Source organism: Kitasatospora sp. NPDC059673, from assembly GCF_042734215.1.
Taxonomy (GTDB): domain Bacteria; phylum Actinomycetota; class Actinomycetes; order Streptomycetales; family Streptomycetaceae; genus Kitasatospora.
Window position 1 is genome coordinate 38,637 of record NZ_JBHWEN010000001.1, and the last position, 56,999, is coordinate 95,635.

Sequence of the window (56,999 nt, forward strand, 5' to 3'; positions counted from 1 at the left end):
GACGAGACGCTGATGGACTCCTGGTCGTCGATCGGGTTGCCCTCGACGGTGACCATCTTCTGCAGCTTCAGGACGTTCGCCATGGTGTGCTCCTCGGTGTTCGTTTCCTCCGCCCGACCGGTCGGCCGGTGCGGTGAGAAAAGAACACCAGCCCCCGCTCCGAGACCGCTCCGAGAGCGCTCCGAGGAACGAAAACGGCGCCGCCCCGGCTCCCTCCGCCGCGCAGCGAAGGGAGCCGGGGCGGCGCCACAGGAGGTACTACATGTTGATCATGTGACCGGCGAGGCCGTGGATGGCCTCCTTGACGGCCTCGCCCAGGGTCGGGTGGGCGTGGATGTTGCGGCCGACCTCGTGCACGGTGAGGTCCCACTGCTGGGCCAGCGTCAGCTCGGGCAGCAGTTCGGTGACCTCGGGGCCGATCAGGTGCGCGCCGAGCAGCTCGCCGTGGGTGTTGTCGCAGATCACCTTGACGAAGCCGACGGGCTGGCCGAGGCCGTGCGCCTTGCCGTTGGCGGTGAACGGGAACTTCTGCACCTTCACGTCGTGGCCGAGCTCGCGGGCCTGCGCCTCGGTGTATCCGAAGGAGGCGACCTGCGGCTGGCAGTAGGTGGCGCGCGGGACCATCACGAAGTCGATCTCCATGGTCTCGGCCTTGGCGATGGTCTCGGCGGCGACCACGGCCATCGCCTCGGCGGCGTGCGCCAGCATCAGCTTGGCGGTGACGTCGCCGATCGCGAAGATGTGCTCGGCGCTGGTGCGGCCCCGCCCGTCCACGGCGATCGCGCCGCGTTCGGTGAGCTGCACGCCGGTGACCTCCAGGCCGTAGCCCTGGGTGCGCGGCGCGAAGCCGATCGCCTGGAGCACCTTGTCGGCCTCCAGCACCTCCTGCTTGCCGTCGCGGGTGACGGTGACCCGGACGGGCTTGTTCGGGTCGGAGTCGTCGATCGCGTCGACCCGGGTGGAGGTGAGCACCTGGATGCCCAACTTGCGGTACTGCTTGGCGAGTTCGGCGGACACGTCGGCGTCCTCCAGCGGCACCATGCGGTCCAGGAACTCGACGACGGTGACCTTGACGCCGTAGTTGTGCAGCACGTACGCGAACTCGACGCCGATCGCGCCGGCGCCCGCGATGATGATCGACTCCGGCAGCTGCTCGGTGAGGATCTGCTCCTCGTAGGTGACGACCCGCTCGCTGAGCGAGGTGCCGGGCAGCAGGCGGGTGGTGGCGCCCGTGGCGATGATGCAGTGGTCGAAGGTGACCATCTGGAACCCGCCGGCGGACAGCGCGACCTGCAGGGTGTGGTCGTCGACGAAGGTGCCCCAGCCGTCGTATTCGGTGATGCTGTTCTTCTTCATCAGGTAGTGGACGCCCTTGACCCGGCCGTCGGCGACCTGCCGGGAGCGGCTGAACGCCTTGCCGTAGTCGACGGAGATCCTGCCCTCGACCTGGATGCCGTAGAGGTCGGCCTCCTTCAGCACGGTGTGCGCGAGTTCGGCGTTGCGCAGCAGTGCCTTGGAGGGAATGCAGCCGACGTTCAGGCAGACGCCGCCCCAGTACTTGGCCTCGATCACGGCGGTGCGCAGACCGAGCTGGGCGGAGCGGACAGCGGCGGTGTAGCCGCCGGGGCCGGCGCCCAGGACGACCACGTCGTAGTGCGTGCTCATGTTCCTCGTTCCTCCGGTGACTTCGAAGACCACGTTGGCTTCGCGGCCATGGTGTCAGTACATCAGGTCACGAACCGTCACAGCTCCGGGAGGTCGGGCAGCGCGCGCAGGTGCAGCCAGTCGTCCAGCAGCGGGCGCAGTGGCCGGTCGGTGTAGTGGGCGGCGTGCGCGGCGAAGTCCTCGGTGGTGACGACGGCGTGCCGGTGGCCGGTGGCCCAGTCGCGCAGCAGGCGGAAGAACGCGGCGTCGCCGAGGGCGCAGCGCAGTGCGTGGACGGTGAGGCCGCCGCGTTCGTACACCCGGTCGTCGAACATGTGCGCCCTGCCGGGGTTGCCGATGGCCAAATCCTGTGGCAGGCCGCGTAGTTGGCGGTGGGCTTCGGCGGCCTTGTGCTGGGTGGTGGGGCCGCCGGCGCGTTCGGACCATAGCCATTCGGCGTACTTGGCGAGGCCTTCGTTGAGCCAGATGTGCCGCCAGTCGGCGATGGTGACGCTGTTGCCGAACCATTGGTGGGCGAGTTCGTGGGCGACCAGGCGTTCCCAGCCGCGCTGCCCGTCGATGTGGTTGCGGCCGAAGGTGGCCATGCCCTGCGCCTCGACGGGGACGTCCAGTTCCTCGTCCACCACGGCGACGGTGTACTCGCCGAACGGGTACGGGCCGAACAGTTCCTCGAACAGGCGCATCATCTGCGGCTGCCGGACGAAGTCGTGCTCGAACGCGGCCTGCAGCGCCAGCGGCACCCAGGCGATCTGCGGGACGGTACCGGGGACGCGTTCGGTCAGCGGGAACTCGCGCAGCGGGGCGATCGCCAGCCCGACCAGGTAGGACGCGGTGGGCGCGGGCTGCTCGTACACCCAGGTGGTGGCGGAGGACCGGGTGGTGCGGCTGAGCAGTCGGCCGCCGGTGACCACGGTGTACGGCGACGCGGTGGTGACGGTCAGCTGGTAGGCGGCCTTGTCGGCGGGCCGGTCGTTGCAGGGGAACCAGGACGGCGCGCCGATCGGCTGGGAGGCGACCAGCGCACCGTCCTCGATCTCCTCGAAGCCGAGGCCGCCCCAGGGGCTGCGGACCGGGCGCGGGTTGCCGGACCAGTGCACCTCGCAGGTGAAGAGGGCGCCGGCGGCGGGGGCCTTGGCGGGTTTGATCCGCAGTTTGCCTTCGCGGTGCGTGTAGCGCGCGGCCCTGCCGTCGACCAATACCTTGCCGATCCGGAACACCCCCAGGTCGAGGGTGAACTCGCGCAGCGGCTCGGGGCCCGCTATGGCGGCGATCCGGGCGGAGGCGGCGAGCCGGTTGGGGCCGGGGCGGTAGTCGAGGGCCAGTTCGTAGCGGTGGGCGCGGTAGCGCGGGTCCCCATTGCGGGGGAAGTAGGGGTCGGCGCTCACCGGTGCGATTCCTCCTGGTGCCAGGCCTCGATCGGGTTGCCGAGCCAGCGGGTGTCGGCGGGCACCGTCTCGGCGCGCATCACCAGCGAGGCCGGCCCGAGGGTGGTGCGTTCGCCGACGGTGCTGCCGGGCAGCACGATCCCGCCCGGGCCGAGGGTGGCGCCCGCGCGGAGCTCCACGGTGTCCAGCCGCATGATCCGGTCGTGGAAGAGGTGGGTCTGGAGCACGCAGCCCCGGTTGATGCTCACGCCGTCGCCGAGGGTGACCAGGTCGGCCTCGGGCAGCCAGTAGCTCTCGCACCACACGCCGCGCCCGATCCGCGCGCCGATCGCGCGCAGCCACAGCGTCATCACCGGCGTGCCGGCGGCCCGGCCGACCAGCCAGGGCACGGCCAGCACCTCGGTGAAGGTGTCGGCGAGCTCGTTGCGCCAGACGAAGGAGGACCACAGCGGGTGCTCGACCGCCCGGAACCGGCCCACCAGCAGCCACTTCGCGGCGGCGGAGACCACGCAGGCGACGGCGCCCGCCGCCAGCAGCACCAGCCCCGACAGCAGCGGCTGGTCCAGCGCGCAGAGCGCGGCGGCCGTCAGCACGGCCAGTGCGGCGGAGGCCAGCACCGGGACGATCCGGCCCAGCTCGGTCACCCCGCGCGCCCAGCGCAGCCGGGCCGGCGGCTCGTAGGTGAGCGCCAGGTCGGCGGTGTCGGCGGCCCGGGGCAGTCTGACCGGCGGCATGCCCAGGTAGGAGCTGCCGCGCTTGGCCTTCTTCGGCGTCGCCGACAGCACCCCGACCAGCCCCCGGTCCGGCACCGCCCGCCCGGGCGCGGTCATGCCGGAGTTGCCGAGGAAGGCGCGCTCGCCGATCTCGGCCCGCCCGATCCGCACCCAGCCGCCACCCAGCTCGTACGGGGCGATCAGGGTGTCGTCGGCGAGGAACGCCCCGTCGCCGACCGTGGTCAGGCTCGGCAGCGCGAGCACCGTGGACACCTCGGCGCCCTTGCCGACCCGCATCCCCAGCAGCCGCAGCCACACCGGGGTGATCAGCGCGGCGTACAGCGGGAACAGCGTCTCCCGGGCCAGGTCCATCAGCTGGCTGACCGTCCACGCCTGCCAGCCGATCCGGCCGTGCAGCGGGTGGTACCCGGTGCGCAGCCCCCGCGACAGCAGCCGGACCCCGATCAGCACCTTCGCGGCGTACGCCAGCCCGTAGGCGAGCGTGGCGGGGACGAGCGCGAGCAGCGCGCCCCGTACGGCCTGGGCGAGGCCGTCGCCGGGGTGGACGAACCGGCCGGCGATCAGCAGGGCGGGCAGCGCGGAGAGCAGCGGCAGGGCGGACAGCACGAACCCGGTGGCGCCGTAGACGGCCGCCCAGCGGGCGGTGCGCGGCGGGCGCTGCTTGGGCCAGCCTCGGGTGGCCTTGCCGGTCTTCACGGCGGGCGCGCCCGCCCAGCGCTGGCCGGTCGGGACGTGCCCGGTGACGCTGGAGCCGGGCGCGACCTCGGCCCGCTTGCCGATCTTCGCGCCGGGCAGCAGCGTCGAACGGGTGCCGACCACCGCGCCCGCGCCGATCCGCAGCGCGCCGATCTCCAGCCGGTCGCCGTCCAGCCAGTAGCCGGACAGGTCCACCTCGTTCTCGATCGCGCAGCCCTTGCCGAGCCGCAACAGGCCCGTCACCGGTGGCAGCGCGTGCAGGTCCACGTCCGGCGCGACCCGGCAGCCCAGCGCCCGCGCGTACCGCACCAGCCAGGACCCGGACAGCTGCACCGCCCCCGACGCCTCGGCGATCCGCTCCGCCGTCCACAGCCGAAGGTGCACGCCGCCGCCGCGCGGGTACGTGCCGGGGCGGACGCCGCGCAGCAGCAGCCGGGCACTGCCCGCGGCGATCGCCAGGCGGCCGGGCGCCGAGTACAGCAGCGCCGCGCCGGCCAGCAGCAGCCACCACGGCGCGGTGGGGGCCCACGGGTAGTCGCCGAACAGGCTCAGGGCGGTGCCGAGGACGGCCAGCAGCAGCGACCAGCGCAGGCCGGTCAGGGTGGCCGTGGGCAGCATCAGCAGCAGTTGCAGGGCCTGGGCGCGGCGCGGGGTCGGCTCGACTGTGCGGGCCGGGCCCTCGGGCTGTGCGGACTTCTCCAGCAGCCGGGCCAGCTTGCGCAGCGTCGGCTGCTGGTAGATGTCGATCACCGAGACCGCCGGACAGCGGCCGCGCAGCAGCGTGGTGAGCTGTGCGGCGGCGAGCGAGCCGCCGCCGATCGCGAAGAAGTCGTCGTCGGCGCCGCGCACCGGGGTGCCGAGGATCTGCGTCCACTGCTCGGCCAGCCACGCCTCGGTGCCGTACAGCTGCTCGGCGGGGCCGGAGGTCTCCAGGTCCGACAGCGGCCAGGGCAGCGCGTCCCGGTCCACCTTGCCGGACGTCCGGGTCGGCAGGTGTTCGACGGTGGCCAGCAGCGGCACCAGCGCGGCGGGCAGTTCGGCCCGCAGCCTGGCGACCGCCGCATCACGGTCGAAGCCGTCCTGGACCACCAGGTAGCCGACCAGCAGCTGGTTGCCGCCCCGCGCCGTCCGCACCGCGGCTGCCGCACCGGACACGGCGGGCAGCGCCTGCAGCGCCGCGTCCACCTCGCCCAGTTCGATCCGCCGGCCGCCCAGCTTGATCTGCTCGTCGGCCCGCCCGAGGAACACCAGCCCCTCGGGTTCGGCCCGCACCAGGTCGCCGCTGCGGTACGCCCGCTCCCAGCCCAGCGACGGGAGCGGCGCGTACTTCTCGGCGTCCTTCAGCGGGTCCAGGTACCGGGCCAGGCCGACCCCGCCGATCACCAACTGTCCGCTGCCGCCCATCGGCACCGGCGCGCCCGCCTCGTCGACGACCGCCAGCTCCCAGCCGTCCAGCGGCAGTCCGATCCGGATCGGGGCCCGCCCTGTCAGCAGCGCCCCGCAGGCGACAACGGTCGCCTCGGTCGGGCCGTAGGTGTTCCACACCTCGCGGCCCTCGGTCACCAGCCGCTCCGCCAGCTCCGGCGGGCACGCCTCACCGCCGAAGATCAGCAGCCGCACCTCGTTCAGCGCCTCGGCCGGCCACAGCGCGGCCAGCGTCGGCACCGTGGAGATGACGGTGATCTCCTGCTCGGCCAGCCACGGCCCCAGATCCGCACCGCTGCGCACCTGCGCGCGCGGCACCGGCACCAGGCACGCGCCGTGCCGCCACGCCAGCCACATCTCCTCGCAGGACGCGTCGAACGCCACCGACAGCCCCGCCATCACCCGGTCCCCGGGCCCGATCGGCTCCTCCCGCAGGAACATCGCCGCCTCGGCGTCCACGAACGCCGCCGCACTGCGATGCGTGACCGCCACGCCCTTCGGCTTGCCGGTCGAACCGGAGGTGAAGATGATCCACGCGTCGTGCTCCGGCCCCGGCGGGGCGGCCTCGTGGCCCGAGGGCTTCACCTTCTCCGGCCGGCCCTCCACCCCGATCACCGCGTTGACGTCCGCCTCGCCGAACACCAGCTCCGCGCGCTCGTCCGGATCCTCGAAGTCCACCGGCACGTACGCCGCACCCGCCGCGAGCACCCCCAGGATCGCCACGTACAGCTCGTTCCCACCCGAGGGCACCCGGACCCCGACCCGGTCCCCCAGCCCGACCCCGGCCGCCCCCAACTCCCCCCGCACCCGCTCCACTTCGGCCATCAGCCCGGCATAGCTCAAGGTCTGCCGCCCGTCGTCCAGGGCGGGCTCCTGCGGGTACGCGGCCGCTGTCGCCGCGAGCACATCCACCAGCGTCCGCGCCGCGGCCGCCGGCCGGGCGCGGAACAACGCGGTGTCGGAATCGGTGATCATGGCCATACGGTCCTTGTCCTGGGTTCCCCGGCAGCCAACCGAACGTGTCCAAAACGCGACAACCCGGGAAAGTCTAGGTGAACGGGGCCGTGACGCCAGGGGCACGGGGAACCGCGCGAGCCGGAAGGCACCCAACGGCAGGATCGCGACGCACGCCCGACCTGCTCGTGGCCGCGACCCTGCCGTACCGGGCGCCCGGCTACTGCCCCCGCCGCACCGCGCCCGGCGCCTTGCGCGCAGGCCGGTCCGCCCTCTTCGCGGACGTCAACTGCCAGGGCACCGATATGACCATCACCCCGGGCGTGAACAGCAGCCGGCTCTTCAGCCACAGCGCCGACTGGTTGTGCAGCAGGTTCTCCCACCACCGCCCCACCACGTACTCCGGAATGAACACCGCCACCGCGTCCCCCGGCCACTGCTCCTTCAGCTCCCGCACATGCGTCACCACCGGCTTGGTGATCTCCCGGAACGGCGACTCCAGCACCCGCAGCGAAACCTCCAGGCCGCTGGCCTCCCAGGCGGACCGCAGGTCGGCCGTCGCCTCCGGCTCGACGTCCACCGTGACCGCCTCGACGGTGTCCGGCCGGAACGCCTCCGCGTAGCCCAGCGCCCGCAGCGTCGGCTTGTGGAGCTTGGAGACCAGCACCACCGCATGCACCTGGCGCGGGCGCGAGCTCTCCGCGGCCACGTCCTCGACGGAGAGCTCCTCCGCGACGTGGTCGTAGTGCCGCCGGATGCCCCGCATGGTGAGCCAGAGCAGCAGCGCGGCAACCACGGCCAGCCACGCGCCCTGGGTGAACTTGGTGATCAGGACGATGACCAGCACCAGCGCGGTGGTGACGGCGCCCAGCCCGTTGATCAGCCGGCTGCGCTGCGCGGCTGCCCGCACCGCCGGGTCGCGTTCCTCCGCCAGCGCCCGGTTCCAGTGCCGGACCATGCCGATCTGCGACAGCGTGAAGGAGGTGAACACGCCGAGGATGTACAGGTGGATCAGGCTGGTGACGTCCGCCTTGTAGAACCAGAGCAGTCCGCCGGCCACCACGGCGAGCGCGATGATGCCGTTGGAGAAGGCCAGCCGGTCGCCGCGGGTGTGCATCTGCCGGGGCAGGTAGCGGTGCTGGGCGAGGATCGAGGCGAGCAGCGGGAACCCGTTGAACGCGGTGTTCGCGGCCAGGATCAGCACCAGCGCCGTCACGGCCTGGATGAAGTAGAACAGCAGCGTGTCGGAGCCGCCGAAGACGGTCGCGGCGAGCTGCGCGATCACCGTCTGCTGGGTGTAGGTGTGACAGTCGCCGGCCAGGCCGGTCAGCTGGCAGGCGTCCTCGACGTAGTGCACGTGCGAGGTGAGGGCCAGCAGCGTGACGCCGACGAACATCACCACCGCGACGATGCCCATCACGGCCATGGTGGCGGCGGCGTTGCGGGACTTGGGGGCACGGAACGCGGGCACGCCGTTGGAGATCGCCTCGACGCCGGTGAGCGCGGTGCAGCCGGAGGCGAAGGCGCGCAGGCCGAGCATCAGCAGGCCGAAGCCCTGGAGGGTGTCCTTGCCGTCCACGGCGGCGATGCCGAGGGCCGCCGTGGGGGCCTGCGGGTTGTCGCCGAAGGCCAGCCGGATCAGGCCGGTGACGACCATCAGCAGGATGCCGCCGATGAACAGGTAGGTGGGGGCGGCGAAGGCCCGGCCGGATTCGCGCACGCCGCGCAGGTTCATCGCGGTCAGCAGCGCCACGAAGCCGACCGCCAGCGCCACCCGGTAATCGGCGAGCGAGCCGAACGCGGAGATGATGTTGTCGACGCCGGACGCCACCGAGACGGCGACCGTCATCACGTAGTCGACGAGCAGTGAAGCCGCCACCACCAGGCCGGAGTTGGCGCCGAGGTTGCGGGAGACCACCTCGTACGAGCCGCCGCCGCTCGGGTAGGCGTGCACCACCTGCCGGTAGGACATCACCACCACGGCCATCAGGGCGACCACGCCGGCGGCGACCCACGGGGTGAGGTACAGGAAGGCGGTGCCACCGACGGTGAGGACGAGCAGGATCTCGCCGGTCGCGTAGGCCACCGAGGAGAGCGGGTCGGAGGCGAAGATCGGCAGCGCGAGCCGCTTGGGGAGCAGCGTCTCGCCGAGCTCCTCGCTGCGCATGGCGCGGCCGATCACGAGGCGCTTGAGCGCCTGGGGGAGGTTGAACACAGCACGGGAGCGTATGCGCCCCTGCCGTTAAGACAAGCAGCCTGTCCGATCAGTGGATTTGCCGCATTCCCGCAGGCCAGAGGCAATGCAAGTGATCGAATCGAAGGCCCAGGGGCCGTAAAGGCTGCCGTTAAGGATTCGTCAATGTCTCTTGTCGGGCGCCGCAAAACGGGACAAAACAGTCACCGGGAGGCCGGCAGCCGGGCCTCGATGGCGGCCAGAACCGCCCTGATCGTCGCCACGTCGCCCTTGTCGGCCACCTGGTCGCCCTCCTTCAGCTTCACCAGCAGCGTGCCGCCCGGCTCCAGCACGATCAGTGAGGTCTCCTCCACCCCGTTGCCGCCCTGGTGCCGGATCGCCACGTCCAGGTCCGGCACCCGGATGCCCTGCCGGGCGACCTCCCGCAGGTCGTACCGGCCGTCTTGGCCCAGCACCGTCGGCGTCCCGTCCAGCAGCCGGTTGAACCACTCCCAGCGCGCCGCCTGCCGCACCAGCACCCAGTCCGTGAGCAGCAGCACCAGTGCCCCGTACAGGCCGCCCACCACCGAGTTGTCGTTCCCGATCACCGCGTTCTGCACCACATTCGACAGCAGCAGCATGACCACCAGGTCGAAGGTGTTCAGCTGGGCCAGCCCGCGCTTGCCGACCACCCGCAGCAGCACCAGCAGCGCCAGGTACACCAGTACGGTGCGCAGCGTCTTCTCGCCGTACGAGATCCCCGCCTGGAACATGTCGTGCCACATGCCCGCCACCGTAGGCACCGGCCCGATCCACCGCTCCGGCCCCCACGCCCGCACTCCCCCGGACGGCCTACCGGCGGCGGGTGCCCGGATCGCCACCCCCGGCGGGTGGCCGGCAGCAGACCGGTCGAACAGTCCAGGTAGCGCCTGCCCGGCGGCGGGTGTGCCCTCCGGTGGCGGATCGGGGACCGGGCCACGAGGGTGACTTCCGGGGGAACACCGGAACGCCTCACCGGAAAAGAGCGAGAGATGCCCGAAGTCACCAAACCGTACGAGACCGGCACTCCGTGCTGGGTCGATCTGATGGCGAAGAACCAGCAGGCGGCGCTGGACTTCTACCGCGACCTGCTCGGCTGGCAGGGCAAGCCCGGCCCGGCCGAGTTCGGCGGGTACGCGGTCTGCGAACTGAACGGCAAGGCCGTCGCCGGGATCGGCCCGGCGATGGCGCCCGAGGGCCAGCCGGAGCCGCCGACCGTGTGGACCACCTACCTGGCCACCACCGACGCGCAGGCCACCCAGGACGCGATCGTCGCCGCCGGCGGCACGCTGCTGGCCCCGGTGATGGACGTCGGCAACCTGGGCCGGATGCTGATCGCCCAGGACCCGCAGGGCGCGGTGTTCGGCGTGTGGCAGGCCCTCGACTTCTCCGGCGCGCAGGTGGTCAACGAGGCCGGCGCGGTGGTCTGGAACGAGCTGCACACCAGCGACATCCCGGCGGCCACCGCCTTCTACGGCGAGGCGTTCGGCATCGAGATCGAGCCGATGGAAGGCGCGAAGGACTACTGGGCGCTGCAGGTCGGCGGCCGCGCGGTCGGCGGTGCCACCCTGCTCGCCAACGACCCGCCCGGCACCCCGGCGCACTGGCTGACGTACTACGCGGTGGACGACGTGGACTCCACCGTGGACGCGCTGGCCAAGCACAAGGGCACCGTGCTGGTCCCGCCGTTCGACATGGTGGCCGGGCGGATGACGGTGGTCTCCGACCCGCAGGGCGCACCGTTCGCGATGATCAAGCCGAAGCCGATGTAGGCGCCTGTCGCGCTCCCGAAAGCCGCCCGCCCGGGTCCGTCCGGGGCGGGCGGTGCCGTGTGTTCCGGTGTGCGGTCTGCCGGGCGGACGGTACCGTGCGGCCTGCCGTGTGGTCCGGCGTGCGGTCAGGGCAGGACCGGGCCGCAGGTGAACAGCAGCGGGAGGACGGGGGCGGCGGCCGTGGTGAGCACAGCGGCGGCGCGCAGCGCGGGGTGCGGGGCGGTGGCGGGGGCCAGCAGGCGGCGGACCCGCAGCAGCGCGGCGGGGCCGCCGGCGGCGAACGCGGCCTGCGGGACCTGGCCGCCGGCCACCCGGTACATGGCGGCGGCGAGCACGGCGCGCGGGTGGCGGCGCACGGCCCGGTCGTCGGCGGCCATCTCCAGCAGCAGCGGGGTCTCCCGGGCGGCGAGGCGGGCCAGCGGGAGGAACGGGAACGCGGCGGCGAGCGCGTCCGCGGCGGTGCGGGCCAGGTGGTGACGGCCGGTGACGTGGGCGCGCTCGTGGGCGAGCACGGCGGCGAGTTGACCGTCCGTGAGGACATCGAGCGCGCCGCGGGTGAGCACGATCCGGGAGCGGCGGCCGGGCAGGCAGTACGCGGCGGGGATGTGGTGGTCGAGGACGTGCGCGCCGAGGCGCGGGTCGCGGGCGGCGACCAGGTCGAGCACCGTCCGGTGGCGGCTCCGGTGCCGGGCGGTGCGGGCCAGCACGGTGGCGAACCGGCCGAGCGGCCAGAGCGCGGCCGCGGCGGGCAGCAGCAGCCGCCATCCGCCGCCGAGGGCCGGCCCGACGGGGTGGTCGACACCGCACAGGTGCATCAGGCCGACCAGCCCGAGGTGCAGGTGGCCGCCCGGGACGGCCACGTGATGGACGGCCAGCACCAGGGCGGTGAGGAAGGACAGCGCCAGCCCCTGCCAGAGCGCGACGGCCAACCGGGGCGCGCGGTGTGTCCAGCGCGCCCGGGCCAGCGGCAGCGGGGCGAGCACGCCGACCAGCATCGCGTACCCGAACAGCGCGAGCGCGGCGCTCACCGTGCGCCCCCTGCGCCGCCTGCGCCGCCGCGGCCCGGCTGCTCGCGGTCTACGGAGTCGATGGCGGCGCGCAGCGCGTCGAGTTCGGCCGGGGTGAGCTGCTCGACCAGGTGCGCGAGGGCGCCGGTGGGGTTGGGGCTCTCGCCGAGCACGTCGCGCATCAGGGCGGCGCTGTACGCCTCGCGGGTGCACGCGGGCCGATAGCTCCAGGCCCGGCCGGACTTCTCGCGGCGCAGCATGCCCTTGCGGTGGAGGATGTCGGCGACCGTCATCACGGTGGTGTACGCGAGCGGCCGGGAGCGGTTGAGGTCGTCGACGATCTCTCGGACGGTGGCGGGGCGGCCCCACGTCCACAGGCGGTCCATGATCTCCGCCTCCAGGTCGCCGAGTCTGCGCACTGCCGTTCCGTCCTCTTCGGGTCCCACCGGTGGTCCGGCTCATCGTAGTGGGCGCGGGGTGGCTTGCCGGTCCTTCTACTGAACTACTAAGTTGTCTCGTAGTTAAGGCCCGGAGTTCTGAGGAGAGACGCAGCGATGGGAACGCACCGCCGCCCCCGACCCGCCGGACGCACCAGGACGGCCGTCCTCGGCGCGGCGGCCGGCGCCGCCGTCCTGCTGCCCACCGGCTCGGCCTGGGCCGAACCGGCCACCGGCACCATCGACCAGGTCAAGGCCAAGGTCGACGCCCTGTACGAGGACGCCGAGGCGGCCACCGAGCAGTACAACAAGGTGGACGAGCGGGCCAAGCAACTCCAGGACCAGGCCGGGAAGTTGCAGGACCGGCTGGCCGGACAGCAGGCGAAGATCCTGCAACTCCAGGACACCCTGGGCGCGTTGGCCGCCGAACAGTACCGCGGCGGCGGAGTCGACCCGAGCATGCAACTGATGCTCAGCTCCTCCCCCGACGAATACCTGCGCCGGGCAGGCCTCCAGGACCTGGCCGGCGGGCAACAGGCCGACGCGCTGCGCAGCGCGCTGCGCCTGCAGCAGTCGATCGACCAGGACCGGGCCGAAACCGCGGGCAAGCTGGCCGAGTTGGAGCAGGCCCGCAGCACCCTGGCCGCGAAGAAGACCGAGGTGCAGGACAAGCTGGCCGAGGCCAGCCGCGTCCTGGCCGGTCTCAAGGCCGCCGACCGGGCCCGCGTCCTCGGCGACAACAACCAGGCGGCGTCCCGCAGTTCGACCCGCGGCCAGACCTACACCGGCCCCGCCACCGGCCAGGTCAAGGCGATCCTCGACTTCGCCTACGCCCAGATCGGCAAGCCCTACGCCTGGGGCGCCACCGGCCCCAACTCCTTCGACTGCTCGGGCCTCACCCAGGCCGCCTTCCGGGCCGGCGGTGTCAGCCTCCCCCGCGTCTCCCAGGACCAGTGGAACGCGGGCAAGCGCATAGCGAAGGCCGACATCCAGCCCGGCGACCTGCTCTTCTACTACAACGACCTGCACCACGTCGGCATCTACATCGGCAACGGCAAGCTCCTGCACGCCCCCCGCACCGGCAAGAACATCGAAATCGTGGACATGGACGTCATGCCGTACATGGGCGCGGTCCGCCCCTGAGCGGCGCCGGGCTACGGGTTGATCGAGATGCTGCGGACCCGAGTCGCGCTGGTGTTCGGCGCGTGCTCCGTGCGGTTCCTCAAACGCTCATGAGCCGGAATCGCCCGACTCCGTGACGGGCAGGCACTCGGCCAGGAGGTCGAGCATGTCGCGCCAGGCCCGGGCGGCTTGGCGGGGGTGGTGGCCGACGCCCGGGAGGACGACGGCGTTGACGGTGGGGTGGTGGAAGGCGTGCTGGGCGCCGCCGTAGACGGTCAGGCGCCAGTCGACGCCGGCGTCCTGCATTTCGGCGGTGAAGGCCTCGCGGCGCTCGGCGGACATGATCGGGTCCTCGGAGCCGACGCCCGCCCAGACCGGGCACGGGATGTTCGCGGCCTCGCCGGGGCGGCCGGTGGTGACGGCGTTGAGGGTGCCGATGGCGCGCAACGGGGTTCCGGCGCGGCCGAGTTCGAGGGCGATGGCGCCGCCGGTGCCGTAGCCGATGGCGGCGATCCGGTCGGGGTCGGTGCGCGGTTCGGCGAGCAGGACGTCGAGGCCGGCGCGGCCGATGCCCCGCATCCGCTCGGGGTCGGCGAGCAGCGGGAGGGCGCGGGCCAGCATCTCCTGCGGATCGGTGAACCAGCGGCCGCCGTTGATGTCGAACAGCAGTGCCACGTAGCCGAGTTCGGCGAGGGCGTCGGCCAGGCCGCGCTGGAAGTCGCTCAGGCCGGGGCCTTCGGGGCCGATCAGCACCCCGGGCCGGCGGCCGGTCCCGGCGGGCAGCGCGAGGTGGCCGGCCATGGTCAGGCCGTCGGCGGGGTAGTGGACCGTGCGGGAGGTGACCGTCGTCATGCGATCGGACTGTACGGACCGTCGCACCCGCTCGGTACCGTCCTTAGCTGCGGGCAGAGCGGAAGGGGTGCACGGATGCGGCTGCGCAACGTCGGGCTGGGGGACGTCGGGGCGTACCTCCGGATGCGGTGCGACCCGGCGATGACGGCCGAGTTGGGCGGGCCGCTGCCGGCCGAGGGCATGGCCGAGAAGGTCCGGCTCGATGTGGAGCGGACGGCAGCGGACGACTGGTGGGTCCGGATGATCGTGCCGGACGGCGCCGGGCCCGAGGTGGTCGCGGGGACGGTGACGCTGTGGCCGCACGAGGAGGACGGCGCGTCGATCTCCGAGATCGGGTGGATGGTGCTGCCGGAGTTCCAGCGGCGCGGACTGGCCAAGCGGGCCGTCCGTGAGGTGCTCGAAGCGGCCGGCGCGGACGGGCGTTGGGGCCCGGTGCACGCCTTCCCCGGGGCGGCCAACGGCGCGTCGAACGCGCTGTGCCGCTCGCTCGGGTTCGAACTGCTGGAGGAGCGCGAGGTGGTGTTCGCGGGACGGGTGCTGCGGACCAACCATTGGGTGATCGAGCCGTAGGGCGGAGAGTTGGTGGCCCGGCCCCGGCCGCGGGAGACGTGTCGGCCGGGGCGGGCCGGTCGGTGGGCCGGGCGATCAGCGCTCGCGGCGGGTGCGCGGCGGCCGGGGGCTGCGGGCGGGCGGACGCACGGTGGCGAGCGGGCGGCGCGGGGCGGGGATGGCCGGCGGGCGGGACTTCTGGAACATGCGGGAATCCTCGTTCTCGATCGGCGGCCCGCCCGTGTGACGGGACGGGTCGGGTCCGCTCAGCATGCGGCACCCGCTCGGCCGCATCCGGACGGCGCAACGGGAAGCCACCCGAACGGGCCAGGGCGGCCCGCGTGTCGGGCCCGGGCGGCCCGCGTGCCGGGCTGGGGCGGCCCGCGTGCCGGGCCCGGCGGGCGCTGTGTCAGCATTCGGAGCACAGGCCGCTCCAGGGTCAGGACAAGCGGCCGGATCGGAGGGACTGTGGGAACCGTCGTCGCCCCCAAGCCGCTGCTGCTCCAGGACGGCCGGCCGGCCGCCGCCGGGTGGTCGCTGGACCCGTCGTTGCGGCATCTCAATCACGGTTCGTTCGGGGCGGTTCCGCTGGCCGCACAGCGCGCGCAGCAGGATCTGCGGGAGGAGATGGAGCGCGCCCCGGTGGTGTGGTTCCCGGCGCTCCCCCGCCGGGTCGCCCGGGCACGGGCCGCGATCGCCGAATTCCTGGGCGCCCCGGTCGAGTTCACCGCGCTGGTGCCGAACGCCAGTGCGGGCGCGAGTGCCGTGTACAACAGCCTGCCGCACCGGCCGGGCGGGGAGGTGCTGGTCACCGACCACGGGTACGGGGCGGTCACCATGGGCGCGGCCCGGCTGGCCCGGCGCTGGGGCGGCTCGGTCCGCACCGTGCACGTGCCGCTGGCGGCCGGTCCGGAGGAGGCCGCGGCGGCGGTACTCGAGGGGATCGACGACCGCACGGCGCTGATCGTGCTGGACCAGATCACCTCCGCCACCGCGCGCCGTCTCCCGATCGACCTGATCGGTCCGACCGCCCGCGAGCGCGGCATCCCGCTGCTGGTGGACGCCGCGCACGTCCCCGGCCTGCTGGAGGACCCGCGGGCGGGCCTGGACTGCGACGCCTGGGTCGGCAACCTGCACAAGTTCGGCTGCGCGCCGCGCGGCACCGCCGCGCTCGTCGCGCGGGGCGAACTCCGGCACGCGCTCTACCCGTTGATCGACTCCTGGGGCGCGGAGGAGCCGTTCCCGGAGCGCTTCGACACCCAGGGCACGGTGGACGCGACGAGCTATCTGGCCGCGCCGACCGCGCTCGACTTCGTCGCGGAGCACTGGGGTTGGCCGCAGACCCGCCAGTACATGACTGAACTCGCCGACTACGCACAGGAGTTGATCGGCGAGGCGTTCGCCGATGCCACCGGGGAGTCGGCCGCGGCGGAGGTCGGCATGCCGGTCAACGCGCTGCGGCTGGTCAAGCTGCCCGCCGGGCTGGGGCGGACCCGGCTGGAGGCGGACGGCCTGCGGGACCGGCTGGCAACGGAGTTCGGGGTGGAGGCGGCATTCACCAGCTTCGGCGGGACGGGTTACTTCCGGCTCTCCACGCATGTGTACAACACCGCCGCGGACTACGAGTACTTTGCCGAGACCTGCGTCCCGGTGCTGTGCGCCTGGGCCGCGAAACACCGCCAGGAGGCTTGAGGCGATGGGCAGTTACCGGAAGGTTCCACCGGGTCGGCGGCGGGTGCAGGTGGATCTGCCGGTGGAGCTGGCGGAGTGGCTGCAGAACTTCGCGGAACTCTCGCACCGGACGGCGACGGACGTGGTGCGCGGGCTGGTCGAGCTGGAACGGCAGCGGGTGGAGGCGAACTGGTCCCGCCCGGAGTGACCGGCCCTCCCACCGGCCACCGCTACGACGGGAGTTCGGCGTAACGGCGGCAGGTGGGAACGAACCGGCCCCGCGTGCAGTGCGCAGCGCGGGGTCACCGGCCTTCGCTACGCCGGGAGTTCGTAGTCGAGGTGGATGCGGTGGGTGCCGTCCTCGTCGATCACGATGCCGCCGGTGCCGGTGATGCCGGCCAGGCCCGCGGTGCCGCTGCCGGGGACGATCACGAAGTACTCGCCCTCACGGCCGGCGCCCAGCGTGGTGGCGGAGTGCGCGAAGTTGAACGTGCCTTCGGTGTCGTGCAGTTGGCCGGCGAAGGACTCCATGGCGAGGTACGTCCCGACGCCCGCCGCATGGTCGAAGGCCGAGGTGAAGAGCGTGGTGGAGCGCCCCTCGATTTCGCCCCGGAACTCCTTGCGCATGGTGGCCACACCGACGCCGACGGCGGTCTTGATGTCGCCCTCCGGGACGGGCGCGGGGGTGAACTCGGGGACGGTGAAGGTGCCTGATGCTCGCATGGGCGCGATGGTAGAGGCTGCCACCGACAACCGGCGGCCCGTCAGGGCGCGGTGGCCACTGGTGCGGGCGGTGCGGGGCGGCGACCGGGGGCGACGAACCGACAACCGGCGGCCCGTCAGGGCGCGGTGGTCACCCACTCCGGGTAGGCGGTCGGCGTGGGGCGGCGCCGGCGGCGGGCGAGCATGCCGAGGATCGCGGCGATCAGCAGGAACAGCGCGCCGAGCACCGCCACGACCAGTGCCGCCTTGCCGAGTCGGCCCCACTGCCGCATGTGCGTACCCGTTCCCCGCGCCGAACGCCCGGGCAGGTGCGCCCGGGCGTTCGGGAGTGTAGCGGGCGGGGTGTGGCGACGCCCCGTCAGTCCACCGTCCGCTCCCGGGCCAGGCCGAGGCGCTCCCGCAGCGCGGTCAGTGGGCGGGGCGCCCACCAGGCCCACCGGCCGAGCAGGCGCAGCGCGGCGGGGACGAGGACGGCGCGGACCAGGGTGGCGTCCACGGCGACGGCGACCACCAGGCCGACGCCGATCATCTGCAGGAACGCGAGGGAGGAGGCCACGAAGCCGCAGACCACCGTGATCAGCAGCAGTGCGGCGCTGGTGATGATCCCGCCGGCGCGCTGGAGGCCGAGGGCGATCGCCTCCTCGGGGTCGGCCCCGCGGTCGTGGTGCTCCTTGATCCGGGAGAGCAGGAACACCTGGTAGTCCATGGCCAGGCCGAAGGCGATGGCGACGATCAGTACCGGGAAGTCGGCGTCGATCGCGCCGATCGGGTCGAAGCCCAGCAGGCCGTGCAGGTGGCCGTCCTGGAAGATCCAGGTGATCACGCCGAACGCGGCGAACAGCGAAAGCAGGCTCAGCAGCACGGACTTGACGGGGATCGTCACCGATCCGAAGGCCAGGAACAGCACCAGGGCGGAGACGGCGGCGACGAACAGCGCCATCCACGGCGCCCGGGAGCCGATCATGTGGACGATGTCCGCCCGGGAGGCCGGCATGCCGGTGAGCAGGGCGCTCGCCCCGTCGGGGGGTGTCTGGGCGCGGAGGTCCCGCACCATGGCGGCGGCGTCCGGCGACATCGGGTCCATGGTGTAGTGCAGGGTGATCCGCGCGGTGTCGCCGTCGGTGGCCGTCACGGCGGCGTCGGTGACGCCGGGTCCGGCCGCCAACCGTCCGGTGTAGGCGGCCAGTTCGGGGCCGGCGGCGTCGGCGGGGCGGGGCAGGTGGACGACGGCGGTGAGCACCTTGGTGGGGTCGTGGTCGAAGTCGGTGGTCAGGCGTTCGGCGACCACCCGGGCGTCGGCATCGGCGGGCAGCACCCAGTCGCCGGGCCGGGCCCAGTTGACGCCGAGGAAGGGCGCTCCGGCGGTGAGCAGCAGGGCGACGGCCGCGGCGGCGGTCAGCAGCGGGCGGCGCATCACCAGCCGGGCGGTGCGGTACCAGCGGCCCTTCACCGGAGCCGTCGGGCGGCGCCAAGGCGTGGGTATCCGCCAGGAGTTGACGCGATGCCCGGTGACGCGCAGCAGCGCGGGCAGCACGGTGAGGGAGGCGAGGACGGCGAAGGCGACCACCGAGACGGCGGCGTAGCCCATCGAGCTGAGGAAGCGGGACGGGAACAGTGCCAGGCCGGCGAAGGAGATGGCGACGGCCAGGCCGGAGAAGGCGACGGTTCGTCCGGCGGTGGCGGTGGTGCGTTGGACGGCGAGGTCGAGCGGGGTGCCGTCGGCGAGCTCCTCGCGGAACCGGCCGACCATGAACAGGGCGTAGTCGATGGCCAGTCCGAGCCCGAGGATGGTGATCACGTTGATCACGCTGCTGGAGATCGGCACCGCGTAGGCGACGATCCGCAGCACGGTGAACGAGCCGAGCGCCACCACGGCGCCGGTGGCCAGCGGCAGCAGTGCGGCGATCGCGCTGCGGAAGATCAGCACCAGCAGCAGGAGCAGCAGCGGCACCGAGAGCAGTTCGGCGCGCCCGATGTCCTTGCCCGTCCTGGCGTTGACCTGTTCGGTCATCGCGGTGACACCGCCGAACGCTACGTCGGTGCCCGGGACTTGGAACCGGCCCTCGATGCGCTGCAGGGCCTGCACCCGCTGCTGGTCGTCGGACGCCTTGAACTGGACGGTGACGTAGGCGGCGTGGCCGTCGTGGCTGAGGAAGTCGGCGTCGCCGGTGGACCAGTAGGACTCCAGCCGGGCCACGTCCTCGCGCGGGACGGCATCCAGCACGGTGCGCAGTTGCGCGGCGAGGCCGGGGTCGTCGATGCGGCCCTCGTTGCTGCGGTAGAGCACCACGACGTCGGGTTGCAGGCGGCCGAGCGGGCCGGCCAGCACGCGGTCGGCGCGGACGGAGGCGCTGTCGGGGTCGTCGAAGCCGGCGCCGCCGGTGATGGCGCCGAACACCTGGGTGCCCCAGACGCCGGCCACCAGGGTGAACAGCAGCGTGGCCAGCAGGACCAGGCGTCGGCGGCGGGCGGCGAATCTTCCGAGCAGGGCGAACACGGGCGGCTCCTTGCCGAGGGCTTGTGGGCCCCGCACTCGCGGCTCGTGCGGTCCGGGGTGCGGGTTGCGGACCCCACACTCGCCGCCCGGCCGGGCCCGCCGCCTCGGGCGATCGGTCCGGGCCGGCCGACCGGAAGGAGGAGACGTCTCCTCCGCACGGGGGACGAAACCCCGGCCTGCGGGCCCGTAGGGTCGGATCCCGTGCTGCGCATGCGGATCGAACGAATCCTCGGCCGCAGGTTCGGCCCGATGCGGCTGGCCCTGCTGGCCTTCGGCCTCGGCTACCTGCTGCTGCTCCGCCGCCCCGGTCAACTCGGGCCTGCGGACTGGGCGGTGGGCCTGGGCGTGCTGGCGCTGTCCGCGCTCGGCGGGCTCCGCCCGGCGGTGACGGCGCTCGGCCAGTGCGCGATGCTGGCGCTGGCCGAACTGGTCGCCCCGCTGGTGACGGTGGAGGCGAAGGTCGGGGCGGCGGCCGCCCTGTTCGAACTGGCGGTGCGCCGGTGGGGCCAGCCCGCCGCGGCCGCCTCGGTCGGCCTGGCGCTGGCCCAACTGGTGCACACCGGCTGGCCGTTGACGAGCGACCTGTTCCCCGCGCTGTACCGGGCGGCGGTGATCGTCAGCGTGCCCGTGCTGCTCGCCGGGTACATCCGCTCCGCGGAGCGCGCCGCGACCATCGCCCAGGAGCGGGCCCGGGAGGCCGAACGCAGCCGGGACCTCGCCGAGTGGGGCGCCAGAATGGGCGAACGGGCGTCGATCGCCCGGGAGTTGCACGACATGGTGGCCCACCACCTGGCGTCCACGGTGCTGCGGGTGGGCGTGGCGCGGCACGTGCTGCCGCAGACCGACCGGCGCCTCACCGAGGTGCTCGACGACGTGCACTCCAGCGCCAACACCGCGCTCACCGACCTGCGCCGCCTGCTCACCGCGCTGCGCGAACCCGCCGCCGACCAACTCGCCCCGCTGCTCGCCGAAACCACCGACCTGCCGGCCGCCGTCCAGGGCGTGGTGGAGCGCAGCCGACAGGCCGGGCTGGACGTCCGGGCCGAGGTCGATCCGGCGATCTCGCGGCTGGACGCGATGCGGTCGCTGACGGTGCTCCGGCTGGTCCAGGAGGGGCTGGCCAACGTCACCAAGCACGCCGGGCCCACCGCCCGAGTGCTGCTGCGGACCGCGATGGCGGACGGCGAGCTACGGCTCGACCTGGCCAACACCCGCCCGTCCTGGGCAAGTTCACCGACCGCGGTCGGCCCGTCCGGTGGGCACGGCCTGCTGGGCATGCGCGAGCGCGTCGCCCTGGTCGGCGGGACGATCGAGGTCGGACCGACCCCCGACGGCTGGCGGATCAGGGCCGTCCTGCCCGCCGACGCGAGCGGGGTGGGCGCGTGATCACCGTCCTGATCGTCGACGACCAGCACCTGGTCCGCGCCGGGGTGCGGATGCTCTGCGAGTCCACCGAGGACATCACCGTGCTCGGCGAGGCCACCGGCGGCGCCCAAGCCGTCCGGATGGCTGAGGAGTTGGGGCCGGACGTGGTGCTGATGGACCTGCACATGCCCGGCATGGACGGCATCACCGCGACGGCCGAGATCCTGCGGCTGCGCCCGGCCACCCGCGTCGTGGTGCTGACCACCTTCGACGATGACGACCGGCTGTACCCCGCGCTGCACGCCGGGGCCTGCGGCTTCCTCGGCAAGGACGTCGAACCGCCCGCCGTGCTGGACGCCGTGCGCCGCGCCGCCGCCGGGGACAGCCCCTACAGCCCGACCGTGCTGCACCGGGTGGTGACCCGCGCCGCCCGCGCCTGGGGCGGCCCGCCCGGCCGGGCGGGCGGCGGCTCGCCGTTCACCCAGCGGGAGACCGAGGTGCTGCGGCTGATCGCGGCCGGGCTCTCGAACAGCGAGATCGCCGAGCGGATGCACATCGGCCTGACCACGGTGAAGACCCACGTCTCCAGCCTGATGACCAAGACCGACACCACCAACCGGGTCCGCCTCGCCGTCCTGGCCATCCAGGCGGGCATCACTGTCGATCACCCGCGCTCTGACAGGTGATCAGGTGACCGGTTCCGGGGCGGGATCACCTGGGGCCGAGGTGGGCACGGATCGGATCAGGTCGGGGTCGGCGTTGGTGGGTGGGCGGTACGGCCGTTGCAGGCGGTGCGGCCGTGGGGATGCTGTCCGCCGGGAGGGCGGCGAGGGGACTTCGGGGCGGTTCACGCCGACGCGCCGAGGTCAGTAGGGTGCGCCCATGTCACCACACTTCCCGGATCCTGGACCGTTGACCCCATCGCAGGCCGACGGGCGCACGCCGGTCACGGCGGCGGATGTTGAGCAGGCCGTGCGGCTGGCGGTCGCGGCGCTGACGGACGCGCCGTCCGCAGGCTGGCGCGCCCCGGCCTGCGGACTGGAGTGGGACTGCTGGGAGACCCTGGAACACCTGGCGGATGCTTTGTTCAGCTACGCGACCCAACTCGCGCCCGCCCGGCCCCCGTTGGACGGGTACGTGCCGCTGCGCTGGCAGCGGGAGCGTCCCGCGGGGCCAGCGAGCGTGATCTTCGTCGATCGCGCCGTCGGACCCGCCGGCCCGCTTCAAGCCCTGGACGCCGGAGGCGGGTTGCTGGCGGCCATGGTCCGGACGGCTGCTCCGCAGGTCCGCGCGTTCCACTCCTACGGGGTGTCGGATCCGGCGGGTTTCGCCGCGATGGGCGTAGTGGAGACCCTGGTGCACACCCACGACGTGGCCGCGGGCCTCGGCCTGCCCTGGGACCCGCCTGCCGAGCTGTGCGACCGCGCCCTGGCCCGGCTGTTCCCCGAGGCGCCTTCGGACACCGACCGGTGGACCACTCTGCTCTGGTCCACCGGCCGCGCCGAACTGCCCGGGCACGGCCGCCGCGTCTTCGAGCGCTGGCACAGCGAACCGCTGCCGTGAGGACCGTCAGCCACTGCCCCAAGGGTTGACGACGGTGCGCGGTTCGGCCACCCACCCGGCTGCCAGCACCAGCCGGGAACCGCGGTGCACCGCGAGGAAGGCGAACGGGCGGTCGAACCGGACCTCGATCCGCCGGACCAGGTACGGAGGTTTGCGGCTCGACACGCCTGCGGCCGTCGCTCCGAAGGCCGTGGCGAACTGGGCGGCCGCGCCGATCGCGAGCGGCGCGGAGCTGATCCCCGGGAAGTGCCCCCGGACGGTGTCGGTGGCGGAGCGCAGGCCGAACAGGCCGGGGCCGGACAGCAGGTCGCGCTCCCCCGCAAGGTCGAACTCCGTGGTGCTGACGTCGAGTTGGTGATCCCGGCGGCGGCTTCGCCGCCAGAGCGCCCGCAGCCCCGGCCCGGGCTCGCCGTTGCCGAGCGCACTGCCGGGCCTCAGGGGGGCGGAGCTTTTCGACGGTGCGGACGGCGGCGGTCCGGGTTTCGGCGTCCTCGGCGTCCAGGCACAGGTGGATGTCGCGGCCGACCGGCGCAGCTCGACGGGCAACCCCGCCCGGGTCCACATATCGAGCCCGGCGACCAACTCGCGCCCCGCCTCGGCAGCCCGGTGCGGCCGCACGCCCAGCGCGAGCGCAAGTTCGCAGACGGCCGGGCCAGCGGCCCCCACGGCCAGGAAGGCCGACGGCGCCCAGGCCAACGGGGCGCTGAACACCGCGTTCCGGCCGGGCGTCGCGTCCGTTCGGGCCCAACGGGCCGTCGGCTGGTTCACGGCGCGGACGGTGTAGGACGAGATCGGCCCGGCACGGCTCCTCGGAATACAACTGCGCCCGGAGCTTGGGCGAGCGGCGGAGCGCCCCGCGACCGCGTTATCCGGCCGCGGCGGTCTCCGCGTCCAGCCAGGCCAGGTAGCCGGGCGACCCCGAGGTGATCGGCACGGCGATCACCTCAGGGGTGTCGTACGGGTGCAACTCGCTGATCCGGTCGATGAGTTGCCCGAGGAGTGCGGCCCTGGTCTTGAGGTCGATCCGCCACTCGGCGGCGTCCTGGACCTCGCCGTCCCACCAGTACACGGAGCGGACGGCGTGAACCTGGGCGCAGGCGGCGAGGCGTTCACGGACCAGGGCGGTGGCGAGAGCGCGGGCGGCACCCTCGTCCTCGTGGGTGGTGGTGACCACCAGATGCTGGGGCTCGGTCATGGCCCGAGCCTACGGGGGCGGGCGGGAGGCACCGGGTGGGCTCGGGTGGCTTCGGATGGCTTCGGGTGGCGGCACGGGCCGGGGTCGCTGGCCGCTGGCTCCGGCCACCGGCTCCGGCCGTGGCGCGCCATGGCGGCTCGGGCACCCCGCGCTCGGGCCGCCATGGCGCTTGACGGTTGACGGCCGCACTCCCGGTTCTCCTCTCCCGGAGGTGCGGGCCGCGCCGCCGCTTCGGATGGCTGTCTGCCACCACGGGTGGCCGGCGCCACTTCGGGCGGCTGTCGCCGCTGACCGCCCCGCGTGGGGGTGGGAGCGATCAGCGGCGGGACCAGAGGGCGGGGACGTTCGGGGGTTCCCAGCCGGCGAAGGCGGTGTGCGCCTGGATGCAGACGTACGTGACGCCGTTGTAGGTGGCCTGGTCGCCGACCTTGTAGCTGGTGCCGACCTGCCAGGTGGTGGTCCCGCCCGGGGAGGAACTCGGGCTCGGACTCGGCGAGTTGCCGGTCGGGCTGCTGCTCGGCCTGGGCGTCCCGTTGACGTTGAGCACGAAGTCGAAGCTGGCCTGGCGCCCGTTGCCGACCTGCTGGACGGTCATCACCAGCGCCGGGTCGAAGATGCTGTCGGTGGCGTTGCGCGGCTCGTTCGGGAAGTACAGCTGCGTGGTGAGGATCGGCTGCCCGGGGGCCTGCACCTTGACGTGGATGTGCCGGGTGCGGCCCGGGTAGAGGCCCGGGACGATCGTGGTCAGTGTGTACGCGCCGTTGGCGTCGCTGAACTGGTGGCCGCGGAAGGTGTACCCGGCGTTGTCGTAGCTGCCGTTGGTGTCGGCCTGCCAGAAGTCCAGGAGCGCGCCGGAGATGGGGGCGCAGTTGCGGCCGAACACGTAGCCGCTAACCGTCAGCGGGGTGCCAGGGGTGCCTGCGGTGACCAGGTTGGTGCGCAGCGGGGAGCCCGGCTTGAAGTACGGGCCCTCGATCTGCTCGCCGGTGGGCGCGTCGCCGTCGTGGCACGTGGGCGTGAGCGGGGCCGTTCCGCCGGAGGCGGCGGTGTCGCGGGCCAGGGCGGTGCCGCCGCCGATCAGCACCGGCACGGCGCCGACCAGGGCGGCGGCCTTGAGCAGGCTCTTGCGGCTGATCTGGCGGTCGCCCAGGGGATTGTGGGGGGTGGACATGGCTCTCCGTTCGGATGCTTCGTCGGACGCCGCCCGCCCGGATCCCGTGAGAGGACCATGACACCTGGAGAGGTCGGGTGTCCCCGTTCGGCGACGCTGTGGGGTGCCTCAGACGCTAGGCCCTGCCGCGCGGGCCGTCGATGGACGGGGGCCGCCGGACGTGGTGCATTCCTCAGCCGGGCTTTACCCACCGTTGACTGTGCCGGTTCTTGCCGGATTCGCTTCTCCCGCCCGGCCCCGTCAGCCGCTGTGTTCCCGGAACTCCTTTGGCGTACAGCCGACTTCGCGCCGGAAGAAGCGGCAGAAGTACGCCGGATCCGAGAACCCTCCCGCGAAAGCGACCTGACGGATCGTCATGTCGGTCGTGGCGAGCAGTCGTTTGGCCTCCAGGGTCTGCTGTTCACGGATCAGCCGGGCCGGTGTGCGGCCGGTGGCGTCCTTCACCACCTCATGCAAGTAGCCTGCGGAGACGCCGAGTTCGCGGGCCAGCGCGAGCACCGAGCGGTCCGCGCGATCAGCCTCGGCGATCAGCCGGGCGAACCGGTCCACCAGCGGATGCACCGGCGCTCTCGGCACCAGCGTCCCGTCCGCGCCCTCGCCCTGCCTGGCCACCCGCAGCGCGCGCACCAGCAGGACATGCAGCAGCGCCTGCAGCACCCCCAGCCGACCGTCCAGGCCGGCCCGGTACTCCGCGCTCAACTCCACGAGCAGCCGGGAGAGTTCACCGTGCCCTCGGCGGTTCGGGTGGGAAGCGGTGGCACCGGCCAGCGCGCGCAGCAGGGCGAGATCCTCCGGGTGCCGGTGCAGGAAGTCCTCGTTGAACAGCAGTACCCAGCCGTCGAGTTGGCGCGCCCGCACCCAGTGGTGCACCTGCCCCGGCAGCACCACGTACAGCACCGGCGGCTCGATCCGGTACTCCGCGAGATCGACGGCGTGCGTCCCGCTCCCCTTGGTCACGTAGATCAGTTCGTAGAACGAGTGCCGGTGCGGGAAGTCCGCCCTGGAGAGCGGCCCGATGGAGTCGAAACTGCCGGCGGCGAACGGCAGCAACCCCGGGTCCGGGACGTCCAGGTCGTGCAGTTCCAGGCCGGCGGGCGGTCGCAGCGTCATCGCGCCAGTGTGCGCGGGCTCCCCTCGAACCGTCCAGTGGTCCAGACCATGGACGGCCACCGCTGGGTGCTGGCACCCGGTGGCGGGGTAGGGAAAAGTCGACCAGCAAGTCTCGACCTGGCCCCGCTGACGCCGCCCTGTCCACCGACTGGAATGGGCGGGTGCTCACTTCTCCCCGCCAAGTTCGCCGCAGCCGCCGCTGGTTGTGGCCCGCCGGCTGGCTGCTCTGCGCGGCCTGGGCGGCCGCGTTCCCGCTGGTCTCCCCACTCGGCCCGCACCGCGACTGGGGTACCACGGCCGCCATCGGCTACCTGCTGGCCGCCGTCCTCAGCGCGCCGCGTCGCGATTGCCGATTGCTCTCCGCGGTGGTGGCACTCGGGGTCTCCGGACTGCTCCCGCTGCTTCTGGCCATCCGCTCGGGCGAGGGCCAGAGCGAGGTCACGGTGATCGGCCGGGCCGGCACGGAACTGCTGGCCCACGGCTCGCCGTACCTCGACTCCCCCACCTCCGTCCTGGACCTGACGCCGTACCTCCCCGGCATGGCCACCTTCGGCCTGCCACGCGCCCTGCTCGGACCGGACGCCGCACTCGGCGACCCGCGACTGTGGTGCGCGGCGGCGTTCCTGGCGGCGGTGGGGGGCGCATGGCAGGTGCTGCGGCGAGGTGGGGGGTCGCTGCATGCCGCCGAACTTCCGGCTGAACGGCTGCCGTTGGCGCTGACGGCGGGATCAACTGTCGGGCGGGGCGTGGGGCGCTCCGGCCTGCGGCGGCTCGGCCGAGCGACGCTCGCGGCGGACGCGGCAGCCGATCCGACAACACTCCCGGCCCCGACTGGCGACAAGTACACCACCCAAGGCCACCCGCACCCATGGGCCCGCCCGACGCCACCAAACCCACAGGCCACCACCTTGCGCACCCTGCGACCGTCCGCCCTGCGCGTCGATCGACCGGTCTTCGCATGGTGTGCCAGGCGGCTGCCGCTTCTCACCCAACATCCGTCCTTCAGTTTGTCGTTGGCGCCTGGCGCAGTCGCGTTGGTGGCCTCGCCGGTCGTGGCATTGCCGTTGGCGGTGAGTGGGGTCGATCTGCCGATGACCGGTCTGCTCTGCCTGGCGCTCGCCCTCGCGGCGCGGCGGCATGCGGGTGGTGCCGGGCTGGCGCTGGCGGTGGCGTGCACGTTGAAGTGGACGGCCTGGCCTGCCGTTCCGGTGGCTGTCGCGCTGCTCGGGGCTGTGGCCGGACGGCAGGCGGCGTGGCGCTGCGCCGGGGTCGCGGCAACGGTCGCCACCGCGTTGATGGCGCCCTGGCTGGTGCTGGCTCCCGGACCGATGGTGCGCCAGGTGTTCGCCTTCCCGCTCGGCCTCGGCAAGTGGCGGACGCCCGCCGCGAGCCCGCTGCCCGGACGCCTGCTCGCCCAACTCGCCCCGGGCGGCTGGTGGCTGGCGCTCGCACTGCTCCTGCTCGGCGGGGGCGCGGTGGCCGTGTCCCTGGTCCGCCGCCCACCCACGAACGCGATCGCCGCCGCCGATCGCCTGGCCGTCGGACTGGCCCTGGCCTTCCTGCTCGCACCGGCCGGACGCTTCGGCTATCTGGCGCTGCCACTGTTCCTGGCCGTCTTCACCCGTCTCGCCTCGGGTCGAGCAGGCGCCCGGCGGACGTCAACTCCCGCCCCGCAACCTGGCGTCGGCCAACCGGTGCCACGGGGCGCCGCACCCAGCTCCTCGCCGACCGACCCGCCCACGGAACGTCGCCCCACCTCTCCCGAACCGGTGTCCACCGGGCGCCGTCCCTGAGCGCCACACACCGCACCCGCCACTCCGGCCACCCGCCCCCGGAGCAATCAACTCCCTGCCCCCTAGCCTGCATTCATCGCTGTCACCTCCGCTGCTGCATCGCCGCCCCCTCCTCCGGCGCCGCGCCCAGCCCCCGGGTCACCAGCCCCGCGAACCGGTCAACTCCCGCCCCACGCGGGCCAGTCCCCACCGGCCGCCACCGCTGACCGCTGTCTCGCACACCGCCCCCGGGCCGATCAACTCCTCTCTGGCAAGCCAACGTTCACAGCAGCAACCTCCACCGCCGAACCGCCAATCCCTCCTCCGGCCGTGCGCCGAACAGCAACTGCTCCCCAGCCAGCGGCATCAACCGACTGCCACCCGACCGCCGCATTCCCCACCTCGGGTCATCAGCACCGGGAACCGGTCAACTCACCTCCCGCAAAGCGCAGTTCCTCCCCGCCGGCCACCCAGGGCCTTCAGCCCCGGGCCGATCCGTGTCGGTCCCGACCCGTGACCGCCCGATCGGGCCCCGCCATCCGATCCGCTCAACTTCCGTCCCCCACCCGCCACTTCCCTCCGAATCCACTGCGAGGCACCCATGACCACCACGCTGATCGTCACCAACGACTTCCCGCCCCGGCAGGGCGGCATCGAGACCTTCGTCCACGCGATGGCCGTCCGGGTCCCGGACCATGACGTGGTCGTCTACACCTCGGCCGAGCCGGGTTCGGCGGCGTACGACGCGACCTTGCCGTTTCCGGTGGTTCGGGATCGGTCGCGGATGTTGCTGCCCACGGGGCGGGTGGCGCGGCGGGCGGTGGAGATTGCGCGGGCGCACGGGTGTGATCGGGTGTGGTTCGGGGCGGCAGCCCCACTCGCGGCGATGGCCCCCGCACTGCGGCGCGGCGGCGTGCGGCGGCTGGTGGCCACCACGCACGGGCACGAGATCTGGTGGGCCCGGACACCCGGGGCCCGGAGCCTGTTGCGGCGGATCGGCACGCACTGCGATGTCGTCACGTACCTCGGCGAGTACACCCGGCGGCGGATCGGCCCCGCGCTCGGACCGAAGGCGACGCTTGAACGGCTGGTGCCGGGCGTCGATCCGACGCTGTTCCGGCCCTCGGCCACCGCGCGACGCGCGATCCGCGAGCAACTCGGCCTCGGGGACGCCCCGGTGGTGCTGTGCGTGGCCCGGCTGGTGCCGCGCAAGGGGCAGGACATGCTGATCCGCGCCCTTCCGTGGATCCGCCGCCGCGTTCCGGGCACCACCCTGTTGCTGGTCGGCCAGGGCCCGGACGAGACCCGCCTGCGGCGCCTGGCGGAGCGTCACGCCCCTGGCGCGGTGGTCTTCGCGGGCGGCCACCGGCACTCCGACACCGCTCCGTTCTACGCGGCCGCCGACGTCTTCGCGATGCCGTGCCGAACCCGCCGCGCCGGCCTGGAGGCGGAGGGCCTCGGCATCGTCTTCCTGGAGGCCTCCGCCACCGAACTCCCCGTCGTGGCAGGCCACTCCGGCGGCGCCCCGGACGCCGTCCTCCCCCACCGAACCGGCCTCGTCATCGACGGCCGCGACGTCCCCGCCCTCGCCGACGCCATCGCCTCCCACCTCGAAGACCCGTCCCACGCCGCCGAGTTCGGCCGCGCCGGTCGCACCTGGGTCCAGCAGGAGTGGTCCTGGGACGCCTCCGCCACCCGCCTGAACGCCCTCCTCGCCGGAACGGCGGCCGCCTCAGCCTGAGATGCCCGGCGCGAAGTGTCCCGTCTCATCGACGTCTGCACCGTTTCACCCGAGTCTGAGCGTGGACAATCGCATCGGCGTGGAGGAGCTCACGTCCCCTCGGTGAGGAACTGGCGGGCGCCGCGGAGCCTGGTCCGGAGCCGGTCCTGGGTGGCACGGCTGTCGAGGCGGACGTCGAGTGCTCCGGGAAATACGCTGTCGGCCCGCAGGCCAGTAGGGAGCCGGGAGGCGTCGAGCCCGTCGCGCCGGGCGATGAGGGTGCCGAGTTCGTGGCGGCTCACGGCATCGGTTCCGGCCAGGTGATGCACGCCGGACAGGTCGCTCGACGCAAGTTCCAGCAGGGCGGCAGCCAGGTCGGCGACGTGTACAGGGCAGCGGATGTCATCAGTGAAAAGGACACCGGTGCGGGCGCCTGCCGCGAGGTCGTGCACTGCGCGTACGTGTTCCGATCGCCGGTCGCCGATGATCAGGGAGGTTCGGGCGACGACGGCGCCCGGATCCACAAGGCGGACGCCGGTCTCCGCTGCGGCCTTCGCGGCGCCGTAGGGGGTGAGCGGGTCGGGGAGGCGGGATTCGTCATAGTGGATGCGGGCGCCGGAGAACACGGCGTCGCTGGACACGTGAACCAGGCGGCTGCCGTGCTTCGCCGCGGTCATCGCCAGGCGGACCGGTCCCTCGGCCGTGACCGTCCAATCAGGTCCGCCACTTGTCGCGTTGACGACCGCGCGAGGTCCCACCTTGGCCATGACTGCCTCGATGCGATCAGAGTCACGCAGGTCGAGGGCGTGCCACGAGACCTCCGGGGTGCTACCGGGCCGGGTGGCGAAGGTCGCAGCCGTCCCATGGCCCGCCGCTGCCGCTTGGCGGACCAGTTCGGCACCCAGGAATCCACTGCCGCCGATGATCAGGATGGTCATGGTGCAAAACAGTAGAGGGGTTGCCCCTCGCGCCGGCGGACCGCGCCGAGCGGCTTCGCAAGGAGCTCGCCGAGATCCACGCCGAGGTGGCCCGGCCGGCGTCCGCCGAGGTCGTGACCGGCCAATTCATCGAGACCGCACGATGCGGGCAGGCCGAGGATCCATCCATGGTCGAGGAGTTGGAGAAGCTGCGCGCGGCGTCAAGAGCCCGGTCGCATGTGACTCGGCGTTGCGCTCTATGGCAGCGGGGTCGCGATAGGGGCTGGGTCAGACTGGGCGAGGGTAGCTGTCCCGTGGGGTGCACCGCTCGTGCCCTGTTCCCAGCCCCGCCCGGTCTTCGCCGGCGGCCCGAGTGTAGGCGCCCCGGACGATATCGCCGGGTTCCTGATGTCCGCGGGCACTCGCAACACGGTTGTCCTGCACCCGACGATGCCCGCGGCCTTCGGCGGCGCCGACGAGGCAGACTGGCAGCAGCCACCGCTCACCGCCGCCACCGACCCTCGAAGGTTGGGCCACCGATGGACACCACACCGCAGGACCTGCTGGTCGTCGCCCTGGAGGCAGGGGCCGGCCCTCCCCCGGAACAAGGCGAACTGTCACTCGCACTCGCCGGCGCCGAGCTGATCGATCTGCTCGACGCCGGGGCAGTCCAACTGGACGGCACCCAGATCCTGCCCGCCGGCCCGGCGCCCGCCACGGAGGCGCTGCTGGCCGAGGCCGCAGCGGCGGTCATCCGACAGCCGCCGTTCGAGTCGGTCGAGGACTGGCTGTGGCGCCGGGGCCGAGGGCTCGCGGCCGCCTACGCGACCGCGCTCGGCACACCGCCCAGCATCCGCCACCCCCGCCTCCACCGGATACACGGAGCACAGGAAGCGCCCCAGGCGAAGCCCGGTGACCCCGCACCGCCCGAGTCCGCCGGACGCCGTGCGGCGATCGACCGCTGGATGTCGCGCGAGCCCGTGCTCACCACCCTGGCAGCGGCCGCCGGCATCGCGGCACTGTCGCCGGGCGCGCAGCCCGACATCACCGACGACGACTTGGCGGCAGTCCTCGCCACGGTCAACGACGCGGTCCGGGAACTGGACGCCGTACGCCGGCGTCGCGCCATCGAGAAGGCAGCGTTCGACAACATCTGGCGTGGCGCGGTCGGCTGAACACGAACCGGGCAGGCCGGCCGCCGGCGCTCCCGACCACCCGCGCCAGGGCCCCGCCCCGGCCACGCCGAGGCCGGACGGTGGGCCGGTGGCGGCGCAGCCGGTCAGCGGGGGGCGTCCGGGCGGTGGACGCTGAGGCTGCCGTAGGCCGACAGCGCGCCGGCCAGGTCGCCGGGCGCGTGCCGCAGCGTGGCGTCCAGGAAGGCGAGCGTGGTCGCGGCGACGACGCGGGGGCTCCCGGTGCGGCCGAGGGAGCCCACGATCGAGGGCACTGGCGGCAGGTACAGCGGGCCGTCCATGAAGGTGAGGTGGGCGGCGCCGGGGACGGTGAGCCGGTAGCTCGTCGCGGTGTTGGATGCGAGGGCCTCGGTGAGGCGGGGCAGGTATCGCGGGTCGGTGCTCGGGGTGACGGCCTGGGTGAGTGCGAGCACCGGCTGGTGGAGGGCCGGGGAGGCGGGGCCGTGGGGGTAGCCGTCCAGGTCGATGACGGCGGCGAACCGGGGGTCCTGCCGGGCTGCCTGCAGGGCGGCGGCACCGCCCATGGAGTGGCCGGTCCCCACGGCCCGGCCGGTGTCCAGACGTCCGGCCAGCGGGTCGCGCCCGGTCGACGGGTCACTTCCGACCAGCGGGGCGGCGATCGCGCCGCGGTCCAGGCCCTCCAGCTGGGTGAGGACGAAGCCGAGGTCGGCGGCCCTGACGGCCGTCCAGCCGGCCGCGAGCTCCTCGTCCGCGTCCCGGTCGCCGGTGGATGCGGTCGCGGCGCGGATGGTCCGGCCGTCGTCCAGGACGACCGCCGCGGAGTCGTACGGGTGGTCGAGGCCGGCCACCACGTAGCCATGGCTGGCCAGTTCCTCCGCCCAGGCGGTGTTCTGGGTGCGCACCCCGCCCGCTCCGGGAGAGAACAGCACGACAGGGAACCGTTCCCCCCCGCCGGCCACCGGGGCGTTGAAGACCGCGTGGGTGCGGGCCTGCGGTACGCCGTCGACCAGGAAGCCGGGCAGGCCGACGGCACCGGCCAGGGCATCGGAGACGGTGCGCGCCTCCTGCTCCGTGCGTCCGAGGTACTGGGCCCGCTGCGCGCCCGCAGGGCTCTTCCGCGCGGGGTACCAGAGCTGGACCACGACCGTGCGCCGGTCGTCCGGGTCGGCGGTGAAGGTCTCGGGGCGGTTCGGGTCGGTCCACTGCATCACCCGGGTGCCGACGGCGAAGGAGCCCGATGGCGTGGGGAACACGGGCACGGGAAACGCCCAGGCGGCCACCGGCCCGGCGGCGATCAGGCCGAGGCAGGCCACCGACCCCGGCAACGCCAGCCACCACCGCGCCCGCCACGCCCGCCGGCCGGGACGCCGCCGGAGCGTTCGGAGCAGCGGGGAGAGGGCGAACGGCAGCGCGACGGCACCACCAGCCAGCACCGGCAGCACCTGCCAGCGGATCCCCGCCACACCCAGCACGATCACGGACAGCACGAACACCGCCCCCGCCGCGATCGTGACGCGCGGACGGGCAGCAGGGGGAAGCCAGCGCGCCACCAGCAGCGCGACGGCGCCCAGCACGACAAGGAACTCCGGAAGGGACATGGACAGTCCCGCGATTGTCTCGGTCACCCCGCCATCCTCGAAGCGGCGCACACGGCGGCACATCGGCCCGCCGTCTCCGGCGCATGCCACCCCAGTCGCAAACGGACCCCCCGAAAGGGAGGCCGCTGTGCGACCGCAGAAGGTACCCGGGCTCCTCCTGCGGTCGTACTCCGGCGCGGTGTCCTCCGACGGCGGACGGACGTGCGCCGCCGCCCCCGCCACCTACCGTGGCAGGACGGATCACGGCAAGGGGGGACCCAGGGGGCCGTGGGTCCTGTCCCCTGGCGGCCGGCTCCGGCCGTACGCGGCGGCGGCCCCGGCCTGCGGACCTGGACCGCCACGGCGCCGCACCGGCAAGGGACATCGACAGGGACGTGACGATGACGGAGGCTGCCGCAGGGCACGACAATGCCCACCGGTACGCCACCGGGACCGCGCACAGCAGGCGACGACAACCGGGCTGCCGACCACGGCCCCTGACCCCGCCACCGCCGCCACCGCCACCGGGCGGGCGACGGGGCCGGCGGAACCGACACAAGCCGCCCGGCGCTACGGCCGGCGGCTGCCGCCCGCCGTACGGCGCGCGCTGCCGCCCACGCCGCTCCTGCTGATACCCCTGCTCCTGCTCCATGTCGCGGCCACGCGCGCGCCGCACGAGCTCCCCCTGGCCGCGGCCCTCACCATCGCCCTCACGCTGCCCCTGCTGTGGCGGCAGCGGGCCCCACGCACGGTGTTCGGCGCCGTCGCAGCCGCAGCCTTCGTCCAGTGGCTGGCGAACGTCCAACTGCCCGCGGACGTCGCGCTGTTGGCAGCCCTGTACACGGTGGCCGCGCACGCGGGCGGACGCGCGACACTCGTCGCCGGCGCCGTCGTCGAGGGCGGGGCCCTGCTGGCGTGCCTGCGCTGGGCGACGGAAGACACATTCCTGGCCCCCTTCGTCGCGCTGACCGCGACCGTCGTCGCCACCGTCGCCCTGGGCACGAACGCGCGCACCGCGCGCACCGCGCGCGCCTACCTCGCCGCCCTGGAGGAACGGGCCGCACACCTGGAACAGCACCAGGACCAGCAGGCACGACTGGCCGTCACCGAGGAACGGACCCGCATCGCCCGGGAGATGCACGACATCGTCACCCACAACCTGTCCGTCATGGTCGCCCTCACCGACGCCGCCGTCCAAACGCAGCACCGGTCACCCGATACGCCTCACCCGGGAACTGCGCCCCGACGTCGTCCTGATGGACGTCCGGATGCCCGGGACCGACGGCATCGAGGCGACCCGCCGGCTCACCCACATCTCCCCCAGGAGCAAGGTACTGATCCTCACCACCTTCGACCTCGACGAATACGGCTTCGCCGGACTCGCCGCCGGAGCCTCCGGCTTCCTGCTGAAGAACACCAGGCCCGAGGAACTCCTCACCGCGATACGCAACGTGGCCGCGGGCGACGCCGTTCTCGCCCCAAGGATCACCCGCCGCCTGCTCGACGACCTCCGGCCGCACCTCCCCCACGGGAGCCGCACCGACCACCACGACGAACGACTCAGCCGGCTCTGCACGCGCGAACGCGACGTCCTCGTCAAGGTGGGCAGCGGCCTGTCCAACGCCGAGATCGCGGCCGCCCTGCACCTCGCAGAGGCAACCGTGAAGGCCCATCTCGGGCGGATCCTGCAGAAACTCGGACTCCGCGACCGGATCCAGGCGGTCGTCTTCGCCTACGACAGCCGCCTCGTCCACCCGAACTGACACCACCGCCCCCAACGGGACAGCCTCCCGACCCTTCCACTGGCGGTTACATCGGCGGGCATCGGCAGCGGTGCGTGGCCACCGTCGGTGCCGGTAGCGCAGCCAGGCGTGCAGCAGTGTGGTCGTGGTGTCATCGAGGTGGACGATGTGGCGGCCGTGCGCGCGGCGGATCAGATTCTGTCGGCGGGCGAGCAGAACGTCGGAGAGGGTGAGGTTGCGCAGGTCGGTGCCGTTGGTTGCGTGGAGGGCGGCCAGGGCCATGACCAGGCGGTCAGCGGGGCGAGTGCTGGTCTCAAGGAGCCCGGCGAGCCGGTCGGGGGCCAGAGTGGCGGGCAGCAGTTCACTACCAGGCCACCCTGGCCAACGCCGCAGCGCTGGACGGCGACAGGCCCACCGCCACCCGCTCCCTGGCCGCCTCGCAGACAGCCATCGAGCGCGCGACCGGCGCCCCCGGCGACTCGTGGGCCTCGCACTACAGCATCGGCCGCTGGGCGCACGAGGCCGGCATGATCCTGGCCCGGCTCGGCGACTCGGCGAGCGCACAGGACCAGCTCCACCACGCGCTCGACATCCACGGCCTCGACCGACGCCGCACCCGCGCCATCGTCCTGGCCGACCTCGGAGCCGTCCGGCTCCGCCAGGATGACGTGGACGGCGCCATCGCTTCCTGGAACGACTTCCTCGACTGCTCGGACGGCATCCGCTCGATCAAGATCCAAGACGCCGTCCACGACATGCGAGCCCGCCTCTACCGGCTCCGGGATGCGCGCGGAGTCGAGGAGCTGGACGAACGAGCAGCCGCCCTCGAATGACCGGCACGCAGGTGAGCCGGGTGCTGGAGCGGTCGGAGGGCGTCAGGCCGGGTCGGCCGCCGCGTGGTCGCGGTAGGCGAGGACGGCGAGGACGCGGCGGTTGCCGTCGGTGGGGTTGAGGTCGAGTTTGGTGAAGATGTTGCCTGCGTGTTTGACCACGGAGGCTTCGGTGACGGTGAGGCGGTGGGCGATGGTCTGGTTGTTGAAGCCTTCGGCCATCAGGGCGAGGACTTCGTGTTCGCGGGGAGTGAGGCGGCGCAGGGGGTCGTCGGCGGTGCGGTGGGCGAGAAGGATGCGGACGACTTCGGGGTCGATGACGGTTTGGCCGGCGGCGACGCGTTCGAGGGCGTCGGTGAAGTCGGCGACGTCCATGACGCGGTCCTTGAGCAGGTAGCCGAGGCCGCCCCGGTCGGCGGTGGCCGCGCCGAGCAGGCGGGTCGCGTAGGCGGTGGCGACGTACTGGGAGAGCACCAGGACGGGGAGGCCGGGGTGGCGTTCGCGCAGGTGGAGCGCGGCGCGCAGGCCCTCGTCGCGGTGTTCGGGGGGCATTCGGACGTCGGTGACGACCACGTCGGGGCGGTCCTCCTCGACGGCCCGGATCAGCTGTTCGGCGTCGCCGACGGAGGCGGTGACCTGGTGGCCGAGCCGGGTGAGGAGTTCGACCAGGCCGGCCCGGAGCAGGACGGCGTCCTCGGCGATCACGATCCGGAGCACGGGACCTCCAGGCGCAGGCGGGTCGGCCCTCCGGTGGGGCTGGTCACGGTGAGGCGTCCTCTCAGGATGGCCACCCGGTCGGCGAGGCCCTGCAGGCCGGCGCCGGTGGCGGGGTCGGCACCGCCGCGGCCGTTGTCGGTGACGGTCAGCACCAGGGTGTCACCGTCGAGCGCGCCGTGGACGGTGATCTCGTCGGCGTCGCTGTGCTTGGCGGCGTTGGTGAGCGCCTCGGTGACGGTGAAGTACGCGGCGCTCTCCACCGGCCCGGGCAGCCGGTACGGCAGGTCCAGATCGACCAGCACCGGTACCGGGTGGCGCAGCGCCAACTCGGCGACGGCGGCCGGGAGTCCGTGGTCGGTGAGCACCTGCGGGTGGATGCCCCGGACCAGGGTGCGGAGCTGGTCGAGGGCGAGCCGCGCCTCGCCGCGGGCCCGGGTGACGAGCGCGGCGGCGGGGCTGTCCTGGCCGCGCAGTTCGAGTTCGGCGAGGCCCAACGTCATGCCGAGGGCGACGAGTTGCTGCTGCGCGCCGTCGTGCAGGTCACGTTCGATGCGGCGCCGCTCGGCCTCGAAGGCGTCCGCCAACCGGGCCCGGGAGCGGGTGAGTTCGACCACCTGCGCGCCGAGGTCCTCGTCGCGGACGGTCAACAGCAGCCGGGCGAGCCTGACTTGCGCACCGGCCACCAGCGCACCGCTGTACGCCGCGATCACCAGGCCGAGCAGGCCGACGCCGCTCGCCACGAGCCCGTCGAGCGGACCGGACACCGCACGTCCGGGCAGCAGCATGACGGTGTCCGGGCTGACCACCCAGATGAACACCGGCGCGGACAGCAGGAGCAGGCCGAATCCGATTCCCGCCGCGAACACCAGGCCGACGGCGGTGAACACCGTCGACTGCAGGGCGGTGTAGCCGAGTTCGCGCCACGTGGCCCGCTCGCGCAGCCGGGTGCGGATCCATCGCCGGGTCACCGTCCGGTGCGGATCGGCGAGTTGAACGGGCTCGACCAGGCGCAGGCGGTGGCGTTCCAGCGCCCCGACCGGCACCCCGAGAACGGCTGTCGCGGCGAGGATCACCAGCCCGACCCCGAGCCCCGACAGGGCGACGCCCGCCAGCACGCCGACGGCCAGCACCAGCAGCACCAGTACGCCCTGCACCGCGCCGCTCACCAGCAACGCCCAGGCCCGCCAGGGCCATCCGGACACCAGGAACCGCAGCGGCCGCCGCCGCACGGCCGCCCACACCGCGATGTCCATCCGCCCACCGCCCCCTTTCGTGCTCGGGCATGCCGCAAGCGGTCGGTCCTCGCCCGCCGGCGCCTCCCGCAGCGCGGTCTCCGGCTGCCGGAGGGCGGGCCGGTGCGTGAGGCGGGACGGGCGGCCGGCTGCTGCGAGGTCGCCGCGGCGCCGGGCGTTGCCGGCGGCGGCTGTCGAGGCCCGTGCCCCGTATTGGATCACGGCCCGCCGCCGCCCCGGCCCCCGGGTCCGCACGTCCGTCCGCACGTTGGCCCGCGCGCTCGGGCGTGCCGCCTGCGGTCAGTCCTCGCCCGCCAGCGCCTCCTTCAGCACGGCCGCCGGCTGGTGGAAGGCGGGCCAGTGCGTGATGCGGGAGAGGCGGTCGACCGCCCGGGCGAGCCACTCCGGGTCGCCGAGGAGCTGGGCGTTGCCGGCGGCGACGGTCGAGGTCATCAACTCGACGGTCAGCAGCACCTCTTGGGCCGGGTAATAGTGCGGGTGCCGGTCGAAGGTCAGCTTGCGGTCCTCGTACGGGTGGCGGAGGGTCAGGTAGAGGTAGCCGATGCCGGGCCGCTTGGAGGGCCACAGGCTGTCGAGCCCGAAGCCGGCCTCGAACCTGCTTCCTCGCGCGAAGCGCCCGATGTGGATGCCGATCCCGTCCATCACGCTGGACCAGCGGATCAGCTCGCCCTCGATGTCACCGGTGTGCGGCACCATGCCGTCCGCCCGGAGCTCCACCCAGCGGCCACTCAGCAGCGTGGAGTCCCCCACTGCCCAGCGTCCGTCGAGAACTTCCAGCGGCCCGTAGTACTTTCGTTCGTCCCCCATGGCAACGATTTGATCACCCGGGTCTGCGGAGCCGAAGCCCCCGCCGCGTCGGAGCGTCAACTGCCGGTGCCCTTGGGGCTGCTCAGACGATCACGAGTTCGCCGCAGGATTCGGTGAGGGCGGTGCGGGCGTCCGCCGGGATCTCGTGGTCGGTGATGAAGCAGTCGAGGTCGGTGAGGGCGGCGAAGCTGCTGAGGCCGACGATGCCCCATTTGGTGTGGTCGGCGACGGCGACGGTGCGGTGGGCGGAGGCGATGAGGGCGCGGTTGGTCTGGGCCTCGGCGAGGTTGGGGGTGGTGAGGCCGGCGTGTTCGCTGACGCCGTGGGCGCCGATGATGAGGAGGTCGACGTGCAGGGAGCGGATCGCCTGGTCGGCGAGCGGGCCGACCAGCGCGGCGGAGCGGGTGGGGGCGCCGCCGGTGAGCAGGAGGTCGGGGCCGTCCTCGGCGGTGTGGGTGCGCAGGAGTTCGGCGACGGGGAGGGAGTTGGTGACGACGGTGAGGCCGGGGACGTCGAGCAGGCGGGCGGCGACGGCGTAGGTGGTGGTGCCGGCCGAGATGGCGACCACGCTGCCGGGCCGGACCTGGGCGGCGGCGGCTTCGGCGAGCGCGGCCTTGGTGTCGGTCTCCAGCCCGGACTTGGCCTCGAAGGCCGGTTCCTCCGCCGTGGCGGTGCGGGCGACGGCGCCGCCGTAGACCTTGCGGACGGCGCCGGTGCGGGCAAGGGCGTCGAGGTCGCGGCGGACGGTCATGTCGGAGACGCCGAGCCGGTCGACCAGTTCGGCGACCTTGACGGCTCCGTTCCGGCGTACCTGGTCGAGGATCAGCGCCCGTCGCTGGGCGGCGAGCAGTGCGCCGTCGGTCACTCGGTCCTCCGCCGGGGTGTTGGGGAGCCGCCAGCATAGTCGACGGGTTCGACACTGTTCGGCTCTGGTGCTGTGTGTTTGAATGTGTTGAGTATCGCCGAGTATCCCCTATGTCGTGATCACCCGCTGGAGTGCCCGATGACCACCGACGCCGCCGCCACCAGCGCAACCGACACCACCGAAGCCTTCGCCGCCGCCTACGGTGACGCCCCCGACGGCGTGTGGGCCGCGCCCGGCCGGATCAATGTGATCGGTGAACACACCGACTACAACGAGGGGTTCGTGCTGCCGGCGGCGCTCCCGCACACCACCCGGGTCGCGGCCCGGCGCCGTACCGACGGCCGGATCCGGCTGACCAGCGTGCAGGGCGACGGGAAGGTCACCGAGCTGGCCCTCGACGGGCTCGCGCCGGGCGCGGTGCCGGGCTGGGCGGCGTACCCGGCGGGCGTGTTCTGGGCGCTGGCGCAGGCCGGTCACCCGGTGGGCGGCGCGGACCTGGCGTTCACCTCGGACGTGCCGACCGGCGCGGGCCTGTCCTCCTCGGCCGCGCTGGAGTGCGCCACGGCGATCGCCCTGGACGAGCTGTTCGGTCTCGGCCTGGACGCCCCGGCCCGGGCGCTGCTCGCGCAGCGCGCCGAGAACGACTTCGTGGGTGTGCCGTGCGGCGCGCTCGACCAGATGGCGTCCAGTTGCTGCGTCGCCGGGCACGCGTTCTTTCTGGACACCCGCACGCTGACCGGCCGCCAGGTGCCGCTCGACCTGCCCGCCGTGGGCCTGTCGCTGCTGGTGATCGACACCCGGGTCAAGCACGACCTGGGGGACGGCGCGTACGCCGCGCTGCGGGCGGGCTGCGAGCGGGCGGCCGAGCTGCTGGGCGTGCGGGCACTGCGCGACCTGGGCATCGAGGAGCTGGCGGCGGCCGAGGAGAAGCTGCCGGCCGAACTGCGGCCGCTGGTGCGGCACGTGGTGACGGAGGACCAGCGGGTGCTGGACACCATCCGGCTGCTGGACGCGGGCGAGCCGCGGGCGCTCGGCCCGGTGCTGACCGCCGGGCACGCCTCACTGCGCGACGATTACCGGGTGTCCTGCCCGGAGACCGACCTGGCGGTGTCCGCCGCGAACGCGGCCGGCGCGCTGGGCGCCCGGATGATGGGCGGCGGCTTCGGCGGTTCGGTGCTGGCCCTGGTCGACACCGACCGGCTGGGCGCCGTCGAGCGGGCCGTGTGCGCCGCGTTCGCCGAGGCCGGGTTCGCCGCCCCGTACGTGTTCCCGGCCGTTCCCTCGCAGGGTGCCCACCGCATCAAGTAGGCAGGGAAGCACGGAGCCCCGCCCCTTCCCTGGGCGGGGCTTCGCGCTGAGGAACGCTGAGGAACGCCGAGGAACCCCGGTGGCTACAGCTCGCGCAGCGTGCGGGCGGCGGTCTCGGGGCGGATGTCGTTCATGAACGCGCCCATGCCGGACTCGGTGCCGGCCAGGTACTTGAGCTTGCCGGCCGTCCGTCGGATGGTGAACAGCTCCAGGTGCAGGGCGAGTTCGGCCTCGGCGGGGCGCGGCGCCTGGTGCCAGGCGGCGATGTAGGGGGCCGGCTCGGGGAACAGCCGGTCGAAGCGGCGCAGCAGGTCGAGGTGGAGCCGGGGGAACTCGGCGCGGGCCGGCTCGTCGAGTTGGGTGAGGTCGGCGACCCGGCGGTTGGGGTACAGGTGCACCTCGTAGGGCCAGCGGGCGGCGAACGGGACGAACGCCGTCCAGTGCTCGCCGGCCAGCACCACCCGGGAGTCGGGGTGGCCGAGGGTGGCCCGTTCGGCGGCGAGGACGTCGTCGTACAGGTTGCGGCCGGTGGCCCGCTGGTGGTCGGTGACCTTGGCGAGGGCCTGCGTGGTGCGGGGCGTGGTGAACGGGAGGGCGTAGATCTGGCCGTGCGGGTGGCCGAGGGTGACGCCGATGTCCGCGCCGCGGTTCTCGAAGCAGTAGACCTGGCGGACGTCGGGGCGGGTGTGCAGTTCGGCGGTGCGGTCGGTCCAGGTGTCCAGGACCAGGCGGGCCTGCCGCTCCGTCAGGTCGGCGAAGGACGCGCCGTGGTCGGGGGTGAAGCACACCACCTCGCACCGTCCGGTGCCGGGCGTGAGCGTGTACGGCCCGTCCGACCAGGGGGTGACGAGTTCGGCGGAGGAGCCGGCCAGCGACGGGAAGCGGTTCTCGAACACCGCCACCTGGTAGTCCGCGGCGGGGACTTCGCTGAGCCGGCCGTCCCGCGAGGGGCACAGCGGGCACTCGTCGGCCGGCGGGTGGTAGGTGCGGCCCTGTCGGTGTGCGGCGATGGTGACCGCGTCGCCGGTGAACGGGTCGATGCGGACCTCGGAGGCACTGGCCGCCGGGGCCAGGGGCCGTGCGTCGACCGCGTCGCGCACGGCGGGCTCGGTGTCGTAGTAGATCAGTTCGCGGCCGTCGGCCAGCTTGGTCACCGTCTTGTGCACGGCGGCGCTCCCTCGAGGTTCGAGCATCACATCAAACATCTTCGAACATGAAGCACCGCAATGCAACATTCGTGGGCGGCCGGGAGACCCACTGCGGGCCTGTCTGTGCCGTCCGCTAGAGTCCGCCCGAACGAATGGGAACGGCATGGGCCCGTTTCCAGGGGGAGAACCAGAATGTTCAGGACCGGACGTACCTTCCTCGCCGCCACCGCCGTCGTGCTCGCACTGACCGCGACCGGCTGCGGAAACAAGGACGCCGACGGCAACACCGTCAACAAGGCCGGCAACTCCGCCGACAAGGGCACCTCCTCGGCCCCCGAGCTGGCGCCCGCCGCGGCGCTCGCGCTGGTGGGCGAGAAGACCACCGCGGCCAAGTCCGCGAAGTCCGAGGTCACCATGCAGGTCGGCACCGGCAAGGCCACCACCGTGAAGGGCGCGATCTCCTGGGAGCACGGCCTCCAGGGTGAGCTGGCCGGCACCATGGGCGGGCAGATGGCCCAGAACCTCGCCAAGGCCGGCAGCGACGGCACCTTCACCGCGCGCTACCTCAGCGACGCCATGTACATCAACATGGGCTCGGCGATGGCCGCTCAGCTCGGCGGCGCCCACTGGATCAAGTACAACTACGCGGACCTCGCCCGGCTGATGGGCGCGGCCGGCGACAGCCTCAAGAGCCAGTTGCAGAGCTCCGACCCGGTCGCCTCGGTACGGGCCCTGATCGCCTCCGGAAAGGTCGGCAAGGCCGGGACGGAGAGCCTGAACGGCGTGCAGGTCACCAAGTACACCGGTGACCTCTCGGCGTCCGAGATCGCTCAGGGCACCACCAAGGGGCTCACCCAGGAGCAGGTGGACGCGCTCCAGAAGCAGTTCGCCGCCGCCGGGATCACCAGCGATCACATCGAGGTCTGGGTCACCGGTGACAACCTGCTGGTGAAGAAGGTCGAGCAGATGCAGAGCAAGGCCGGTCAGATCACGACCACGGCGACCTACTCCGACTACGGCACCGCGGTCACGGCCACCGCCCCGAGCGAGAGCGACACGGTGGACTTCACCAAGCTCGTGGCGGGCGCCAAGAGCGGGAGCTGACACAGCACGCGCGGGGCGGTCCGACCGCCCCGCGCGTGACTGCCGTCGATGTCGGGATTACTTCTTCTTCGGCGCCGGCTTGTCCTTGATCCGCTGCGCCTCCTTGCGGACCTCGGCCTGGATGGTGCGCTCGCGCTGCAGCCAGTCGGGGTTCTCCTCGCGGAGGGCGTTGATCTGCTCGGTGGTGAGCGCCTCGGTGATCCCGGCCCGGTTGAGGCCGGTGACGGAGATGCCGAGGCGGGCGGCGACCACCTGGCGCGGGTGCGGGCCGTTGCGGCGCAGGTCGGCGAGCCACTGCGGCGGGGTGGCCTGCATGGCGTTGAGCTCGTCGCGGGTGACGACGCCCGCCTGGAACTCGGCGGGGGTCGCCGCCAGGTAGATCCCCAGCTTCTTGGCCGCAGTCGCGGGCTTCATGGTCTGGGAGCTCTTGGGCTTGGGCGTAGTCATGGTCCAAGGGTATAGGGAGTGCGCACCTGCCCAGGTCACGGTGGGTAGCCTGGACGGTGTGACCGAGATCGAGCAGCCTTCCTCTTCCTTCCGCCTGGTGTACGTGCCCGGGGTGACGCCGACCAAGTGGCTGCGGGTGTGGGGTGAGCGGCTGCCCGACGTCCCGCTGGAACTGGTGCAGTCCACGCCCGTCGCCGGGCACGAGCTGCTGCTGTCGGGCGGCGCGGACGCGGGCCTGGTGCGGCTGCCGGTGGACCGGACGGTGCTGAGCGCGATCCCGCTGTACACCGAGACCACCGTGGTGGTGTTCCCGAAGGACCACTGGCTGGCCGCCGCCGAGGAGGTGTCGGTCGCGGACCTCGCGGAGGAGATCGTCTTCCACCCGCAGGACGACGTGCTGGAGTGGCCGCAGGGGCTGCCGGGCCGCCCGGCGTTCGAGCGTCCCGCGAGCACCGCCGACGCGATCGAGCTGGTGGCGGCGAACGTCGGCGTGCTGGCGGTGCCGCAGTCGCTGGCCCGGCTGCACCACCGGCGTGACCTGACCTACCGCGTACTGGCGGACGTCCCGCAGTCGCAGGTGGCGCTGGCCTGGCCGGAGGCGGCGACCACCGACCTGGTCGAGGAGTTCATCGGCATCGTGCGCGGCCGCACCGCGAACAGCTCCCGGGGGCGCGCCGCCACCGAGCCCGCGAAGAAGCAGCCCGCAGCGGGCAAGCCCGCCGCCAAGCCTGCCAAGTCGCAGGCGCAGCCCGGCAGTCGGCAGCAGAAGCCCCGGCCGGGGCAGCGTGCCGGCGCGCCCCGGAAGGGCCAGCAGGGGCAGGCGAAGCGGGGCCGCAAGCGCTGATCCTCCGTCAGGTGTGCTGGCGCGTTCCCGCAGTTGGCGCGGTGTGGCCCGCATGATGGTCGGCGGGCATCCTTGCCGTACCGACCGAGGAGAGAATCCACCATGGTGCACGCACGGGCCGGGCAGCCGGCGCAGCCGCAGGACCTGATCGACGTCCCCCGCCTGGTGACGGCCTATTACGCGCTGCATCCGGACCCGGCGGAGGTCGGGCAGCGGGTGGCGTTCGGCACCTCGGGCCACCGGGGTTCCTCGGTGCGGACGGCGTTCAACGAGGACCACATCGCGGCGACGGCGCAGGCGATCTGCGACTACCGGGCCGAACAGGGCACCATGGGGCCGCTGTTCCTCGGCGTCGACACCCACGCGCTGTCCGAGCCGGCCCGGGTCACCACGCTGGAGGTGCTGGCGGCGAACGGCGTGACGGTGCTGCTCGACACGGCGGACGGCTACACCCCGACGCCCGCCGTCTCGCACGCGATCCTCGCGCACAACCGCGCCCGCCCGTCCGCCGCGGCGGACGGCATCGTGGTGACGCCCTCGCACAATCCGCCCGGCGACGGCGGGTTCAAGTACAACCCGCCGCACGGCGGCCCGGCCGATTCGACCGCCACCGGCTGGATCGAGCGCCGCGCCAACGAGTTGCTCGCCTCCGGGCTGAAGGAGGTCCAACGGGTGCCGTACGCGCGGGCGTTGGCGGCCGACACCACCGGGCGCCACGACTTCCTGGGCGCGTACGTGGACGACCTGCCCGCCGTCCTCGACCTGGACGCGGTGCGGGCGGCGGGGGTGCGGATCGGCGCGGACCCGCTGGGCGGCGCGTCCGTCGCGTACTGGGGGCGGATCGCCGAGACGCACCGGCTCGACCTGACGGTGGTCAACCCGTTGACCGATCCGACCTGGCGGTTCATGACGCTGGACTGGGACGGGAAGATCCGGATGGACTGCTCCTCCCCGTACGCGATGGCCTCGTTGATCGACAAGCGGGACGCGTTCACGCTGGCCACCGGCAACGACGCGGACGCCGACCGGCACGGCATCGTCACCCCGGACGGCGGGTTGATGAACCCGAACCACTACCTGGCCGTCGCCATCGACTATCTCTACCGGCACCGCGAGGGCTGGCCGGTGGCGGCCACGGTCGGCAAGACGCTGGTGTCCTCCTCGATGATCGACCGGGTGGCGGGCGCGCTCGGCCGGGAGCTGCTCGAAGTCCCGGTCGGCTTCAAGTGGTTCGTGGACGGGCTGCTGAACGGGACGGTGGCGTTCGGCGGTGAGGAGTCGGCCGGGGCGTCGTTCCTGCGCCGCGACGGCTCCCCGTGGAGCACCGACAAGGACGGCATCCTGCTGGCCCTGCTGGCCTCCGAGATCACCGCCGTCACCGGCCGCACCCCCTCCGCGCTCCACCGCGAGCTCACCGCCCGGCACGGCGACCCGGTCTACGCCCGGGTGGACGCCCCTGCCGACCGCGCGCAGAAGGCCGCCCTGGCGGCGCTCGACGCCTCCCGGGTCACCGCCGACACGCTGGCCGGCGAGCCGATCAGCGCCGTCCTCACGCACGCCCCGGGCAACGGAGCGGCGATCGGCGGCCTGAAGGTCTGCACCCACAACGCCTGGTTCGCGGCCCGCCCGTCCGGCACCGAGGAGGTGTACAAGATCTACGCGGAGAGCTTCCTCGGCGCCGAGCACCTGGCGCGGGTCCAGGACGAGGCCCGCACCCTGGTGGCCGAGGTGCTGGCGAAGCCCTGACCGACGGACAAGGCCGACGGCCCGCCGGGTGCTCCCGGCGGGCCGTCCGTGCGCCTCGTCAGTGCTGGCGGCGCAGGTGGGTGTGCAGGCCCTCCAGGACTTCGGCGGCCTGCGGTTCGCCCATCTCGCGGCACCAGGCGCCGGCCGCCTCCAGCCGGGTCAGCGCGTCCTGGGTGCGGTCCAGGCGGGTGCCCTCGATCAGGGCCGCGTAGCGGATCGATTCGGCGCGGGCGAGCCGGGCCTCGGGGCCGGCGGCGCCGAACGCCTCGATCGCCAGTTCCATCTCGGCGAGGGCCTCCTCGGGGCGCCGGAGGCCGACCAGGGTGCGGGCGCGGGTGTCGTGCAGGGTGCCTTCGGGGCTGTCGCTGCACAGTGCGGGGCCGTCCCGCCGGGCGGCTTCGACCAGTTCGGCGGCCTCGGCGAGCCGGGCGAAGGCCTCGTCCTGGCCGTCCGGGCCGCGCGTGTCGGCGGTGAGCCGGGCGAGGCGCAGCAGCATGTCGAAGACGGCGTCGGCCTGAGGTGCGGTGCGGTGGCTGTCGAGGGCACGCTGCCGGGCGAGGTCGGCGGCGGGCCACTGGCCGGTGCGGGCCAGGGCGACGGTGGCCTCGCAGGCGGCCACGGTGTGCACCTCACGGTCGTCGTCCCGGTCGGCGGCGAGTTCGGCGACGTGCAGGAACTCCTCTGCGGAGGCCCGGTGTTCGTCGAGTTCGCGCAGGGTGCGGGCGAGGTTGAGCCGGATGTGCATCTGCTCGCGGACGTCGAGGTCGGCGAAGCCGGGCTCCAGGCGGACGGCTTCCAGGACGGCGGCGGCGTCGGCGAACCGGCCGGCCGCGGCCAGCACCTGGCCGAGCCGGCCGCGGGCGGAGGCGGCTTCGTCGGCCTGCCCGGCGTGGTCGAGGCGGGCGGCGGCCTCGGTGAGGGCGCGGGCGGCGGAGTCGTATGCGCCGCGGGCGAGGTGCACCCGGGCCAGCAGGAGCTGCACCCGGGCCGGGACGGCGGAGCGGTCGCCGTACTGGGCGGCGAGCTTCAACCCATGGTGGGCGAGTTCCTCGGCGCGCTCCAACTCCTCGGCGTCCAGCGCGAGTTCGGCCTGCCAGCCGTGGATGCCGACCAGCTTCCACGGGACGTCCGCGGCCTCGGCCCGGAGCCCGGCCTGCCGGATCAGCTCGGCGCTCTCCTCCTTGCGGCCGGTCAGGAAGTAGGCGCGGGCGAGGAGTTGGTGGGCGCTGATCTCGGTCAGCGCGTCGCCCTGCCGGACGGCCTCCTCGCGCAGGCGGGCGACGGCGGCCTCGGAGCGGGTGAGGTCGCGCTGCTCGGGGCCGTCGGCGTCGTGCTGGTGGGTGTCCGGCAGGTCCTGGCGGATGGTGAGGACGGCCCTGGCGTGCAGCACGGTGGTCAGGGCGTCCTCGGCCCGGGTGGCCCCGGCCTCGACGAGTTCGCGGACCCGCTGCTCGATCCGGTCGAGTTCCGCCGCGGTGTCGGCGTCGGTGTCGGCACCGGCGTCGGCGTCCGGTGTGGGCAGGGACGCCGCCAGTGCGCGGCAGCCGAGGGCCTGGGCGGGGCGGTCGGCCTGCTCGAAGTGCTCGGCGGCCTCGGTGAGGTGGGCGGCCAGTTCGCCGTCGCGCAGGCCGTCGCGGCGGGCGCGCTGTTCGGCGAGCTCGGCGCGCAGCAGGACGAGCGGCCCGAGCTCGGGGTCGTCCGGGTGCTGGTAGTCCTCGGCGGTGGCGAGGGCCTCGATGCGCCGCCACAGCGCGACCGCCTCGGGGTGCCGCTGCTCGTGCAACTCGCGGGCGCGGGCGACGAGTTCGGCCAGCGTCTCGGTGGCGGCGGGGGTGCTCCGCGCGGGCTGCGCCGGGGCGGGCGCGGGCGCGGGGGTGGCGGCGCGCAGGCCGAGGGCGAGCGGTTCGGCGAACAGCGGGGCGCGGCCGAGGCGTTCGCGGCGGGCGTCGCCGACGGCGGTGGTGCCGTGGCGGGCGTCGAAGCGGGCGGCGAGCGCCTCGCCCTCGGTGCCGAGCTCGGCGAGCAGCGCGCCGGCGGTCCAGCTGGTGCCGGGCGGGCCGGCCACCGGCAGGTCGCCGTGGCCGGTGGCGGCGAGCCGGGCGAGCAACTGCTGGGCGCCGGTGAGGAAGTGCAGCCGGGCCAGCGGGTCGCCGTGCTGGCCGAACAGGTCGCGGTTGTCGGCGAGGATCTCCAGGCCGCGCGGTTCGTTGCCGGTGAGGGCGCAGAACTCCAGGTGCAGGCCGATCTCCTCGGCGGCGCGGGAGCGGCCGCGGGCCCACCGGTAGCCGGCCAGGTGGGCGGAGCGGGCCTCGTCGGTGCGGCCGGCCCGCAGCAGCGGCAGCAGCACGTGGGCGCGGCTGACGTGCGGCTCCTCGGCGCAGGAGTGTTCGCCGTCGAGCACCGGCTGCCAGATCGTCAGCGCCCGCGCGTCCTCGCCGAGGCGGACGAAGTGCCGTGCCTGGGCGCGCAGTTCGCAGGCCTTGCAGTCGCTGAACGCGGAGCGCGGGCGGGCCGCCCACAGCTCGAAGGCGTTCTCGGCCCCCTCGCCGGCGAGCGCGGCGAGGTGGTACTGCTCGCCGTAGTAGGGCTGCAGGTCGTGGCCGGCGGTGCGGTAGTGCTCGCGCAGTTCGCCGTGCCAGCGGCGGACCGCCTCCAGCGGAACCTCGGGGACGCTGCGCAGGGCGTTCGCGACCCACTTGTAGCGCCAGTCGGTGGCGCGTTCGGCCCAGCCGTCGAAACCTTCGGGGTGCTTCTTGCGCAGGGTGACGATCCGGGCGAAGACCACCGGGAGCTTTCGCCGTTCGGCGTCGTTCTCGTAGGCCTCCATCAGGTCGAGGAGGGCGTAGGCGAGCAGCTCGGGGTCGTCGAACTGCTCGGCGGCGTCGACGAGTTCCTCGGCGGTGACGGTGCGCTGCCGGCCGTACGGCTGTTCGTCGTTGGCGCGCAGGGCGGCGCGGACGGCGTCGATGGTGTCGAGCATCACGGCTCCCGGTGCGGCGTGGTGGGCTCGTGGCCGAGCATGGCGTGGTCGAGCAGGGCGAGGAACGAGCGGTTGAGCAGGGCGGATTCGCTGGCCTTGAGCGGGCGCCGGGTGAGCAGCAGGGCCTGGCCGTACAGCGCTTCCACGGTGGTGGTGGCGAGTTCGCGGTGCCGGATCGCGGCAGCACGCCGGACGAGTGGGTTGAGGTGGTTCAGGACGAGTTGGGCGCGCGGCGCGGAGCTGCCCAGCGAGCCGAGGATGTCGGCCCACAACCCGTCGGCCTGGTCGGCGAGTTGGGTGCGGGTGCGTTCGTGCCGGGCTTCCCGGTCGTCGAGCAGCAGGGCGGGGGCGCTGCTGGGGTGGAAGGTGCGCAGCGCGACGTCGCAGTCGAACCGGCCGAGGACTTCGCGGGCGGTGGCGAGGAACGCGGCGGCGGCGAGTTCGGTGGCCGCATCGACGTTGTCGAGGTGCGCGGTGACGGTGGCCGGGTCGAGGTCGGCGACGGTGGTGCCGGTGCGGATCTCGGGCAGCCGGTGCACCAGGTCGCGGTCATAGGTGTAGCCGCCGTTGACCACGCCGAGGCCGGCGGCGCCGGCGATCGGGGCGACCTGGCGGAACTCCTCGACGGTGCGGGTGACCAGGATGACGGGGTGGGCGCGGGCGAACTCGTCGAGGGTGACGTTGCCGTCGGTGGTCTCGAACGGCAGCCAGGGCAGCAGCATCCGCAGCAGTTGGTCGTCGTGCCGGGCCAGCGACTTGACGGCCAGGTGGTGCACGGACAGGAAGCGGTGCAGCAGCGCCGGGTCGCTGGCGGACAGGCCGGTCAGCCAGTCGCGGATCCGCAGCCCGAGTGCCTCGCGGACGGCGGCGAGGGTCTCGTCGGCGTACAGCGCCTCGCGGGAGGCGGTGGGGCGCAGCCGTTCCGCGTCTACCACGCAGCGCACGAAGAACGCCCACTCGGGGAGCAGTTCGTCGGCCTGGTCGGAGAGCAGCATGCCCTTGAGGTGGACCCGGTGCCCGGCGCGGCGGGACGGCGGGACGGCCTCGGGCAGCACGTAGGCGACGCCGCTGAGGCCGACCAGCGGCAGGTCGAGGTCGATGGTGTCGAGCGGGGTGAAGTCGAAGGTGTCGCGGCAGTGCGCGGTGAGCGCCTCGCGGCGGGCGGCCGGGGTGTCGTGGCGGCGGGCCCAGGGCGCGGGGGTCTCGCTGATCCGCGTGCTGCGGCCGGCCGCGTCCAGCACCGTCACCTGGTGGCGCAGCAGGCTGCCGTAGTGCCGGGCGAGTTCGGTGACCCGCCGGGTGGAGGTCCATTCCTCGGCGTCGGCCCGGGGGGTGAGGGTGACGGTGGTGCCGGGCTCGGGGCGGGCGCCGGCGGGCAGCGTGGTGATGGTGTAGCGGCCGTCGGAGCGGCCGCGCCACTCGATCACCGGGGCGTCGGGGGTACGGGCGGAGCGGGTGCGGACGGTGATCTCGTCGGCGACCACGAAGCAGGCCAGCAGGCCGATGCCGAACTGGCCGATGAACTCCTGGCGGGCGTCCGCGAGTTGGCCGGCGTCCAGGGCGCCGTCCGGGGTGCGCTTGGAGCTGCGGCCGATGGTGGCGAGGAAGGTGTGCACGTCGGCCTCGGTGAGGCCGACGCCGGTGTCGGCCACCGAGAACTCCTCGCCGGTGGTGACGGTGATCGTGGCCGGCGCGGTCGCGTCGAGCTGCTGCCGGGCGGTGATCGCGTCGACTGCGTTCTGCAGCAGCTCGCGCAGGTAGACCCGCGGGCTGGAGTACAGGTGGTGGGAGAGCAGGTCGACCAGTCCGCGCAGGTCCACCTGGAAGGTGTGCGCGTTGGGGTCGTTCGGGGTCACCTTCGAGGTCACCGGGCGGGTCCTTCGCTTCGGAGGTCGGTGCGGGTCGCAGCTACGGCCGGACGGCGGGCCGTGCGGGGCACGGCTGCGGCTGGACGGAGGTCGGTACGGGGCACGGCGGTGGCCGGGCGTCAGGCGCACGCGGCGCGAATGCCGCCGGGCGTCAGGCGCACGCGGCGCGGATGCGGCGGAAGGTGTCCACCGGGTCGCCGCCGAGGTAGTTCCAGGGGTCTTCGCAGACGGCGCCGCCGATCTCCTGGAAGATCAGGTTCGCGGCGTGCGGCTGCCCGGCCAGGTAGAAGGCCAGCGCGAAGGTGTTGTGGGCCTGCGGCCAGTTCCGGCGGCGCAGGTGGTCGGGGTGCCGGATCGAGCGGTCGGCGGCCTCGTGGAGCTGCGCCCGGACCGGGTCCCGGTCCATGTAGGACGCGTCCTCGCCGGAGGGCAGGGCGAGCCAGTGCTCGATGTGGGCGAGGGCGACGAGCTCGCCGAGCGGGCTGCCCTCGGGGGCGGCGAGCATCGAGGCGCGGGCGAAGGAGTGCATCTGCTCGTGCGAGCCGCTCCACTTCTCGCACAGCTGCTGCAGCCGCTGGCGGTGCGAGGCCGGGTGGCCGGGGCTGCGGCGCAGCGCCGCGTCGAAGCGGTACCGGGCGGCGGCCCGGTCGATGGAGGCGCCGCGGCCGCTCATCTGCAGGAAGAGCCAGGGGCCGAGCAGCTCCGGGTCGAGTTCGGCGGCCTTGAACAGCAGTTCCTCGCCGGCCTCCAGGCGTTCGTGGAAGGTCCGCCACTGCTCCTCGCTGACGTACTGCGCGCGGGCGCCGGTGCGCGCCTCCCAGCCCCAGTGGATGTGCCGGGCCCCGTACGCGAGCAGGGTCACCGGGTCCTCGGGGTCGGCTTCGAGGGCGGGGCCGAGCCAGCTCTCGCTGCCGGTGTGGTCGGCGAGGTGGCTGATCATCAGGGCCAGGTCGTCCTGGTCGAGGGCGCGGTCGAGGACGGCGCGGACGCCGGGCCAGTCCCCGGCGGCGGCACGCTCCCGCAGCAGTGTCAGCTCGGGGTCGCCGTGGGCCGGGTCGATGGTGAGGCCCGGCGCACCGCCGCCCGCGTTCCGGCGGCGCGTCAGCCGCGCGAACAGTCCCATGCCCGGTTCCCCTCGAAGAGTGCTGTGTGTCCACGTGGGCGGCCTTCTGCTGCCCTCGGACGGATGTTCATATCACGTCCGTGCGACAGGTATGCGAATCTTTCCCGGGATCCGGACCGGGGGCCTGGGCTCAGGCTCGCCCGCTGATCCGGTCGGCGAGGGTGGCGAGCGGGGAGGTGCGGGCGTGCTCGTGCCGGTCGGCGTGGCGGTAGACGGCGTAGAGCGCGTGCACACCGAGCCAGCGCAGCGGTTCGAGCTCCCAGCGGCGGACCCGGTGGCCGACCCAGGGCAGCTCGGTGAGCTCGGTCCGCCCGCCCTTGCCGAGGTGGCGCAGCGTCAGGTCGCGCAAGGTGCGGCCGGCCAGGTTGGTGGTGGCGACGCCGCTGCCGACGTAGCCTCCGGCGAAGCCGACTCCGGTGGCGCGGTCGAGGTCTACGGTGGCGCACCAGTCGCGCGGGACGCCGAGCACGCCGGACCAGGCGTGGTCGATCCGGGCCTCGGCCGCGGCGGGGAACATCTTCCGGAGAATCTCCCGGAGTTGGGCCACCGTGCCGTCGGGGGTGGTGCCCTCCTGGTCGATCCGCGAGCCGTACCGGTACGGGTAGCCGCGGCCGCCGAGCGCGATCCGGTCGTCGGCGGTGCGCTGCGCGTACATGTAGGCGTGCGCCTCGTCGCCGAGGACCTCGCGGCCCTCCCATCCGATCGCGTCCCACACCTCGGCCGGCAGCGGCTCGGTGGCGATCATCGAGGAGTTCATCGGCAGCCAACTGCGCTTCTGGCCCGCCAGGTTGGCGGTGAACCCCTCCGTGCAGCGGAGCACCACCCGGGCCTCGACGCCGCCCTGCGCGGTGGAGACCCGACCGGGGGCGATCGCGGTGACGGGCGTCGCCTCGTAGATCCTCACGCCCGCCCGTTCGACGGCCGCGGCCAGCCCGACCACCAGCTTCGCCGGGTGCACCCGCGCCCCGTTCGGCGTCCAGGTCGCTCCCAACACGCCCGGCACGTACAGCCGTTCGGCCGCCTGCGCGGCGTTCAGCAGCTCCACCTGGTCCGCACCGAACTCCTGCTCGTGCGCGAACCTCTCTTTCAGCCGGGCCAGTTGGGCGGGCGAGGTGGCGATCTCCAGCACCCCGCCCCGGTGCGCGTCGCACTCAATGCCTTCCGCGGCAGCGGCCCGCAGGGTCTCCGACACCGTCTCGTTCATGGCGAGTTGGAGCCGTCGCGCCGCGTCCTCCCCGTGCGACCGGGCGTACCGTCCGCGCCCCGCGATCCCGTTGTACAGCCATCCGCCGTTGCGTCCGGACGCCCCGTATCCGCAGAACTCCTTTTCCAGTAGCACCACTTCGAGCTCGGGCGCCGCCTGCTTCAGGTAGTGCGCGGCCCACAGACCGGTGTATCCGCCACCGACCACACAGACGTCCGCCGTCACCTCCCCCCTCAGCCCGGCCCGCCGCTCGGGCAGCCCGGTCGCCGCGTACCAGAACGAGACGCCGCCATTGACGGTGGTCATGTCCACCCGCTCCACCCTTCTTTGAACCACGCCCCTCGATGTGCAGGGACGCTATGTGCGCCGCCCCGCCCCGGGCAACGGGCACCGTGTCAGGCCGACCGGGCCCGGCCTGACACGCTGCCCGGCCGGTGCGGCACACGCGTCCGGGCCCCGGGTACTGGCCGCCCTCGCCGAACGCGTCGAGTCGGCGGCCCCGAGCACGCCGCGGCCCGGACCGGTCGAGGGCGGGAGGTGGCTCTGATCGTCCACTACCGCTCGACGACCGGTCCGGGCCCGGCGGCCGACCGCGGCCTATTCCGCGGTGAAGACCTCGCGGCCGCCCACGTAGGTGCGCAGGACGCGGGTTTCGGCGATCTCCTCGGTGGGGGCGGCGAACGGGTCGCGGTCCAGGACGACCAGGTCGGCGAGGTGGCCGGGGCGGAGGATGCCGGTGGTGTCGAGGTGGTTGAGGTGGGCGGTGCCGGCGGTGTAGGCGGCCAGCGCGGTGGCCAGGTCCAGGCGCTGGTCGGCGAGGAAGACGGGGGTGTCGGGGTCGGCGCCGGGTTCCCGGCGGTTGACGGCGACGTGCAGACCGTCGAGCGGGACGGAGCTGGAGACCGGCCAGTCGCTGCCCGCGGCGAGGGTCGCGCCGGAGCGCAGCAGGTCGCCGAACGGGTACTGCCAGGCGGCGCGTTCGGGGCCGAGGAAGGGGATGGTGAGTTCGTCCATCTGGGGTTCGTGGGCGGCCCACAGCGGCTGGATGTTGGCGATCGCGCCGAGCTCGGCGAACCGGGGCACGTCCTCGGGGTGGACGAGTTGCAGGTGGGCCAGGTGGTGGCGGTTGCCGCGCCGGCCGTTCGCGGCGATCGCGGCCTCGACGGCGTCCAGCGCCTCCCGGACGGCGCGGTCGCCGAGGGCGTGGAAGTGCACCTGGAAGTCGAGCGCGTCCAGCGCGGTGACGTGCTCGCGCAGCGCGATCGGGTCAACGAAGCTCAGACCGCTGTTGCCGGTGGCGCAGCCGCAGGCGTCCAGGTACGGGCTGGTGAGGGCGGCGGTGAAGTTCTCCGCGATGCCGTCCTGCATGATCTTCACGGCCCCGGCGCGGAACCGTCCGTGGCTCAACTTCTCGCGCCGGGCGACGAGTTCGGGGATCTGTTCGGCGCCGCGCTCGCGGTCCCACCAGAGCGCGCCGACCACCCGGGCGGTCAGCGTGCCGTCCTGCGCGGCGGTGAGGTAGGCGTCGGACGGGTCGTCGTTGCCGCCGAACGCGCCGAGCAGGGCGTCCTGCCAGGCGGTGATGCCGAGCGAGTGCAGCATCCGCTGGGCACGCAGCAGGGCGGCCAGGCGGTCGGCGGCGGTGGCCTGCGGGGCGTGCCGGCCGACCAGGCCGACGGCCCCTTCCTGGAGCATGCCGCTCGGGGTGCCGTCGGCCTCCCGCTCGATCCGGCCGTCGGCCGGGTCCGGGGTGTGCCGGTCGAGCCCGGCGATCTCCAGCGCACGGGAGTTGGCCCAGGCCCCGTGGTGGTCACGGTTGGACAGCAGCACCGGCCGGTCCGGCACCACCCGGTCGAGCAGTTGCCGGGTCGGCAGTCCGCCGTCGAAGCTCTCCAGCGACCAGCCGCCGCCGGTGATCCACTCCCGCTCGGGGTGGGCGGCCGCGTACTCGCCGATCCGCTGCAGGTATTCCTCGACGGTGACGGTGCCGGTGAGGTCGCAGGAGGCCATTTCGAGGCCGCCGTAGACCGCGTGGATGTGCGCGTCCTGGAAGCCGGCGATCAGCAACTTGCCCTGCAGATCGACGACTTCGGTGCGCGGCCCGATCAGCTCCCGGACTTCGTCGTGGCCGACGGCGGTGATCTGCTCGCCGCTGACGGCCAGCGCGCTGGCCCGGGTGCGGGCGGCGTCGCCGGTGTGGATCGGGCCTCCGGTGAAGACCAGGTCGGCGTGGTTCATGCGGGAATCTCCAAGTGGTGCAGAGGATGTGACGGTACGTCAGTCTTGCTCGGTGAAGTACGGCGAGCGGCGCCCCCAGCGCGACCAGGCCGCGGCCAGCAGTCCGGAGCCGATCATCAGCACCGGCACCGAGAGTTCGAACCACCCGTTGTCGGCGGCGAGTTCGAAGTGGTCGGTGGAGTCGTAGAAGGTCCAGGCGAGGTAGCCGCCGACCAGCAGCAGCACCGTTCCGCCGAGCAGCGGCGCGACCACCGCCTTCAGCCCCTCGACGAGGTTCTCGCGCAGCAGGTGCCGGAACCGCACCGCGGAGGCGATCGCCACCAGCGCGTAGTAGAGCGCGACCACGATGCCGATCGCGTTGACGGTCGCCGAGATCAGCTCGGTGACGGTCGGGATCACCAGGGACAGGGTGGCCAGCGCCAGCGCGATGCCGGTGATCAGCCAGGTGCCGGCGGACGGGGTGCGGTGGCGCGGGTGCAGCCGCGTCCAGACCTTGCCGAGGGTGCCGTCGCGGCCCATCGCCAGCGCGCCGCGCGCGGTCGGGATCACCGCGGCCTGCAGCGAGGCCGCCGCCGAGCAGGTCAGTGCCACCAGCGGCAGCGCGGCCAGCGGCTGGTCGGCGAGCTTCTCGGCGAAGTAGGCCAGGCCGGTGGCCCCGTTGTCGGCCAACTCGTCCAGCGGCAGCACCCGTTGGAAGGCGGTACCGGCGAACAGGAACAGTCCGAGCATCAGCAGCAGCGACCACAGGCCGCCCCGGGTGGCGTCCTTCGGGTCGTGCACCTCCTCGCCGACGCTGAAGACCGACTCGAACCCCCAGTAGCAGAACACCGCCAGCACCATGCCCTGGGCGAGCACGCTCGGCGACGTCAGCTCGAACGGGTTGTACCAGGACAGGCTGAACGGCTGGTCACCCGCGAACAGCCCGTACCCGCAGAACGCGAGCAGCACCGCGTACTCGAAGATCAGCAGGTACTTCTGGAGCGCCGCGGCCAGGTCGAGTCCGCGCACCGCCACCACCGTCGCGCCCACCAGCACCAGCATGCCGATCAGTGTGCACTGCACGCTGGAGTCCGGGTCCAACTCCACGCCGAGCAGGGAGTGCAGCCCTGCCTTTCCGACCAGCTGGACGAGCGCCGAGCCGGTCACCGTGGTGGTGTACGCCATGAAGACGATGGTGGAGACGATGTTGACCCAGCCGGTCAGGAAGCCCAGCCACGGGTTGAGCACCCGGCCCACCCAGCGGTACGAGCTGCCCGCGTCGGGCTCGACCTGGTTGAGCCGCCCGTAGCCGCAGGCGATGCCCAGCACCGGCAGGAACGCCAGCAGCATGATGGCCGGCAGGTGCAGGCCGACCACCCCCGCCATCAGGCCCAGGCCGATGCCGATCGAGGTGGTGGCGGCCGTGCTGGACGCGGCGATCACCACCACCGCGCCGACGCCGACCGACTTGCGCATCGCCTCCGTGCCGCCGGCGCCGGTGCCGGTGCTGGGGAGGCCGTTGTCCTCGACCGTCGTTGCCAAGGGATCACC

General features: G+C 73.4%; 45 protein-coding genes and 1 pseudogene. 17 read left to right on the plus strand and 29 right to left on the minus strand.

The features are described 5' to 3' along the window. Positions 1-258: 258 nt before the first annotated feature. From lpdA to ACFV18_RS00175, 5 genes are all read right to left on the minus strand, one after another. The gene (gene lpdA / locus ACFV18_RS00155) at positions 259-1,665 is read right to left on the minus strand and encodes a dihydrolipoyl dehydrogenase (RefSeq protein ID WP_380477886.1); all 1,407 of its coding nucleotides are present in this window, start codon (positions 1,663-1,665) and stop codon (positions 259-261) included. A 77-nt stretch (positions 1,666-1,742) separates the two neighbouring features. Continuing rightward, positions 1,743-3,050: a M1 family metallopeptidase gene (locus ACFV18_RS00160; RefSeq protein WP_380477887.1), complete on the minus strand. Its 1,308-nt coding sequence runs from the start codon at positions 3,048-3,050 to the stop codon at positions 1,743-1,745. After that, on the minus strand, positions 3,047-6,880 hold the full coding sequence (locus tag ACFV18_RS00165) for a Pls/PosA family non-ribosomal peptide synthetase (protein ID WP_380477888.1): 3,834 nt from the start codon (positions 6,878-6,880) through the stop codon (positions 3,047-3,049). Before ACFV18_RS00165 ends, ACFV18_RS00160 begins: the two co-directional genes overlap by 4 nt. Positions 6,881-7,079: 199 nt before the next feature. Further along, positions 7,080-9,074: an APC family permease gene (locus ACFV18_RS00170; protein ID WP_380477889.1), complete on the minus strand. Its 1,995-nt coding sequence runs from the start codon at positions 9,072-9,074 to the stop codon at positions 7,080-7,082. Positions 9,075-9,256: 182 nt separating this feature from the next. Further along, the gene (locus tag ACFV18_RS00175; RefSeq protein ID WP_380477890.1) at positions 9,257-9,817 is read right to left on the minus strand and encodes a DUF421 domain-containing protein; all 561 of its coding nucleotides are present in this window, start codon (positions 9,815-9,817) and stop codon (positions 9,257-9,259) included. A gap of 246 nt (positions 9,818-10,063) precedes the next feature. Here ACFV18_RS00175 and ACFV18_RS00180 point away from each other — a divergent pair, with 246 nt between their 5' ends. Continuing rightward, the gene (locus ACFV18_RS00180; protein ID WP_380477891.1) at positions 10,064-10,843 is read left to right on the plus strand and encodes a VOC family protein; all 780 of its coding nucleotides are present in this window, start codon (positions 10,064-10,066) and stop codon (positions 10,841-10,843) included. 125 nt (positions 10,844-10,968) lie between these two features. Here the strand turns inward: ACFV18_RS00180 and ACFV18_RS00185 are convergent, their stop codons facing one another. Further along, positions 10,969-11,871, minus strand: coding sequence for a M56 family metallopeptidase (locus ACFV18_RS00185; protein WP_380477892.1), 903 nt, complete (start codon positions 11,869-11,871; stop codon positions 10,969-10,971). Further along, positions 11,868-12,269 carry a BlaI/MecI/CopY family transcriptional regulator gene (locus ACFV18_RS00190; RefSeq protein ID WP_380478298.1) on the minus strand — a complete coding sequence of 134 codons (402 nt, stop codon included), beginning with the start codon at positions 12,267-12,269 and terminating at the stop codon, positions 11,868-11,870. Before ACFV18_RS00190 ends, ACFV18_RS00185 begins: the two co-directional genes overlap by 4 nt. Positions 12,270-12,404: 135 nt before the next feature. On the opposite strand from ACFV18_RS00190, the gene ACFV18_RS00195 reads away from it, so the two are divergent. Then, positions 12,405-13,430: an NlpC/P60 family protein gene (locus tag ACFV18_RS00195; protein ID WP_380477893.1), complete on the plus strand. Its 1,026-nt coding sequence runs from the start codon at positions 12,405-12,407 to the stop codon at positions 13,428-13,430. Positions 13,431-13,517: 87 nt separating this feature from the next. Here the strand turns inward: ACFV18_RS00195 and ACFV18_RS00200 are convergent, their stop codons facing one another. Then, on the minus strand, positions 13,518-14,261 hold the full coding sequence (locus ACFV18_RS00200) for a dienelactone hydrolase family protein (RefSeq protein WP_380477894.1): 744 nt from the start codon (positions 14,259-14,261) through the stop codon (positions 13,518-13,520). Between the two features lie 75 nt (positions 14,262-14,336). Here ACFV18_RS00200 and ACFV18_RS00205 point away from each other — a divergent pair, with 75 nt between their 5' ends. The 3 genes from ACFV18_RS00205 to ACFV18_RS00215 all read left to right on the plus strand — a co-directional run bounded on the left by ACFV18_RS00205 (position 14,337) and on the right by ACFV18_RS00215 (position 16,689). After that, positions 14,337-14,831 carry a GNAT family N-acetyltransferase gene (locus ACFV18_RS00205; RefSeq protein WP_380477895.1) on the plus strand — a complete coding sequence of 165 codons (495 nt, stop codon included), beginning with the start codon at positions 14,337-14,339 and terminating at the stop codon, positions 14,829-14,831. A 447-nt stretch (positions 14,832-15,278) separates the two neighbouring features. Continuing rightward, positions 15,279-16,502, plus strand: coding sequence for an aminotransferase class V-fold PLP-dependent enzyme (locus tag ACFV18_RS00210; protein WP_380477896.1), 1,224 nt, complete (start codon positions 15,279-15,281; stop codon positions 16,500-16,502). 4 nt (positions 16,503-16,506) lie between these two features. Next, on the plus strand, positions 16,507-16,689 hold the full coding sequence (locus ACFV18_RS00215) for a hypothetical protein (RefSeq protein ID WP_380477897.1): 183 nt from the start codon (positions 16,507-16,509) through the stop codon (positions 16,687-16,689). A gap of 107 nt (positions 16,690-16,796) precedes the next feature. Here ACFV18_RS00215 and ACFV18_RS00220 read toward each other — a convergent pair whose 3' ends face one another. The 3 genes from ACFV18_RS00220 to ACFV18_RS00230 all read right to left on the minus strand — a co-directional run bounded on the left by ACFV18_RS00220 (position 16,797) and on the right by ACFV18_RS00230 (position 19,701). Next, entirely contained in the window at positions 16,797-17,204 is a 408-nt protein-coding gene (locus tag ACFV18_RS00220) for a DUF3224 domain-containing protein (protein WP_380477898.1), read from the minus strand. A 116-nt stretch (positions 17,205-17,320) separates the two neighbouring features. Beyond that, the gene (locus ACFV18_RS00225) at positions 17,321-17,476 is read right to left on the minus strand and encodes a hypothetical protein (RefSeq protein WP_380477899.1); all 156 of its coding nucleotides are present in this window, start codon (positions 17,474-17,476) and stop codon (positions 17,321-17,323) included. A gap of 86 nt (positions 17,477-17,562) precedes the next feature. Beyond that, entirely contained in the window at positions 17,563-19,701 is a 2,139-nt protein-coding gene (locus ACFV18_RS00230; RefSeq protein ID WP_380477900.1) for an MMPL family transporter, read from the minus strand. Between the two features lie 210 nt (positions 19,702-19,911). On the opposite strand from ACFV18_RS00230, the gene ACFV18_RS00235 reads away from it, so the two are divergent. The 3 genes from ACFV18_RS00235 (at position 19,912) to ACFV18_RS00245 (ending at position 22,629) form a co-directional block, all read left to right on the plus strand. Beyond that, positions 19,912-21,087, plus strand: coding sequence for a sensor histidine kinase (locus ACFV18_RS00235; RefSeq protein ID WP_380477901.1), 1,176 nt, complete (start codon positions 19,912-19,914; stop codon positions 21,085-21,087). Further along, the gene (locus ACFV18_RS00240) at positions 21,084-21,752 is read left to right on the plus strand and encodes a response regulator (RefSeq protein ID WP_380477902.1); all 669 of its coding nucleotides are present in this window, start codon (positions 21,084-21,086) and stop codon (positions 21,750-21,752) included. Before ACFV18_RS00235 ends, ACFV18_RS00240 begins: the two co-directional genes overlap by 4 nt. Positions 21,753-21,978: 226 nt before the next feature. After that, the gene (locus ACFV18_RS00245) at positions 21,979-22,629 is read left to right on the plus strand and encodes a hypothetical protein (RefSeq protein ID WP_380477903.1); all 651 of its coding nucleotides are present in this window, start codon (positions 21,979-21,981) and stop codon (positions 22,627-22,629) included. A 6-nt stretch (positions 22,630-22,635) separates the two neighbouring features. Here ACFV18_RS00245 and ACFV18_RS00250 read toward each other — a convergent pair whose 3' ends face one another. From ACFV18_RS00250 to ACFV18_RS00265, 4 genes are all read right to left on the minus strand, one after another. After that, positions 22,636-23,397, minus strand: coding sequence for a hypothetical protein (locus ACFV18_RS00250; protein ID WP_380477904.1), 762 nt, complete (start codon positions 23,395-23,397; stop codon positions 22,636-22,638). A 97-nt stretch (positions 23,398-23,494) separates the two neighbouring features. Continuing rightward, positions 23,495-23,824, minus strand: coding sequence for a divalent-cation tolerance protein CutA (gene cutA, locus ACFV18_RS00255; RefSeq protein WP_380477905.1), 330 nt, complete (start codon positions 23,822-23,824; stop codon positions 23,495-23,497). A gap of 316 nt (positions 23,825-24,140) precedes the next feature. Further along, a complete protein-coding gene (locus ACFV18_RS00260; protein ID WP_380477906.1) occupies positions 24,141-24,995 on the minus strand; it encodes a carbohydrate-binding protein in 855 nt (284 codons plus the stop codon). A 240-nt stretch (positions 24,996-25,235) separates the two neighbouring features. Next, a complete protein-coding gene (locus tag ACFV18_RS00265; protein ID WP_380477907.1) occupies positions 25,236-26,105 on the minus strand; it encodes a helix-turn-helix domain-containing protein in 870 nt (289 codons plus the stop codon). A 161-nt stretch (positions 26,106-26,266) separates the two neighbouring features. Here ACFV18_RS00265 and ACFV18_RS00270 point away from each other — a divergent pair, with 161 nt between their 5' ends. Next, the gene (locus ACFV18_RS00270) at positions 26,267-27,898 is read left to right on the plus strand and encodes a hypothetical protein (protein WP_380477908.1); all 1,632 of its coding nucleotides are present in this window, start codon (positions 26,267-26,269) and stop codon (positions 27,896-27,898) included. 580 nt (positions 27,899-28,478) lie between these two features. Then, complete coding sequence (locus tag ACFV18_RS00275; protein WP_380477909.1) at positions 28,479-29,618, plus strand: glycosyltransferase family 4 protein; 1,140 nt, start codon at positions 28,479-28,481, stop codon at positions 29,616-29,618. A gap of 89 nt (positions 29,619-29,707) precedes the next feature. Here the strand turns inward: ACFV18_RS00275 and ACFV18_RS00280 are convergent, their stop codons facing one another. Then, positions 29,708-30,535: an SDR family oxidoreductase gene (locus ACFV18_RS00280; RefSeq protein ID WP_380477910.1), complete on the minus strand. Its 828-nt coding sequence runs from the start codon at positions 30,533-30,535 to the stop codon at positions 29,708-29,710. Between the two features lie 518 nt (positions 30,536-31,053). Here ACFV18_RS00280 and ACFV18_RS00285 point away from each other — a divergent pair. Beyond that, on the plus strand, positions 31,054-31,689 hold the full coding sequence (locus ACFV18_RS00285) for a GPP34 family phosphoprotein (protein WP_380477911.1): 636 nt from the start codon (positions 31,054-31,056) through the stop codon (positions 31,687-31,689). A gap of 104 nt (positions 31,690-31,793) precedes the next feature. On the opposite strand, the gene ACFV18_RS00290 is transcribed toward ACFV18_RS00285, so the two are convergent. Beyond that, the gene (locus ACFV18_RS00290) at positions 31,794-33,329 is read right to left on the minus strand and encodes an alpha/beta hydrolase family protein (RefSeq protein WP_380477912.1); all 1,536 of its coding nucleotides are present in this window, start codon (positions 33,327-33,329) and stop codon (positions 31,794-31,796) included. Between the two features lie 1,133 nt (positions 33,330-34,462). On the opposite strand from ACFV18_RS00290, the pseudogene ACFV18_RS00295 reads away from it, so the two are divergent. Together ACFV18_RS00295 and ACFV18_RS00300 are read left to right on the plus strand one after the other, a co-directional pair. Next, a pseudogene (locus tag ACFV18_RS00295) lies at positions 34,463-35,008 on the plus strand (response regulator); the annotation flags it as partial. Positions 35,009-35,514: 506 nt separating this feature from the next. Further along, the gene (locus tag ACFV18_RS00300) at positions 35,515-35,820 is read left to right on the plus strand and encodes a hypothetical protein (protein WP_380477913.1); all 306 of its coding nucleotides are present in this window, start codon (positions 35,515-35,517) and stop codon (positions 35,818-35,820) included. A gap of 42 nt (positions 35,821-35,862) precedes the next feature. On the opposite strand, the gene ACFV18_RS00305 is transcribed toward ACFV18_RS00300, so the two are convergent. The 4 genes from ACFV18_RS00305 to ACFV18_RS00320 all read right to left on the minus strand — a co-directional run bounded on the left by ACFV18_RS00305 (position 35,863) and on the right by ACFV18_RS00320 (position 39,459). Then, positions 35,863-36,534: a response regulator gene (locus ACFV18_RS00305; RefSeq protein WP_380477914.1), complete on the minus strand. Its 672-nt coding sequence runs from the start codon at positions 36,532-36,534 to the stop codon at positions 35,863-35,865. Further along, complete coding sequence (locus tag ACFV18_RS00310; protein WP_380477915.1) at positions 36,519-37,787, minus strand: sensor histidine kinase; 1,269 nt, start codon at positions 37,785-37,787, stop codon at positions 36,519-36,521. The genes ACFV18_RS00305 and ACFV18_RS00310 overlap by 16 nt, the downstream gene beginning before the upstream one ends. A 279-nt stretch (positions 37,788-38,066) precedes the next feature. Then, a complete protein-coding gene (locus ACFV18_RS00315; protein ID WP_380477916.1) occupies positions 38,067-38,594 on the minus strand; it encodes a hypothetical protein in 528 nt (175 codons plus the stop codon). Positions 38,595-38,676: 82 nt separating this feature from the next. Continuing rightward, the gene (locus ACFV18_RS00320; protein WP_380477917.1) at positions 38,677-39,459 is read right to left on the minus strand and encodes a DeoR/GlpR family DNA-binding transcription regulator; all 783 of its coding nucleotides are present in this window, start codon (positions 39,457-39,459) and stop codon (positions 38,677-38,679) included. A 138-nt stretch (positions 39,460-39,597) separates the two neighbouring features. On the opposite strand from ACFV18_RS00320, the gene galK reads away from it, so the two are divergent. Next, positions 39,598-40,767: a galactokinase gene (gene galK, locus ACFV18_RS00325; protein WP_380477918.1), complete on the plus strand. Its 1,170-nt coding sequence runs from the start codon at positions 39,598-39,600 to the stop codon at positions 40,765-40,767. A gap of 83 nt (positions 40,768-40,850) precedes the next feature. On the opposite strand, the gene galT is transcribed toward galK, so the two are convergent. Further along, positions 40,851-41,933 (minus strand): galactose-1-phosphate uridylyltransferase, encoded by a 1,083-nt coding sequence (gene galT, locus ACFV18_RS00330; protein ID WP_380477919.1) that lies wholly within the window; start codon positions 41,931-41,933, stop codon positions 40,851-40,853. 174 nt (positions 41,934-42,107) lie between these two features. Between galT and ACFV18_RS00335 the strand changes: the two genes are divergently transcribed. After that, positions 42,108-43,019 carry a hypothetical protein gene (locus ACFV18_RS00335; RefSeq protein WP_380477920.1) on the plus strand — a complete coding sequence of 304 codons (912 nt, stop codon included), beginning with the start codon at positions 42,108-42,110 and terminating at the stop codon, positions 43,017-43,019. Positions 43,020-43,076: 57 nt separating this feature from the next. Here ACFV18_RS00335 and ACFV18_RS00340 read toward each other — a convergent pair whose 3' ends face one another. Further along, the gene (locus ACFV18_RS00340; protein WP_380477921.1) at positions 43,077-43,466 is read right to left on the minus strand and encodes a DUF5997 family protein; all 390 of its coding nucleotides are present in this window, start codon (positions 43,464-43,466) and stop codon (positions 43,077-43,079) included. Between the two features lie 58 nt (positions 43,467-43,524). Here ACFV18_RS00340 and ACFV18_RS00345 point away from each other — a divergent pair, with 58 nt between their 5' ends. Next, on the plus strand, positions 43,525-44,310 hold the full coding sequence (locus ACFV18_RS00345; RefSeq protein ID WP_380477922.1) for a LysR family substrate-binding domain-containing protein: 786 nt from the start codon (positions 43,525-43,527) through the stop codon (positions 44,308-44,310). 102 nt (positions 44,311-44,412) lie between these two features. Further along, positions 44,413-46,056, plus strand: coding sequence for a phosphoglucomutase (alpha-D-glucose-1,6-bisphosphate-dependent) (pgm, locus tag ACFV18_RS00350; protein ID WP_380477923.1), 1,644 nt, complete (start codon positions 44,413-44,415; stop codon positions 46,054-46,056). A 58-nt stretch (positions 46,057-46,114) separates the two neighbouring features. Here the strand turns inward: pgm and ACFV18_RS00355 are convergent, their stop codons facing one another. The 6 genes from ACFV18_RS00355 to ACFV18_RS00380 all read right to left on the minus strand — a co-directional run bounded on the left by ACFV18_RS00355 (position 46,115) and on the right by ACFV18_RS00380 (position 56,924). Then, complete coding sequence (locus ACFV18_RS00355; RefSeq protein WP_380477924.1) at positions 46,115-49,036, minus strand: hypothetical protein; 2,922 nt, start codon at positions 49,034-49,036, stop codon at positions 46,115-46,117. Continuing rightward, positions 49,036-50,904, minus strand: a complete 1,869-nt coding sequence (locus ACFV18_RS00360) for an HSP90 family protein (protein WP_380477925.1) — start codon at positions 50,902-50,904, stop codon at positions 49,036-49,038. Before ACFV18_RS00360 ends, ACFV18_RS00355 begins: the two co-directional genes overlap by 1 nt. A 151-nt stretch (positions 50,905-51,055) precedes the next feature. After that, complete coding sequence (locus ACFV18_RS00365; RefSeq protein WP_380477926.1) at positions 51,056-52,027, minus strand: hypothetical protein; 972 nt, start codon at positions 52,025-52,027, stop codon at positions 51,056-51,058. A 130-nt stretch (positions 52,028-52,157) separates the two neighbouring features. Then, positions 52,158-53,537, minus strand: coding sequence for an NAD(P)/FAD-dependent oxidoreductase (locus tag ACFV18_RS00370; protein ID WP_380477927.1), 1,380 nt, complete (start codon positions 53,535-53,537; stop codon positions 52,158-52,160). Between the two features lie 291 nt (positions 53,538-53,828). Then, the gene (locus tag ACFV18_RS00375; RefSeq protein WP_380477928.1) at positions 53,829-55,469 is read right to left on the minus strand and encodes an amidohydrolase; all 1,641 of its coding nucleotides are present in this window, start codon (positions 55,467-55,469) and stop codon (positions 53,829-53,831) included. A gap of 39 nt (positions 55,470-55,508) precedes the next feature. Further along, positions 55,509-56,924, minus strand: coding sequence for an APC family permease (locus tag ACFV18_RS00380; protein ID WP_380478299.1), 1,416 nt, complete (start codon positions 56,922-56,924; stop codon positions 55,509-55,511). Between the last annotated feature and the right edge of the window lie 75 nt (positions 56,925-56,999).

What these genes read in the sequence shown, in the direction of transcription:
- ACFV18_RS00275 (WP_380477909.1), top strand. Translation starts at nt 28,479, where the DNA reads ATGACCACCACGCTGATCGTCACCAACGACTTCCCGCCCCGGCAGGGC.
- ACFV18_RS00300 (WP_380477913.1), top strand. Translation starts at nt 35,515, where the DNA reads ATGATCCTGGCCCGGCTCGGCGACTCGGCGAGCGCACAGGACCAGCTC.
- ACFV18_RS00205 (WP_380477895.1), top strand. Translation starts at nt 14,337, where the DNA reads ATGCGGCTGCGCAACGTCGGGCTGGGGGACGTCGGGGCGTACCTCCGG.
- ACFV18_RS00290 (WP_380477912.1), bottom strand. Translation starts at nt 33,329, where the DNA reads ATGTGCCGCCGTGTGCGCCGCTTCGAGGATGGCGGGGTGACCGAGACA.
- ACFV18_RS00220 (WP_380477898.1), bottom strand. Translation starts at nt 17,204, where the DNA reads ATGCGAGCATCAGGCACCTTCACCGTCCCCGAGTTCACCCCCGCGCCC.
- ACFV18_RS00225 (WP_380477899.1), bottom strand. Translation starts at nt 17,476, where the DNA reads ATGCGGCAGTGGGGCCGACTCGGCAAGGCGGCACTGGTCGTGGCGGTG.
- ACFV18_RS00180 (WP_380477891.1), top strand. Translation starts at nt 10,064, where the DNA reads ATGCCCGAAGTCACCAAACCGTACGAGACCGGCACTCCGTGCTGGGTC.
- ACFV18_RS00370 (WP_380477927.1), bottom strand. Translation starts at nt 53,537, where the DNA reads ATGACCACCGTCAATGGCGGCGTCTCGTTCTGGTACGCGGCGACCGGG.
- lpdA (WP_380477886.1), bottom strand. Translation starts at nt 1,665, where the DNA reads ATGAGCACGCACTACGACGTGGTCGTCCTGGGCGCCGGCCCCGGCGGC.
- ACFV18_RS00340 (WP_380477921.1), bottom strand. Translation starts at nt 43,466, where the DNA reads ATGACTACGCCCAAGCCCAAGAGCTCCCAGACCATGAAGCCCGCGACT.
- cutA (WP_380477905.1), bottom strand. Translation starts at nt 23,824, where the DNA reads ATGACCGAGCCCCAGCATCTGGTGGTCACCACCACCCACGAGGACGAG.
- ACFV18_RS00280 (WP_380477910.1), bottom strand. Translation starts at nt 30,535, where the DNA reads ATGACCATCCTGATCATCGGCGGCAGTGGATTCCTGGGTGCCGAACTG.
- ACFV18_RS00195 (WP_380477893.1), top strand. Translation starts at nt 12,405, where the DNA reads ATGGGAACGCACCGCCGCCCCCGACCCGCCGGACGCACCAGGACGGCC.
- ACFV18_RS00215 (WP_380477897.1), top strand. Translation starts at nt 16,507, where the DNA reads ATGGGCAGTTACCGGAAGGTTCCACCGGGTCGGCGGCGGGTGCAGGTG.
- ACFV18_RS00380 (WP_380478299.1), bottom strand. Translation starts at nt 56,924, where the DNA reads ATGCGCAAGTCGGTCGGCGTCGGCGCGGTGGTGGTGATCGCCGCGTCC.
- ACFV18_RS00335 (WP_380477920.1), top strand. Translation starts at nt 42,108, where the DNA reads ATGTTCAGGACCGGACGTACCTTCCTCGCCGCCACCGCCGTCGTGCTC.
- ACFV18_RS00165 (WP_380477888.1), bottom strand. Translation starts at nt 6,880, where the DNA reads ATGATCACCGATTCCGACACCGCGTTGTTCCGCGCCCGGCCGGCGGCC.
- galK (WP_380477918.1), top strand. Translation starts at nt 39,598, where the DNA reads ATGACCACCGACGCCGCCGCCACCAGCGCAACCGACACCACCGAAGCC.
- ACFV18_RS00375 (WP_380477928.1), bottom strand. Translation starts at nt 55,469, where the DNA reads ATGAACCACGCCGACCTGGTCTTCACCGGAGGCCCGATCCACACCGGC.
- ACFV18_RS00260 (WP_380477906.1), bottom strand. Translation starts at nt 24,995, where the DNA reads ATGTCCACCCCCCACAATCCCCTGGGCGACCGCCAGATCAGCCGCAAG.
- pgm (WP_380477923.1), top strand. Translation starts at nt 44,413, where the DNA reads ATGGTGCACGCACGGGCCGGGCAGCCGGCGCAGCCGCAGGACCTGATC.
- ACFV18_RS00285 (WP_380477911.1), top strand. Translation starts at nt 31,054, where the DNA reads ATGGACACCACACCGCAGGACCTGCTGGTCGTCGCCCTGGAGGCAGGG.
- ACFV18_RS00355 (WP_380477924.1), bottom strand. Translation starts at nt 49,036, where the DNA reads ATGCTCGACACCATCGACGCCGTCCGCGCCGCCCTGCGCGCCAACGAC.
- ACFV18_RS00315 (WP_380477916.1), bottom strand. Translation starts at nt 38,594, where the DNA reads ATGGGGGACGAACGAAAGTACTACGGGCCGCTGGAAGTTCTCGACGGA.
- ACFV18_RS00200 (WP_380477894.1), bottom strand. Translation starts at nt 14,261, where the DNA reads ATGACGACGGTCACCTCCCGCACGGTCCACTACCCCGCCGACGGCCTG.
- ACFV18_RS00365 (WP_380477926.1), bottom strand. Translation starts at nt 52,027, where the DNA reads ATGGGACTGTTCGCGCGGCTGACGCGCCGCCGGAACGCGGGCGGCGGT.
- ACFV18_RS00235 (WP_380477901.1), top strand. Translation starts at nt 19,912, where the DNA reads ATGCGGATCGAACGAATCCTCGGCCGCAGGTTCGGCCCGATGCGGCTG.
- ACFV18_RS00175 (WP_380477890.1), bottom strand. Translation starts at nt 9,817, where the DNA reads ATGTGGCACGACATGTTCCAGGCGGGGATCTCGTACGGCGAGAAGACG.
- ACFV18_RS00265 (WP_380477907.1), bottom strand. Translation starts at nt 26,105, where the DNA reads ATGACGCTGCGACCGCCCGCCGGCCTGGAACTGCACGACCTGGACGTC.
- ACFV18_RS00310 (WP_380477915.1), bottom strand. Translation starts at nt 37,787, where the DNA reads ATGGACATCGCGGTGTGGGCGGCCGTGCGGCGGCGGCCGCTGCGGTTC.